This window comes from Brevibacillus porteri, from assembly GCF_003013475.1.
Classification (GTDB): Bacteria; Bacillota; Bacilli; order Brevibacillales; family Brevibacillaceae; genus Brevibacillus; species Brevibacillus porteri.
Genome location: NZ_PXZO01000003.1, coordinates 115344 through 167784, shown reverse-complemented (window position 1 = coordinate 167784; position 52441 = coordinate 115344). Strand labels below are relative to the sequence as shown.

Below are 52441 nucleotides of genomic sequence, written 5' to 3'. Positions count from 1 at the left end.
TAACTTTATGGGGTCACTTCAAATAAGATGGTTTTCGCTTTTGCTATGTATTAGTTAATACTCTCATAAACTCTACAGGAACCTCTTCGTTCTCCAGTCTTATCGAATAGAATACCATTTGTTCCACTCTTCTACTTTCTCTTTTCAAAACAAATCCATTGTGACTAACCTGATCTGTATCTTTCTCTATGCTTGTTTCTGTTATTTGCTTGATTTTTTCATTGGCTTCATCTAATGTCCAGCCTGCCGCAGTGGTTATCATCTGGGCTGATGCAAATGCCTTTTCACTCGCGTTCTCATTAAACTTTGGATCCAAAACCGACATTACCAGAACCTGAACTAACTTGTTCTCCTTTTTGTTTACAACTAATCCGAATGCATGAGTACTGTCCTCAGAAAAAGTAAAATATGTCTTGAATCCGTTACCTTCGTCACGTTCGAACCATTTTGATGAAGCTTTAAGATTGGGGAACGATTGCGAATTTTGATACCAGTCAGACGTATTGGTCAGCTTATCTTTTATTCCACTAGTAGATTCGCCAAATACTTCAACCAAGCTCTTTTCTGTATCCGATACATTAGAACAGCCAGTTAAAAGCAGAAATACTAACAAAATTAAAACCTGTCTCATATATACTACTCCCTCCTGTCTACATTCTACCTCTCCTACCAAAAGGCGTCAGTCCATTTAATTCGTGCTCATACGACAAAATGTGACTTTTCTCCTCTCCCCAGCCCCCTATCGCTCGGGAGAAGGAGAAAGCTATATGCTAACTTTCTCCTCTTCTTCTGCTTCAATTGCTTGGCAAGCCATAATGAACAACTTTTGCATATAAGGATTGACCTCATAATCTAGGATGTCGGCTGGTCGTCCTCTGCCGTTGAGAAATGCCCGACAGAGGTGGCTTGATTCTCCATCGGTTTGAACTGGACGAAAAACTTTTACAATCTCGTCCGACTGGCGCACTACATTTCACCCACCTCCATGAAAAAAGCACCACACGGGTGCTATTGTTCGATACTTGTATATAGATAATTAGGAATGAATTAGGAATGGCCCTCCCCAACCGTTCTCGTCGAACGCTCACCGAATATGATCTAGTACGCTTTTCATAACCTGCGGCGAGTCCTGCCGATCGAATAAATTATAGCGGGCTTTGACTGTTTGATAGACCTGATTCAGCGCTTTTTGGCTCTTCGTTTTCCGGTACTCGCTCACAAGTTTGGCAAAGGAGGGATGCCTGATTACGTCTGTTCGCCAGTCCCACACGCGCGGTTTTTGGACTTCTTGCCGGACCTGCTCCACCATCTCAATTACTTTAGGCGCAAGAGAGGCGCTGAACTGCGTTTCGGCCTTCTTCTTCTCCGGAAGATCAGACAGCATCACATAGTTGGGAAGGGAAGACATTGGCTTGTTGTTTACAAGCAAGAATTCGCCCGAATAGTTGTGCACGGTCTCTAGCAACAAGTCTTGATTGACTTCGTATTGAAAATACTCCCATCCAGTCGCCGTTTTTTTGCTCGGCAAAAACAGATGGATGAAGTTGAGCATTTCTGTGTAGTACGGCTGCGATTGTGGATACACATACCCTTTTGCATCGACCTGGAATCCCGGCACTCCCACCTCTACCGCCCAGCGGACCGCTTCACTTTGGCTGTCCTTGGGAGCTACACTCCCCTTGTAAGGCCTAACTTTTTTGTACATGCGGTACAACGTCTCCGCAACAAATTGCTTCGTAAGCCGTTGGTCATTCAGGTCCTCAGGCAGTACGTACCCCGCCTGGACAAGTGCGTTTATCCGCGCTTTTAGTTCCACTTCTCCCCGCTTTTGCCGTAGCTCGCCTTCCCATTGGCCAGAGGCTTGCTGCTGCTCTATTTGCTTGCTGATGGCGGCCGGATCGTAACCTTGAGGATAGAGGGGATCCAATATTCCGATCTCATTGTACAAGCCCAGCAAATACCCATCTTTAGAAACACTGAATTCATCGATCATGAAACCGCGCGGCGTGTCTGTACCGTTAAGTTCGCCGACGATTTCCGTGAGGCTTTTTCTGTTTTTGTCCAGGATGCTGGCGGGATGCGGATTTTTGATCTTAAGCGCATCTTTTAGGAGAGAATGAAAAACTTCTTTTTCTTCCAGCGTATGAACCGTGGGCAAATTGTAGGCAATACGATAGGATGCCGCTGTTGCCGCTCCTGCTTCTTGAATTGGATAGGCGATCTGTCCGACAGTCAGAACGGCTGCGAATGCAGCGGTGAACACAACCTTTTTCATGGATTTGTTACCTCCTCAGTGTGGTAGCAAACGTATCGGAATTTGATTCACGGGAGTTTGCAAATACATTTGATAGACGAACGCTTCTTGAATAAAGTTACATCTCAACCATGATTCCCCTGAGATACTCAACCTTCGGGCAGAGGTCTCCTCCGCAAGCCAACCCCATTGATGTCCTTTACTAATTTAGGCAGTTAGACTAATCTACACACTTTCAAAAATTATTTGAACATTATTTCGCAAAAAGAAATTGTAACAAAAAATTAAAATTTCCATAGATTTACATATATTGGAAAAAGATGTATATTATGGTTGTCCAAACAAACCTGTTTTGTATCGGACGCAAGAAAATAGAAGGAGTGGTTAGAATGAAAAAGTTTATTACTGCTTTCGCAACACTGGCATTATTGACTTCAGCGACACCTGTATTTGCGCAAGAGGGACAGCAGCTTGCACCAGTTACCAATGTTGCCAGCACCAAAAAAGCATCTGAAAAACAAGCGGTAAAGCCTTTCGCTGAGTTTGTCACCATAAACTTATATTGGAATCAACCACCAACTGCAACAAGATTTGAAGTTATAGTCACAAACGTTACAGATGGTTATGTTTTGGAAAAAAGCCGACAAACATCTACAGAATTTTCGGCTCGTAGCTTAAGAGTTGGAAATCATTACAGTATTATGGTTCGTGCTTTAGACCAATTCGGTAATCAAGTCGGACAATCATGGTATAAAGATTTTGAAGCAAAACAAAATGACAATTGGCGTTTTTGGTTTTAATTGGTTGATGATGTAAGTTCAAGCATGGAGCTTGAAAGCAGTAAAGGGACCATAAGGGTCCCCTTTTTCATAACTCTTCATCACAAGACACCCTTTTGACTTTAAAATCTCATTCTCAATACAACGCGCAGCATACGTAGCCAGCTTGGTGCCCTTATCCACCTGATAACTCTCGATTGCTTTGATCAATCCAATGGTACCGATGGAAATCAGATCTTCACTGTCCTCACCTGTGTTCTCGAATTTCTTCACAATATGCGCCACCAAACGCAAATTGTGCTCAATCAGCTTGTTGCGGGCGTAAGGGTCGCCTTTGGCCATGAGTCGGAGGTACTTTTCTTCTTCGGTGTCCTGAAGCGGTTGCGGGAAGGCATTGTTCTTGACATAAGCCACGAAAACAAGAAGTTCTTTAAAAACAAGGGAAAGCGCCGCGATAATGCTGGACATGGCTGCCACCTCCACGTCTGGAATAGCTTACTTCTATCCTTATGTGGGCGGTTGCCTATGCGTGCCTGTACGCAGGGAGTTGTTATCGATTAATTCACTGTTGCTTGTATGGTAAAGGATTGTTTCGAAAAATTGAGATATTTTGGTAAAATGAACAAAATGAATGATTGGAGTGATCACCCATGGTAGAATTTGGCGCCGTATCGATCGAATGGCGTTCTGTGCTCTTTCAACTCGTCATGTTATTACTGCCTTTAGCACTAGTCATTGCTTGCTGCTTGTTCATCGTAAAACGCACAGCAACCAAGCAAAAAGCCATCGACGAGCTGGAAAAACGCGTCACAGCACTCGAGCAAGAAATAAAGCGTCCGAAATCATAACAGACGCTTACCTTTTTCCCCTATTCAAATAAAGCCATCATCTCTTCGTCTTCTCTCTCACGTGCTATATCGTATGGTGTTTGCCCCTCCATGTCCTTTTTGTTAGGATTCGCACCTTTAGCCAGCAGCAGCTCTACCACATCCACACGCTCCTCTCCATCCGCTACCTGTGTATGAAGCGGAGTACTTCCATCATGAGCGCTGGCATGTATGTCTGCACCGTGCGCGATTAGCGCCTCTGCGACCTCTGGATAGAGCGCGATATGCAACGGGGTAATACCCTCATCGTTTTTCGCATGGACATCTGCTCCCTGTGCGACCAAATACGCAATAAGGTCAACATCGTCTGTCATCACAGCGCCATGCAGGACGGAAAACTCATACTCATCCTTTTCATGTAGCAATTCCGTCTGTTTCGTGACGATCTTTTTTACGAGCTCAAGGTCTCCCACTTCAGCTGCATCATATAAATCTGCGAAATTGTAAGCCATATCTGTATCTCCTTTCTTACGCATTCCTCCCTGCTCCTTACCGCTCCTCTGTCTCAAATACAAGTTTAGCGAGCAGGACTACTGGTGAATTTTTTTCTTGCCCGCTCTCAGTGAGATCGAACAATTTTTTGTTAATCGGACCATAGCGTGATTCATTGCCGTACAGCAAAATGACATGTGGGTACTTGCCCATCTCCTCTGTTAGCTGTTTGGGCCATTCTTTTCTATCGAGCGTTGCATTCATCGCATATTCGTTTTCCAAATACGTGAAAAAGTCAGCTCTGGCTTCTGCATCCTGCACCTCATGCACTTCAAAAAAATCTTCGTCTACCCATTCAAGGCCTGACGATGTTAAAAAGCCAGACGGTATCACATCCCCGTCCTCATCGTAAACCGGAGTCAGAAAATCCGCTAGTTCATCAGAAGACTGCAAGGTTGTTCCCCATACCGTTACCACATTTCTCATTGTCTTTCCCCCTTGGTCCATTCCTCTTGCACAAACACGGGTCAATGCCCCTTCGTCTAATGCTTTGCTGTTTCCAAGGAAGAGAGAATGCGATCTACACGCTCTTTTTCCTTGCGCAAAATGGCTTTCTCGTACGCTACATCCAACAACCGATTGATTTCTTGCCAATTCGCTTCACCAGAAGGCGACTCGCCACTCGTCAGCATTTTCCCCCAAGCACTTAACGCAATCTGCCGCTGTGCTTCATTTCCGTCCAGCCAGCGAATCAGATCATCCCATTGTGGACGTGACATCGCGAAAAGCTCATCCCAGCCTTCAATCGGGTACGCCACATGCGGTTCCATCCACAAAATGACTTCACGGGAGCGAAAGTGATGCAAATGACTGTTGGCAGCATAGCCTACCAGACATTCTTTTCTGGCAACAACTTCGTCCATCTCAGCCAAAACTCGCTGCAAGCCCTCATCTTCTGGCAAACAAGCTGCCGTCACGTATGCACGTAGACTCGAGCCTATCCGTTCATAATGTGGCCCAGACTCCCAGAGCGAGCGTACCCACCCCTCTGCCTTTTTACCTACTGTCTCGACAATGAGCTGGCACCAGAGTAGCAGATTGCTTGATGAGGTTTCCTGCTCGATTTGCGCTACCCATTTATGCAAAACCGGCTCCCAATCGTACTGAGCAAATGCCTTTTGGATACGTGTATCTCCTGCACCATGCATTTTTGCAAACAAGACCAGCTTCTCGAAATCTTGCGCCGCCTCTTCAAAGGTGAGCGTTCGATAGATTTGCAGCCATTCTTTCCACTCTTGTGCGACTTGCCCCTCGACATCGAGCCCATCTGCACCAGCGAGTGCTTCATAATTCCAGCACTCTGCCCCAATACAGCCCAGCTCCGTGACTCGCTCTACGAACTCTGTGAAGCTTCTTCCGAGTAATTGGAACTCGTCTGTCTCATGCCCCCAAGAATAGACAGGTGGGTCATCCGCGCCTGTCGACAAATCGATGAGGAGCATGTCGCCATTACCGCCGACGTGAAAACAGAGATACCTTTTCTCGTCCTCACTCTCTTCGTCTCCGCCAAAGTACGGCCACTCAAATGCATCCAATGACCATCCAAAATCTCCACTGAGTGAAAAAGGATCTAACGCTCGAGATGGCAACGACCAATTTATTTGAACTTGACTGCTGCCCGCAAGCAAAATGGTACGGATCGTCGGGGGAAAGCTAACCCCGAGACTTTCCTCTCTTCTTTCGATTTCTTCCAGCGCCGCCGGTGGTTCTACCGTGAGCGGCCAAACCTGGGCACCTTGTCGCTCCATATCATGCATAAGTAACTTCCACGCTTTAAACCACTTTTCCATTCGCTGCTGCATTGGCATAACGACCTCTCTCGTTTGTCGTTTTCTATCTTCCGAATTCTATTTCTATTTTCTTTATCTAAAATTCGATTTCATATCCTACTAAAGCACCAATTACATCCATTTTTTTCATGGTAAAATTATCTACAAAGTCTCTACTTTTACCGATATTAGTAGAAAAAACACGGAAATGAGGACCTAACTGATGACCACCATTGGAATTGATTTGGGCACGACGAACAGTCTGGTGGCCTACTGGACTGAGAATGGACCCGTGCTCATTCCAAACGCGCTCGGAGAAACACTGACTCCTTCTGTGGTCAGCGTCGATGAGAACGGCGAGATCTTGATTGGAAAAATCGCCAGAGAGCGCCTCTTAACACACCCAGATCGTACTGCTTCTACCTTCAAACGGTTTATGGGGACAGAAAAAAGATACCAACTGGGGAGATATTCTCTTTCTGCCGAAGACCTTTCCTCCTTTGTGATTAAATCTTTGAAGGCCGATGCTGAGGCTCATTTCGGGCACTCCGTTCACGAAGCGGTTATCAGTGTACCTGCTTATTTCAATGACACACAACGCAAAGCAACGAAACGAGCAGCAGAGCTCGCTGGACTGAAAGTAGAGCGTTTGATCAGCGAACCGACTGCCGCCGCGATCTCATATGGGCTCCATCAGGAGGAATCCGAGACACAATTCCTCGTATTCGATTTAGGTGGCGGAACGTTTGACGTTTCTATTTTGGAAATGTTCGAAGGTGTGATGGAAGTAAAATCAATCGCTGGAGACAACTTTTTGGGCGGCGAAGACTTTACCGATCTGATTGCCTCTTATTTTATAGAAGCCCATCGACTCGATATCAACACGCTGGACAGCAAAACGCGTTCGTCCATCCACAAACAAGCTGAGCTGTGCAAGCGCGCCTTGTTTTCCGACCAAGAAGGGAAAATGAGTGTCAATATCCAGGGAGAGCTGGTTGAAACAACTCTCAGCCGGAATCAGCTGGAAGAACTCGCGTTTCCTCTGCTGCAACGACTGCGTCAGCCGATCGAACGTGCTTTGCGAGACGCTTCCATCTCACCCCGGGAACTGGACGCAATCGTGCTTATTGGCGGTGCGACACGGATGCCGCTTATCAAATCCATCGTTAGCAAGATATTTGGGCGCCTGCCCCATTCCCATATTAATCCCGATGAGGCTGTTGCATTGGGAACAGCGATTCAAGCAGCACTCAAGGAACGCAACGAGGCGTTAAACGAGCTTGTTTTGACCGATGTTTGCCCATACACACTCGGTACGGGTATTGTACAAACCATGGCAAACGGCAAACACGAGGATGGCTACTTCTTTCCGATCATCGAGCGCAATACGCCAATCCCGGTCAGTCGGGTAGAACGGCTATACACCGTTCTCGATTATCAACGCTCTATTCTCGTTGACGTGTATCAAGGGGAAAGCCGACGCGTCGAACATAACCTCAAGCTGGGCGAATTGAATGTAAAAGTTCCTCCTGCCAAAAAGGGCGAGGAATCTATCGATGTTCGTTATACATATGACATCAACGGGATTCTGGAAGTCGAAGTGACTGTCGTATCTTCAGGTGTCAAAACCAAGGCCGTCATCGAAAAAAATCCGGGTAGCCTATCAAAACAAGAAATTGAGGAGCGTTTCCAAGCTCTTCAAAACATTAAGATCCACCCTAGAGAGCGAACCGAAAATCGATTGCTTCTGGCAAAAGGCGAGCGTATGTATGAGGAAGCGTTGGGTGAAGACCGTATGATCATTGCGAATTACTTACGCCGCTTCGAAAGTGTCCTCTCCACCCAAAATGAAAGAGACATCGCCAAAGCAGCAGAAGAATTGAAGCAGCAGCTGGACATGTTTGAAGGGTGGAATGAGTATTAATGGGGATTTGGGAGATTCTCGGGATTGAACCGACGGACAATCCTGCCCAGATAAAAAAGGCGTATGCCAAAATGTTGAAGGTGTACAATCCGGAGGTTGATCCTGAAGGCTTTCAGCGATTGCGAGAGGCGTATGACCTCGCCCTGAAGTACACACGCAATACCAAGCGCAATCGAATGTTCGAAGAAACGCCCCTACCGGAAAGAAGACAGCCGAGACAGCTCGATGAGGGGGAGAATCATGAATCGGAAGAAGAAGAGCAGCCTAACTACGATCCACCGCAGCGACTCCCCCTGTTTGACAGGTTTTTAGAGGAAACAACGCAAGAAGTGGTCTCTCAAGAAGGAATCCCCATTCCCCAGCGGTACGATTTCACAGAGAGCTACGATCATTTCGAACGCTCCATGAGCCCCAATGATATGGTGGAGCGTTTTTTCCGCCGTACGCAAGAGTTGTACGATAACTATCACGAAAGAATCAAGCTTGAAAACTGGCGTGAGTTGCTGAATGACGAGGCCATGTGGAATGTCGGTTGCCATCAACTCATCGATACGCAATTTCTCCACTTTTTAGAAGAACACTATCACTTGCCTCATGAGGTGTGGAATCTGCTCGATTCCCATTTTCAATGGCGGGAGAAATCGGAAAAGCTCGCAAGCCAGCTCTCAGGGCGTTTTGTCGCTTACCTGAACGGCCAGCTCAATCAGACCTTCACACTGCGTTACCACTCTTTTGAGAATCGCGAGGACTTGAATATTGAAGCGTTTCTAGAATGGCGCAGCGATGCGTTATTTGCCCTCATGGAAAATGATTGGGAAACGGCTCAGAGCTATTTGGCAAAAGCCCATGCCCTGTACCCTCTTGATCCCGATTTGATCCGTTTACAGGGCGAATATTTTTTACGAACCGGAAATAAGAATCGTGCCTTTCATACCTTTGATCAACTGATACGTCTTGATCCAGATAACATCGATGCGTATTTGTATCGTGCCCGACTTTTTCTCGAAAAGGGAGATGCTGCTGATGCGATCAAAGATTGCGAGGAAATCCTCACTCGCATGCCAGAACTGTGGGACGCTCGCAGCTTGCTGGGGAAAAGTTATCTTCAACTGGGCGAGTGGGAGAAGGCTCAAGAGGTTTTCCAGGAGATGCTTTCGCATAATCCCTCCGATATTGATGCGAAGATATGTCTGACGCAAATACAATCTCCGTTTAACAAGATGACCGAACCAACTGCGAACAAGCAAGCCAAAGCAGCTAGGAGAAAAACCTTACGCGTACTCGGGCTTCCTGGCAAGCTAGCAAGGTTCAAGCAATTTTTTGCCATCTACACGAGACGTAACATTTGGACGATTATTTTTCTCCTTCTGCTCCATTACGCTATGTTTGCTGTTGTATCCATGAAGCTGGAGATGACTTCGGAGCAGATATTTGACTCCTTGGTCAATAAATATAAGCCTGTCCCAATTGAGACGATGGACGAGTTGAAACAAACTCCTCTTGGCTACCAGGTGCAATTTACATTGACCAAAGCTTCTTATATCAATATGCTCCGCGTCTATGACAAAGAGAAGCATCCCGAGCCAAAAGCCGAGTTCATTCCTGCTGCCAAAGCCGAAGAGCGAGATCTGTTAAACTCTGACACCGGTTATGTAAATGTGGGTTATCTGGATCAACAAGCGATCATTGTCATTACGGACTACGATCATGCCAAAGAAATTCATGACAAACATTCCATTACGATGCGAGGAACGCTCAAGGCGATACCGGATGGTGAGATGTTACCTGTCATTGTGAATACTTTGGACAAACGCAAGCATCCTCACAATGCAGTTCTCGTGACCGATATGTATATCAATGCCAAGCCTGACTTAGAAGAAAAAGGATGGACGGGATCATGGCTTCTGGGCATTCTCGCGATAATCTCCATGCTGTATTACATCCGCATCATTCGTGAGATTCCCAAAACTCGCAAAGCATTGACATTCCACTAAAGGAGGCAGAGAGGAATTCCATGACAAAAGAAGCAGAAAACGGAAAAGAGATCGACCCAAAATTAAGCCGCTACTTGCATGCTCTCTCCTCTGTTTGCTTAAATCAGAAGCAACTCGCGTATTATTTGGCCATCCACGAATACAACCGCCTGCGCGATACGTTTTTGCGGCTTCGAATTGATAACAGATGGGACACGGGAGATGCCGCCAAAACGCAAGAGCGCTTGACTTGGTTTTGGGAACATGGGCGAAGAGCTGAATTTGATCAGCATCGCCACGTATTATCTGCACTCAGCGCTGCCAATCGTTCCAACTACATCGCATCCTTAAAAAAAGGCGACACGGAGTCAGCCCGACAGTTGATCGTGTACTCGTATATGAACAGACTCCCACATGCCGGCATTGCCGCCTTTGATTACGCCTGGTATCTCATTATTTGCAAAGCAGGCGCCCAGCAGTCCTATCTTCCCAAGGCGGATGCCGTAGAAAGCATGCTGGACGTAGCCAAGCGAATCCAACTCGCTTATTCGAGCTGGGAAGAGTATTTATTTGCGTATGCATGTGGCAATCTTTACGACGAAGCAGGAGCGTCCAAAAATACGAGTAAAGCAACCGAAGCTCATATTTTGAAGCTCCTGACGGGTAAGTACAGTCCGATCCGTGAATTTGACTGGAAGTTTGATCTCACACCTTATCTGCCCTCACCCAATTAATCTCTCTGTAAAGGCAGGTTAATAGAAAGAAACTGGGGCTAGACACCGCTTTGCTGCCCCAGTAAGCTGGCTTCGTTGCGATCTTGGTAATTCCGTTCATTGGTATTAATGGTTTCTAACTTTGATGAACCACGGAGAGGAGTAATGAAAATTGGTGAGTTTTGGTACTCTTATTACCTTTGTATTTGTTTCGCTTGGTATGGTCTGTTCTCCTGGTCCTAACATGATTTACCTCATTTCTCGTACGATTTCGCAAGGTCGCACAGCCGGAGTCATCTCACTTCTTGGTGTTATACTTGGATTCGTAATTTACATGATTGCAACCATGTTCGGTCTCTCGGCTCTTTTCATAACGGTTCCGTTCGTTTACGAATCAGTCAAGTGGGCCGGGGCTGTCTACCTGCTCTGGCTCGCTTGGAATGCGGTCAAACCAGGTGCTGCTTCCATTCTCAAGCCTGATACTCTTCCTATTGAACCGCCGAAAAAGTTATTTTTGATGGGATTGATCACAAATCTACTGAACCCCAAAATTGCTATCTTGTATGTTTCACTCTTACCGCAGTTTGTAGATCCTGCGCGGGGATCGGTGCTCCTGCAAAGTGCTACGTTAGGTCTAACACAAATAGCTGTCAGCTTTACCATTAACCTGCTTATTGTTCTTGTAGCGAGCAGAGTTGCTCTGTGGTTTGGTACACGCCCAACATGGCTACGGGTGCAACGCTGGCTAATGGCAAGCGTCTTGACAGGTCTTGCTGCGAGTCTTGCTTTTGATCGCAGATAGATCGTTCAATAAAAAACAGCGACCAGTCTAAGACTTTATTTTCAGGTCATAGGTGGCCGCTGTTGTATTCTTCTTACGCCTTTTCCGCTATGTCCTTCACCATATGGCTCAATTTATGCCCGCTTACGATCACTGTCCCATCCTCACGATAGCCGAGCGATTCATACAGCTTGCGCGCACGTGGTTTTTCCTCGTCTACGAGCAAAGCGATTCGGTCATGCCCGCGCTGAATCGCTTCTTTTTCAAAGGCATCCAGCAGAAGAGATCCGATCCCCTTCCCTCTGCATGAGGAATCAACCGCGACAGAATCTAAATAGAATTCGTCATCCTTTGCTTCTTTTACAAGCGTAATCGTCTCGCCAGTCAAACGTTGGACATGCTCAACGAATGGGCGATCGAGTGCCTCTGTTTGGCTTCCATGATAAAAGAGCGCAAGTCCTACCGGTACATCTCCATCCATGGCAATCACCGCGTTTTCGTAGCTGAGTCGGTTATTTTCCTTCGCAAAAAACTCCTCCATCATGCGAATCGCATCCGCTTCCTCCGTTGCACCTGTCAACGTATGGGCGATATCTCCAATGGCATCATAAATTAATGGCGCAGCAAAAGCTGCATCTGTGGGTTCCGCTTTGCGTATCATGTGTTTCCTCCTTGCGTTTCGAGCATTCGCACGACACGGCTCTTTTCTTTTCTTTTCTTGGTCTATCATGCACACTTTCATTGTGTCACAATCTGCCAATCTGATCGAGCTTTCCCGATGATCGTTCACAGATCAGCAACAATGAAACCGCTCTCATTTCCCAAGAGCGGTTTCACCTTCTTTGCATCGACTTTCCTATCCTATCATTTTTTCAATCGTCAGTTTACGATCATGCCGCAAATCGAGGAATTCACCCATTCTTCTTACCAACGGACGCATTGGCTCATCCTGATGGATAAGAATCACTTCGACTTCTTCCCCGCTACTCAACCTCGCCTTTGCGCCTACGTACAGCAAGGCAATGTAGCGGACAAACTGTGCAACAATCTCAACGTTCAACGTCCCGTTACAGGCTTCCTTCCACAGGAGCTGTGCCGCCTCGAATGGGGACGTCCTCCCTTTGTACACCCGATCGGAACAGATCGCATCAAACATGTCCGCAACGGCGAGCACCTGACATTCGATCGGAATGCTATCGCCTTTTCTTTGCTCCGGATAGCCAGACCCATCGAGTCGCTCGTGATGCAGCAAGGCACACAATGCCAACAGCTCAGACCCACCACTCATCTCACGGATCATTTCATAGCCGTAAATGGTATGCTTCTTCATGATCGCAAATTCTTCTTCACTTAGCTTGCCTGGCTTAAGCAATATTTCTTTTGGTACCCTCATTTTTCCAATGTCATGCAAAAATCCGGCTGTCCCCATGAATGTTATTCGCTCTTCATCCCATTTCATCAAACGAGCAATGAGCGAACAGAGAATGCCTACATTTAATGAATGTCGGTATGTATAGCTGTCTGCCCCTTCCAGTACGTACAAGTTCCGGAACAAACCCAAATGCTTCGTCGATTTTTCTGATACATCAAAAAAGATGTTGGAAAAATGATCGAGACTCGGTGTCCCGCCAACTGTCAGTTCATCGAAGAGTAGTCTCGTTTTGTCGAGGGCTTGTACATAAGCAGCAACGGTCTCAGAATCTGCCTCTAGTTGGAATAGTTGAGAAGTTACTTCCTCACCGGTTCCCTCCGTAAGACTCTGTATAATGTCAACCTCACGGACTCGTTGCTTTTGCAATAGGATCACATGGGCCGCCGTGATCGTCGTGTTTTGTCCCAGCAGCAGAATTCCTTGTTCGGTGTACAAATCAGCCGCTAAAACTTGTCCAATCAGTGAGAGATCAACAGGTGCCAAAGGCATACAATCAACCTTTCCAGTCTCCGTCTTTTTAGAGGTTGTTCAAAAAGGCGACTTTTTGAACTCACACTTTTACTCAAATTATAGAAAGGAAGAGGGTGAGTTACAATCTTTTTTTCGACCATTCATAACTTTGCTGGACAACGGTACATTTCACTATTCGCATACATATGATATCAAGCAAATGTCAGTGGTTTTATCAAGGAGGGACGAACGTCTCATGACGACGCTGTACATCACACCAAAAGCGTGGAAACAGATTGAGCAGGCCGTACGAAAAAAACCCTCGCTGGAAACAGGAGGGGTGATGATGGGATACCCACTTGGTGAGGATAAATGGGTCGTTACGTATGCAAGTGAACCAGGCCCAAATGCGATTCACCAGCCACATTCTATTTTTTTCGATGATACGCATCTCAATAAGCTCGTCCGCAAATTAAGCACACATCGACAATGGAAATACATTGGTGATTGGCATAGCCATACGGTAAAACGACTATCTCCCAGCAAAGGTGATAAGCGAACCATTTGGGCAAAAGCGTCGCAATCCATGTACATGTCCTCCTCTCCCCTCATGCTGATCGTCGGGCTAGGTAAAAACAATCAAATTAACGCAAGAGGATTCATCCTCGGAAATACTCTTCGCGAGGTTGGGAAGATTGAGCTGTATGATCGGCAAGCCCAGCGACAGCTCGGTGAAAAAGCTCCATAGCCTGGTTTTTTCCCCAGCTCGGCTGATTTTCTGCCACGACACAAATGGCGTAACGCGGCTCTTCTAGCGGAGCGTACCCGAGAAACCACAGATGGTTGTTTCCATTCGCATCCCCGATTTGCGCAGTCCCGCTTTTGCCTGCCACCTGCCAAGCGGCATTCATGAGCATCTGTCCCGTTCCCTCTGTGACGACTTTACGCATCATTTTTCGCAATTTATTGGCTGTGACGTAGTCAATCCCGTCCAAAGAGAGCTCCTGCTCGGGGAATGTGTGGAACGACTGACCATTTCGGTATGCGATCTCTTTTACCAGCCGTACCTGAGAGCTTTGACCGCCATGCAAAATCGTTACCATCATATTGGCTGCTTGCAAGGGGGTAATACGTACATCCCGCTGACCAATGGCGCTTTGAATCAGGATGCCTTCATCGTCGCGGGATATACCCTCTGCAAAGACTCTCCCCGGCTCTTCGCCATCCAGCTGCTTAAAGTTTTTGAGTTTATACAGATGAGGGGTAACATGCCCTACTTGAGTGGTCAAGCCTAGCTTTTTTGCATATTCCTCCAACTTTTCTCCGCCCACCAGCTTGGCGATATGGGCAATCGCAATATTGCAGGATTGGGCATACGCTTCTTCCAGCGTCACACTGCCGTGACCTTCTTTTTTCCAGCAGGAGAAATGGTACTTCCCGTACTCCCCCGTACATGTGAAACGGTCAATTGGTGAAACCATTCCTTCCGCCAAAGCGGCTGCTGCTACCACTGTTTTATAGACAGAACCAGGCGGGAGTTGTTTGAATGCGCGATTCTTCCAGTCGCTGATGTTTCCTGCAACATTCGTTTGATCATAGGTAGGGCGGCTCACAGCTGCAAGAACATCGGCTGTTTGTACGTCCAAAACGACGATACTGCCCTCTTTTAATCCTACTTGATCGGCTGCTGCCTCCATACTTCTCTGGATTGCTGCATCCAAGGTAGTCGTTAATGAAAGCGGATAGTATTGATTCGACTGCTTCGTATAGCGAATATCCAGCCCTCGGAGCGGTTGTCCGTGCCCATCTACATAATAGGACAAGACAGACGGCTCTACTCCCTGTAAAAACCGGTCAAAGCTTCGCTCCAGACCCGATGCCCCCAGCGTGCTCTCGGCATTCATTTTGCCGCTTGTCCATTCATCTGGATACAGCTTCTGCACCATGTCGGGATTTTTATGGATAAAACCAATCAGATGCTTGGCTACTTCATCAGCGCGGTATCGCTCTGTCACCGCCAATGCCACAACTCCTGGGATGGCAAGTGCATTGATTTCCTCAGCCTGCCGCTCGGTGAGCATCACCAGCTTGCCTGACTCCTCTCGCATAAGCAGCGGTACTTTTGCCTTTTCCATGGTCTCCGACAGCCGTTCCTTGGATTCTCCTGTTATTTGAGCCAATCGCTGCAAGCCATCTGTTCCTTGCAGGCTCCCACGCGCCAATGGGAACAAAATCAAGGCGAGATGCTCTTCTCCGGTAAAGGCGTACCCACTTCGATCCACGATATCGCCACGCCCGCTATGCAGCACGATGCTTTGCTGTCTTTGCTTTACTGCTGCCTTTACCAAATCAACGCCATGCCGAGAAAACCGATGGGGCGATCCGAGTTGAATCCACCACAATCGCATGACCAAACCGAGCCATAACAACGACATGGACAACAATACAAGAAAGTGACGTCTTTTGATTCGTCGATCCAGCTGCATCGAATTCCCTCCCTGGCTTTTTTCACCAGTATTGCCGGAATATACGCGACAGAAACAACGATCAAAGAAAAAAGCACACCGTATGTCACGGTGCACTTTTAGGTATTTAAGATTGATTGGCGAACTGTTGCTTCTCCAATAAAATATTGCTGATCTTCGTGGATAACAGATCCAATGCTACTCGGTTGTAGCCGCCCTCTGGCATGATGACATCTGCATATCGCTTGGTCGGCTCAATAAACTGCAAATGCATCGGTCGAACGACGGTTAGGTACTGTGTCACGACAGAATCGAGGGAACGACCGCGCTCTTCGATGTCACGTACGATTCGGCGTACAATACGCACGTCCGCATCGGTATCAACGAATACCTTGATATCCATCAAATCACGAATCCGCTCATCCTCCAGAATCAGCATTCCTTCCAGAATGATGACATCCTTCGGGTCTACCTGGATCTGCTCTGGCTTACGGTTATGCTCCTTGAAGTCGTAGATCGGTTTTTGGATCGCCTTTCCTTGCATCAGCTCTTGCAAATGCGCAAGCAACAAATCGTTGTCAAAAGCGAAGGGATGGTCGTAGTTAGTCAACGCCCGCTCTTCTGGGCTCAAATGGCTTTGATCCTTGTAGTAGGAGTCCTGCTCAATCATCGTTACACTATCATTTTGGAACTGGCGGTACAGCTCCTTTGCTACAGTCGTTTTTCCAGAACCACTGCCTCCCGCTACCCCAATCAATACGGGGTTACCCATGCTTCATGTCCCCTTCCTCATGATGCTTTACACGTTTACGACCCTATGTTTTTACTCTTTTTCATACTGATGGCCAGCCCGTCTCCGACTGGAATAAATGTCGTTTCTAAATCAGGACGCTCCATCAGATGCGAATTATAAGAAAGCAGCTTGTCCACCATCGGACGCTGGCGCTTGCCCGCTTCTTCTGGGGTCGCCACCAGTCCTCGGAACAGGACATTGTCGCTGATTACCAAACCGCCTTCGCGGAGAAGCGGTAGATACAAATCGAGGAATACTCGATACTGACCTTTAGCCGCATCGATAAACAGGCAGTCAAATTGATATGACTCCGGCAGCCCTAAAGTGGCGTCACGTGAGAGTATTTCCACACGATCTGCACATCCTGCTTCTTTTATATTTTCCCGTGCTCTCGCCAATCGATCTTCATCTATGTCCATCGTGACAATTCGCGCTTCCGGCGCAGCTTCTGCAAGCCAAATGGTGGAATAGCCAATTGCCGTACCCACTTCCAGAATCGCTTTGGGACGATGCAGCAATAACAACATCCGCATGACTTGAGCGGACGGGAGCTGCACAATCGGAATGTTTTCCTCTGCCGCCTCCTGCTCCATTCGCTTGAGCAGCGGAGAACGCTCGGGTACCAGGCTTGACACGTAGTCGTCAATTGCCGGATTGGTAATCATGTTTTCACTCCTCTTTCGTTACAACCGAATTATTATAGCACACCTTAAGAAAGCTTGGCTACGTCAAGCGTTGTTGATCGCATGCAAAAAAAAAGAGGAAACTTGGTTAGTTTCCCCTGCTTTTCTTATCATTTGCTTCATGCTCTTGCAGTGTTTTGGAAAAGTAATGCTCGGCCGTTCCGTCTTTTTTCGTCACGTAGAAAAAGTAATCGTGTTTAGCTGGATTGACGACAGCTGCAAGCGAAGCTCTGCCTGGGTTGGCAATCGGTCCCGGTGGCAATCCAGGATTTGTGTATGTGTTGTACGGACTTTTTACTTTTAGGTCCTCGAAGGTCAAACGGTCTCGTTGTTTGCCGAGAACAAACTGGACGGTAGCATCAGCCTGCAACGGCCACTTATCGCGAATCCGATTATAGTACACACCTGCTACAAGCGGACGCTCCTTGTCTACTGTTACTTCACGCTCAACGATCGATGCGAGATTAACCGCCTTATCCAGTGTTAAATCGTGCTGCTTCAACTGCTCTGTCCACTCTGGCTTCCATTCCTTTTGGAATTGAGCCAGCATACGCGAGACGACATCATGTGCTGTAGCATCTTTGTCCACCTCATACGTTTCCGGGAACAGATATCCTTCCAGACGGTGTTTTCGGTCTGCATGCTTCGGTATGGCTGCGACAAAAGGATAGTCGGGGAATGCACCTTCATTTACTTCTTTTAAGAATGCCGCCTTCTCTACAATGCCTTCTTTATCGAGATGATCTGCGATCTGTTCAACATTCCAGCCTTCTGGGATCGTAAATCGGTTCGCATTGATCACCGTGTTTCCTTCCACCATAGCGGTTAGTATCTCATCAATGGCTTGACCAGTCGTAAATTGGTATTCTCCCGCCTTAAGATCAGGGGCCACGCCTTTATACTTCACATAGTAATTAAATACATCGGCATTTCGGATCAGACCTTGTTCTTCCAGAAGTCGACCAATTTTTTGTACGGATGACCCGGACGGAATCGCCACGTTTTTCACCGTCTGTTCACCTGCAACCGGCTGTAATTGCTGGTACACGTACCACGCTGCTCCCCCCGCAGCCAAAATGATCAACAACAACAAGGCAACCAGCCACATCACAATTCGTCCGCCGCGTCTGCGTCGATGCGCCAGAGGGCGGCCGGAGTTAAAATCAGGCTTCGCTGACATTGGTTTCAAGCTAGAAATCCTCCCTTTAGGGTCTCTTTATCTCCATCCCATCCATTATACAAGAGGCTTATCCAACTGTCACTTCATGGATGATTTTGGCGAAAAAAGTCATAAAAAAAGAGCCCGCCAGTTGCGGACCCTTTTCTCACGAATCTATTAAATACCGTCTTTCTCCAAATCGGCAATCAACGTTTCGAAGGTAGCTTCTACTTGCTCCCACTCTTCATCATCTTCGATTGGCATGAGCATGTCTGTACCATCATAACGCAGGAAGTGAACCTCGTACTCTTCTTCCTCTTCCTGATCTACTGGTACGAGCACCAAATAGCTGCGGTCTTCAATGTCAAAAATGTACATGATACGAAAATCTCGCGGTTCCTCGGTACCTTCTTCCGTCAGCGCGATCACATCGCCCACTTCGAACTCTTCCATCATCTCTTCACTCATTGTGGTCACCTCGATTTCGCGTCCAAATATCCTTGGAGGATTAAAGTGGCCGCCATTTTATCTATCACTGTCTTTCGCTTTTGACGGCTGACATCAGCAGAGATCAGCATACGCTCTGCCGCCATTGTCGTCAAGCGTTCGTCCCACATGTGGACAGGAAGAGACGTGCGTTCCTCCAAAAGCTTGCCAAATGCTTGACACATTTCAGCACGCGGGCCAATGGTTCCGTTCATGTTTTTGGGCAAACCAACAACGAAAGCCCCAATTTGATACTGCGAAACTAATTCGCTCAGGCGAGCAAAATCCTTTTCCTTGGATTGTCGCTTGATGGTCTCTACTCCTTGCGCAGTCCATCCCAGCTCATCGCTGACAGCCACTCCAATCGTCTTGTCGCCTACATCCAACCCCATCAATCGTGTCATCGTTAAGGTCTACTTGCGCTCTGACAAGTAAACGGTCACCAACTCTTCTATGATTTTGTCCCGTTCCAATTTGCCGATCAGGCTCCGCGCGTTGTTGTGGCGTGGGATAAACGCCGGGTCGCCAGAAAGCAAGTAACCGACGATCTGGGTGATCGGGTTGTATCCTTTTTCCTGCAGGGCTTTGTACACCTCTGTCAATGTTTCTTGCACATCCGCCGCATTCGCTTCCTTGGGCACCGTGAATTTCATGGTATTATCCAACGAACTCACAATCAACACCTCGATTTCCTTTGAGACTCTTTTAGTTTCATACTCTTTTTTGTATTCGACTCGGATTTCGTTTACTCCTGTCGATTATACAAATTTCTCGTGCAATCGCACTATTTCCCTACTGCTTGACTCTTCACGAAGTCAACCACTGCATCCAGTGCTTCTTGCAGCTTGGATGGGTCCTTACCGCCGGCTTGTGCCATATCAGGACGTCCACCACCGCCGCCACCGCAACGAGTTGCGACTTCCTTGATGATCTTACCAGCGTGAATGCCTTGATCCATGAGATCTTTGGTTACACCTGCAACGAGGTTCACCTTGTCGCCATCGACTGCACCCAACACAATGACAGCGGAGCCGAGTTTGTTTTTCAGCTCATCTACCATGCCGCGCAGGTTGTCCATATCGACAGCGGAAACACGTGCAGCGAGTACATTCATGCCGTCTACTTGTTGGAGTTTATCCGTCAACGACGCTGCCTCGATGTTCCCCAGTTTTGCACGCAGGGACTCGTTTTCGCGCTGTACTTCTTTCAATTGTTGTTGCAGACCTTCTACACGTGCAGGTGCTTCTGCCAGTACTGGTGCTTTGAGTGCTTGCGCCACTTCTTTGAGTGTAGTGAACTGCTGGTTCAAGAACTGATAAGCGCCGCGTCCTGTTACTGCTTCGATCCGGCGTGTACCTGCGCCGATACCGCTCTCGCTAACCAGCTTGAACAGACCGATTTCTGCGGTATTGTTCACATGACATCCACCGCACAGCTCCAAGCTGTATTCGCCCACTTTTACAACGCGTACAACGTCGCCGTATTTTTCACCGAACAACGCCATCGCGCCCATCGCTTTTGCCTCAGCCAATGATTTGTTGGAGATCTCGACACTCAGGTTTGCCCACACTTTTTCATTCACGATCGCTTCGATACGCTCCAGCTCTTCTGGAGTAATGGAGCTAATGTGCGTGAAGTCAAAACGGAGACGCTCTGGTGCTACCAAGGAACCTGCCTGATTGACATGCGTTCCCAAGACATCCTTGAGTGCTTGATGCAGCAAGTGAGTCGCTGTATGGTTTTGTGTGATAGCCAGACGTGCTTCACGGTTCACTTCCGCGCGAACCTCATCGCCTTTGCGCAGGGTACCTGCTTCGACGATGACGGAATGTACATTTTGACCCATTGGTCCTTTTTGTACATCTGTCACACGTGCTTTCACGATATCAGAAATCAGGAAACCTTCGTCATTGATCTGACCGCCGCTTTCTGCATAGAAAGGAGTTTGGCTCAGAACGAGTTGTACGGTTTGACCTTCTTCTGCTTCTTCTACCAGCTGGTTATCCAAAATAATCGCTTCAACTTTACCTGTTGCTACCAATTCAGTATAACCAACAAATTGGCTCGTAACCGTCAAATCAGACAATGGACCACCTTGGATTTGCATGCTGTCTACATCTTGACGTGCTGCACGTGCACGCTCACGCTGTTCTTCCATCGCTTGATCAAAGCCATCGCGATCGACAGTCAGCCCTTGCTCGTCTGCAAAGTCTTCTGTCAAATCAACAGGGAATCCATACGTATCGTACATTTTGAACACATCTTGACCAGACAGTTGTGTCTTTCCGCTTTCTTTTGCTGCCTTCACCATGTCAGACAGGATCGCCAGACCGTCGTTCAATGTCTCGTGGAAACGCTCTTCCTCGGCACGAATCACTTTTTCGATAAACGTACGCTTTTGGACAACCTCTGGGTAGAATTCGCCCATCATCGTGCCTACTGTCTCAGTCAAGCTGTACAGGAATGGCTTCTCTACGCCCAGCTTTTTCCCCATACGTACGGCACGGCGAAGCAGACGGCGAATGACGTAGCCACGTCCTTCATTGGATGGAAGCGCCCCGTCACCGATCGCAAAGACAACCGTACGTGCATGGTCAGCGATTACCTTCAAGGCTACATCCATCTCAGGGCTTGTTTTATATTTCACACCGGAGATTTCCGTGGTCTTTTCGATCAGCGGGAACAGCAAGTCTGTCTCAAAGTTGTTGTCTACGCCTTGGATGACAGACGCCATGCGCTCAAGACCCATCCCCGTATCAATGTTTTTCTTAGGCAGCGGCGTGTAGGTACCGTCTGGATTGTGGTTGAACTGGGAGAATACCAGGTTCCATACTTCCAGGTAACGCTCATTCTCCCCACCTGGGTACAGCTCAGGGTCGCTTGGGTCGTTTCCAAATGCTTCTCCACGGTCATAGAAAATCTCCGTGTTCGGTCCGCTCGGGCCTTCTCCGATATCCCAGAAGTTGCCCTCCAGTCGGATGATTCGCTCTTCTGGAACACCGATTTTCTTGCTCCACAGCTCAAATGCTTCTTCGTCCTCTGGGTGAATGGTAACGGAAAGCAATTCTGGATCAAAGCTCATCCATTTTGGGCTCGTCAAAAACTCCCATGCCCATTCAATCGCTTCTTCCTTGAAGTACTCACCAATAGAGAAGTTACCCAGCATTTCAAAAAAGGTATGGTGGCGAGCAGTACGTCCCACATTTTCAATATCGTTGGTACGAATAGACTTTTGTGAGTTCGTGATGCGCGGGTTGTCCGGGATGATTCGGCCGTCAAAATATTTCTTGAGAGTCGCTACACCGCTGTTGATCCACAGAAGGGAAGGATCGTCGATTGGAACCAATGGAGCGCTAGGCTCAATGCGATGTCCTTTTTCTACAAAAAAGTCGAGGAACATCTGGCGGATTTGATTGCCTGTCAGTTTCTTCATCTACATTCTCCTCATCTAAAAATAAAAAAAGCCCCCATCCCCTCAGGGACGAGAACTGATTTTCTCGCGGTACCACCCTGCTTACAGGCTCGCTACACGTATCTGAGCCAAGGCCTGTCGCTTAAGTGGCGTCTAACGGTGCCAAGCCGCCGGGTTTTGCCCGGTCTTAGGAGTAGCCTTCTGCTGCTCTTCTTTTGGTCGCCCTCTCAACCATGGAGCGCCCTCTCTGTAAAAGGTCTGCAACATACTCGTTCCCTCATTGATTTCACATAAATCACTTTGTCCATATTATAAATATTTTACCTGATCACTGTCAACTTTCATGCATCATGACAGCGATTCGGCTGACGATCACTTTGCAAACGGCAAGAATCGGGACAGCAACGATTAGCCCGATGATGCCCCCTACAGTCTCCCCTACTAGCAGGGCCAAGATAATGAGAAGCGGGTGCAAATGCAAAGAACGACCAACGATGTTCGGGGACAAAATATTCCCTTCCACGATTTGAATGATGAGATTGACAACGAGAACGAATAGTAGTGTCTTGGTTGAAATCGTAATGGCGATCACAACTGCCGGGGCCGCCCCAATCAATGGTCCGATGTACGGAATGATGTTGGTGAGACATACAAATGCAGCCAGTACAAAAGGATACGGCATGCCGATCCACCAGTAGCCCAGATATGCGAAAACACCTACGATCAGGGCGACAATCATTTGTCCATGTATGTATTTGCCCAAGGATTCATTAATATCCCGAAGGACGATCAGTACTTGCTTCCGGTAAGCCTTTGGAACAATCGACATCCCCGTCTCATGCAATTGCTTCATATCCTTCAAAAAGTAAAAAGCGATAAAGGGCACGATAGCAAAAGCAAACAGCTTTCCCATCGAATGACGAGCATTATCCACGATTTTCGATACGGAATGAGACATCCCCTCATTCGACTGGATGATCACCCGGTCTACACCCTTCGAGATGCTATCCGGCAAGAAATACTTTCGTGCCTCCCACTCACTCATCCATGTATAGTACCAATCCATCAGGCGGGGAATATCGTCTGACAGCTCCACCAATTGTTTCGTAAAAACAGGGATGGCGTTAATGATCGCAATGGTAATCACCAATACAAATGATCCATATATGAGCAGCACTGCCATTAAGCGCGGAACCCTTCTTTTTTCTAGCAATTGCACGACCGGATGGAGCAAATAAGCGATAACGAGTCCCAATATGACGGGAACGAGCACTTCCTTCATGAGCGAAAACAACTGTGAAAGGACTGGTCGGAGCAGCCAAAGCAGATTGCCGATGACCAAAAGTGCGATGAGCCAAACAGCAGCAGCAAATAGACGACTTCGCCGAAGTTCATCCACGTTCCCCAACTCCTCTCTATTTGCATACATCTTTTTTAGCTTGTCTCATTCACATTAATTTCATGTAACCTATTGACACACAATTTCGTGTTCAGTACTATGTAATTACAAGAGGATATCTCCAAAGGGGAGTAGCTTTTTCGCAACATAGTCGTCATTACGGGATTTTTCCCCGGCTATGTTGGCAACATTTTCGTAAATGTTGTAAGCAAGACCTTTGCCGACCAGGTAAAAGGTCTATTTTTGTTATTTAAACGACCTTTTCCTGTCCCGGGAAAGGTCGTTTTCTTTTTCGCCCCTTTACACACACTACAGGAGGTATCAAGAAAACGGCCAGCGGATTATTCGCTTCTAAAATGGATTAGGAGGAGGAGTAGAAATGGATTTATTGTTAAGCCCTGAGTTTTGGACTGCATTACTCTCTATCGTTATCATCGATCTGGTGCTGGCCGGGGACAATGCCCTCGTCATCGGGATGGCGGCTCGTAACCTGCCTGCTCATCAACAAAAGCAAGCTATCATCTGGGGAACGGTTGGTGCAATTGTCATTCGTGCATTGGCGACACTCGCTGTCGTTTGGTTACTAAAAATTCCTGGTCTGCTGCTTGTAGGTGGTTTGATTCTCATTTGGATCGCCCTCAAGTTGCTGGTTCAAGATAATGGTCATGAGAATATGAAGGCAAGCGGAACACTTGGAGCAGCGATTTGGACGATTATCGTAGCCGACACGGTAATGGGCTTGGATAACGTTATCGCGGTTGCTGGTGCAGCACATGGTGATTTCCTTCTGGTAGTTATCGGTTTGATCATCAGTGTTCCGATCATGGTTTGGGGTAGCACATTGATCTTGAAGCTGATCGAGAAATATCCGATCGTTATTTATATCGGTTCTGCCGTATTGGCGTATACCGCTGCGAACATGGTAACGAGCGAGAAGTTCCTCACACCATTCTTTGCCGCTTACCCTTGGGTAAAATGGTTATTCATCGTAGCTGTTGTGGTTGGTGTCCTGTTGATCGGACGCATGAAAAGCCAACAGCAAAAACGTTTGGCAGAACAATCTTAATGCAAAGCAAGACTCCGTCGTTTTACGCGACGGAGCTTTTTCATGTATGGCGATGTAAAAAAAGCACCCGAACACAGTGTATGTTCGGGTGTTTATTTACGTTCCAATTCACATTTTGTTAACGAGTCACGGCACGCATCAGCTTGCGACCTGATTTCCACATACGCGTTACATCACGCATGGAGAAGGGCAACTGATTCCAATTCAATGAAAACCGACTGCGACGTCGCGGAGCCATCCAATAGCCAATGATCGCCACAATTCCGCTTGTGGCCAGAACCCGCAACAGGCCTCGAATGAACAAGCGTGCCACCTCCATTGGTTTTGCCGCTCAAATCCACTACATATTCAAGTGAGCGGTTACTGTCTGATCCTCAATAAACAGATCGTTGAGCGAATGCAAAGATCCATCTTCCTCAACCTGGTAGACAGAAGCGATCTGCTCATTGGAAACGCTCATTTCTATAAAGCAGTTCCAGCAATAGTATTGATTGGTTCCAATCTTTCCTACGTCTTTGGAACTGCAATTCGGGCATATGACACGCATCACGCTTTTCCTCCCTTTCACGCCTGGCCACGAACTAGTCCGGCACGATCAGGTTTTCTTCCCCGACGATAACGGATGCTGGTGCAGGGAGGCGCTTTCGTCCTTCCGTAATATCTGCAAGCCAGCCATTCGATAGTTCGTACCCTACAAGTTTCTCCCAGTTGGCTGAAAAGTAAACGTCTTCCAGCCTCCCCAAACACTCTCCGGATGCGGTAATCACCGCTTTTCCTTTTAACTTCGTCTTTCCCGTCACAATGCCGACAGGCTCTAGTCCGGCGAGATGAGGTAAGGGCGTGATCGCGTCTTTTCCCGATACGGTAAGGCAGGACTCCCCGACCGCATGAATATGTTCGGTAGGAATATAGGTACCTGATTGGAACCAGCCCTGTTCGCTCAGCAAGACTCCTCGTACATGCCAAGTGGAGTCGCAAAGAATGTCGCGCACGGTTCCAATCGTCTCACCTGTTTGAAGGCAAACAACTGGCAATCCGACTGCATCCATTGCCTTGCGCATGTGGGACATCCCCCTTCCGCCTTGTTAGTATCAGGCGAAATGGACACGTCCATTCGGCGCAAATGGTTCCAACTTCACTCTTGCTTTAGCCGTTCCTCCAGGTAACTGTACCGTACTCCCTCCTCATCAGACTCTACAGCAGCGCGGAACGCATCCGGCTCTCCACACATGATGAGGAATGATTTGCTCCGGGTAATCCCGGTATAGACCAGCTTACGTCTGAGCATACGGTAGTAGCTTTTGACAAACGGCATGATCACAATCGGAAATTCGCTGCCTTGAGACTTATGAACCGAGCAGCAGTAGGCAAGCGTCAGCTGATGATAATCCGAACGCTTGTACACCACTTCCCTGTTATCAAAGGCAGCGACCAGCATCTCCTGGTTCTCCGCATTTTCATTCGGGAAAAAGATGGCGACGATCTCACCCATGTCACCGTTAAACACCTGTTCTTCAGCATTGTTCACCAATTGCAGAACCTTGTCTCCTGTACGGAAAGTCGTCTCACCGAAAGTAACTTCACGCTTTTGCGGCGTTTTCGGATTAAACAGCTCCTGCAATTCTTCATTCAACCGGTTCACACCGGCATTACCTTTATAGATAGGGGCTAATACCTGAACATCTTTTGCCGTATACCCTTTTTTTACGGCTCCGAAGCAAATTTGTTTCACTGCTTCCGGAACTTCTTGTGGCAAACTTGTGAAGAATCGCCGATCCGGGGTGGTGTGAAGCAAATCTGCCGGTACATTCCCCTTGCGTACATCATGGGCCAACCGAATAATGGTTGATTCTTCTGCTTGCCGATAAATTTCTGTCAGCTGTACCAAAGGTAGCAATCCAGATCGAATCATATCCAATAGGACGTTGCCTGGTCCTACGGAAGGTAACTGATCAGGGTCACCTACCATGATGATCTGCATGTCATCTGGAACCGCACGAAACAATTGATTGGCGAGCCAGATATCAACCATGGACATTTCATCCACAATTAATAGCCGGCCACGGATTGGGTGCTCCGCATCATGTTCGAAGCTCTCCCCTTTGTAACCGAGTAAGCGATGGATAGTCATTGCTGGTAAACCCGTAGTCTCTGTCATACGTTTTGCTGCACGTCCAGTAGGAGCTACAAGTACGATCGGGAACGGATTTTCTTCGTTGTATTTTTTCAAGTCCAGAGACAATCCATGAAGCTGAGAAAAGACACGACAAATCCCTCGAATGACTGTCGTTTTCCCCGTCCCAGGCCCCCCTGTGAGAAGCATCAGACCTGCTTTGATCGCCTGTTCGATGGCATCACGCTGCGTCTGGGCATATGTAATCCCAAGCTCATCCTCGACCGCCCCTAACGCACGGTAAAATTCCGATGTCGGGAACGTACCGAATTCATCCCGCGCAGCGAAGTGACGTAGTCTTTTGGCAAGACCGAGTTCGGCAAAAAACAGTGAAGGCAAATACACCCGCTCATCTTCCCAGGCAATTTTACTCGACACAAACAGGGCTTCCACTGCCAGTCGAATATCGTCTCCAGAAAAGACGTGCCCGCCGCACTCTTCGAGAAGGCGCAGTGTTTTTTCACACAGCTCCTCCACAGGCAAATAAACATGTCCCTCTGAATACGAAGCCTCCTGCAACATAAAGAGAGCTGCCGCCTTCACACGTTCTTCTGAGGAAGCATCGATTCCAGTTGCTCGTGCAATGTCATCTGCCCGCTTAAAGCCGATTCCAACGACATCTTCAATCAACCGGTAAGGCTCTTCCTTCAGTACCGTCATCGTTTCCAGCTTATAGGTCTGATAAATACGCAGCGCCATGTTCACACCAATGCCGAAGTCGTACAAGAAAACCATGGCACTTTCCAAGGAACGATGCTCGACTACTGATTCATAGATTGTTTTGGCACGTTGTTCAGAAATGCCTGGTACCTCAGCCAATCGCTCCGGGAAGTCCGCGATAATCGACAGCGCATCTACCCCAAGCTGCTCGACAATTCGTTTGGCCATCTTTTTTCCGATCCCTTGAAACAAGCCACTGGCTAAGTATCGCTCAACCCCTGCCAATGTTTTCGGTGTTTCACGTTCATAGCGCTTTGCTACGTACTGCTGGCCAAAACGAGCGTGTGTCTTCCATTCCCCGTAAAAGGTGTACAGCTCATCTGGATGTGGCCGAGGAAAATTACCGACAATAATGACCTCCGATTCTTTAATCGATTCGGTAGTCTCTTCTATCTTTAGACGGATAACTCCGTACCAGGTTTCATCATTGTAAAAAATTTCTTGAGAAACAAATCCTCGAATGTAGGTTTCCGCAAACAGCGAGATTGACTGCTGCTCGTCCATCTAAACGCCTCCTGACATAAAAACCGTTCCAGAAAGGAAAAATCCACTTCTCTTGAAAGTGGATTTCTCATATGCTCGTCTTAAATTGTAAATCGTTTTACTTGTTCTGACAACTGCTCGGCCATTTTCGCAAGTGTTTCTGATGCTGCCGTCATTTCCTCGGATGTTGCAGACTGTTCTTCGGACGCTGCTGCCACTTCCTGTGTATCTCTGGCCGCTATTTCCGCAAGTCCAGCTATTTTTTCGGAGTGACTCACTAATTGGACTGTATCGCGATGAATCCCTTGGGCTGCATCGTTCATACGATGTACTTGTTGGCTGACGTCTTGAACGGCCACCAAGATTTGCTGGAAGCTGTCTCCTGCCTGGGCCACTCCTTCGCGTCCATCCTGTATAGCGACTGCAGTCGTTCCCATTGCCGATACAGCGGCGAGAATATCTGTATGGATGGTATGAATCAAGCCTGCGATCTCTTCGGCAGCCTCACCCGATTGCTCAGCCAGCTTACGTACCTCCTGGGCAACAATCGCAAAGCCTCGTCCCTGTTCCCCCGCCCGTGCAGCCTCGATGGCGGCATTCAAAGCTAATAGATTCGTCTGGTTGGATATTTGACGAATGATCGTGATGATTCCCATGATTTGCTCGGATTGAGAGCCAAGCTCGCGGATAACCTGCTCCGTACTACGGGCATGATCCGTGATTTGATCCATTTCTTGTACGAGCTCTTGCAGCTTGCCTTCACCAACCTGTGCCAATCGATTCGCGTCTGTCGCATCAGCATTTACTTGAGAAGTCGAGGCTGCAATGAGTTGGATATCTCCACCGATGCGAGACAAAAAGCGTACTGTATCCGTCACCGTTTGTTTTTGTTGTTCGGAACCTGTAGCAATTTCCGAAGAAGCCATGGAAATCTGTTCGGAAGCACGTGCACTTTCTGTCGCACTCGCTGTTAATTCTTCCGAAGATGCCGCTACCTGCTGGGCTACTCGCTGCACCTCGTTGACCATGCTGCGAAATACCCCCATCATCTCATTGTACATCGACGATAATTCCCCAAGCTCGTCTCGGGAACGGACAGTCACTTGCGTGGTCAAATCCCCTGTCTCTGCACGCTTCATTGCCAATACCAGCTCTTTTAGCGGTCGTACCAGCTTGTTGACAATAAAAATGCCTGTGACCAGCGCTAAGGTGGCACTTATCAGGTTGAGGAGAAACATCATCGGGCGACTGCTCTCAATCGTCGTCAGCAAATCATTCTCGTAGCTGCCAATGGCTAGAATCCACCCGTTTGGCAGCTGCTTATACGCCGCCACTTTGGTAGAGCCGCCGAAGTCATATTCGATCCATCCGTTTTTTTGAGCGAGCATGATTTGCGTGAATTCTTCATTCGCCAAAGAAGTATTCTCGACTTTCGGGTCTGGATGAAAGATGGCAATTCCACTCGCATCCAAGATATAGGCGTAGCCAACCATGCCATTTGGCTTGTAATATTTTTCGGCCACCTCGCGTGTTATTTCATTAATTTTCTGTCTGTTCCCCTCATTAATCGTTGCATCTTGAGCGTATACAGCCAGCTCACGTGCCTTCATTTCCGTTATGTATTGCAAGTCAGAAACAGCCAGCTTGTATAGCGCGCTGCGTGCATTTTCAAATTGGATATAGCCGACGACCATTAATGGAAGCATGGTTAGGATTAGTATCGTAAACACTAGTTTGTAGCGAATAGAGTAGCGTCTGGGCAACATGAAAGTCCTCTCCTTATCGGATGATCCGAATTGTATAGTTCTTCAGGATTAGTACCACAGCATCATTTTACCATCCTCTTCCACAATTCACCACAAACTCCAATAAGAAACCCGCTTTTGCTCAAATGAAAAAACCGCTTGGCTTATCCAAACGGCTTTCATTCTACGTTATTCGCGTACCAATCGCTTTACAATCCCAGCAACCACTGTAGCAGCTTGTTTCGCCTCTTCCACCGTATTCGTCATTCCAAAGCTGAAACGAATAGCTGAATGCAGAATCTTCTCGTCCACGTGCATCGCTTTCAGCACGTGTGACAGCTCTAATGATCCGGATGTACAAGCTGAGCCGCTCGCTGCTGCAATTTTGGCGATATCCAGATTCATCAGCATGGTTTCTGTATGTGCACCAGGGAATGACACATTAAAAATATGTGGCAAAACCTGCTCGCTATGTCCATTCAGGCAGAACGTAATTCCTGCTTCCTGCCAGACTGCGATCATCGCTGCTTTCATCTGCTCATACTTTTCAACCCGCTCCGCCATTTCCTCGCCAGCGACCTTTGTCGCTTCGGCAAACCCAACAATCCCGGCCAGGTTTTCCGTTCCCGCTCTGCGTTTGCGCTCTTGTGAACCGCCGTGCAAAATCGGGGAAAACGGGACCTTACGCGCTACATACAAAGCGCCGACTCCTTTTGGACCATTAATTTTATGAGCGGATACCGAGAGCATATCAACTGGGAGCTTCCGTGCATGGATAGGCAGTACACCAAAAGCCTGTACGGCATCCGTATGAAAAACAATCCCTTTTTCACGCAAGAAGGTACCGATTTCCTCGATTGGCTGGATCGTTCCTACTTCGTTGTTCCCGTACATAATGGACACCAGTACCGTATCCGGACGAACCGCTTGTTTTAGGTCTTCCAAGCGGACCATGCCTGTCTGGTCAACAGGCAAGTACGTCACTTCAAATCCAGCCTGCTCCAAAAATTCACAAGCATGCAAGACTGCATGGTGCTCGATTTGCGAAGTAATGACGTGACGACCACGTTCACGCTGTGCCATTGCTGCGCCGATGATTGCCATATTGTCCGCTTCTGTCCCGCCACTCGTAAAGATGAGCGATTGTGGATCAGCATCCATAAAGTCGGCAATCGTGTCTCTCGCATGCTCCAACGCTTTTCGCGCTTCGCGACCTGCACCATGGACACTGGATGGATTCCCGAATACTTGAGTCAAATAGGGAGTCATTGCAGCAACTACACGCGGATGTACCGGCGTAGTCGCTGCGTGGTCAAAATACATTAGATCTGACACTGCTGTCACCTTCTACCAACTTATATTCTAGATATAAAACATATAATTATCGGCAGGACCATCGTCTTCAAAGCTGATCAAGTCCTGAAGGGAAGTCGAATCCAGAACAGCAGAAATACTATCCCGAATACGCAGCCACAAAAAACGCTTAGCCGGGTCTTCTTCCTCTGCAAATTCCACAGGGCTGATCGGTCCTTCCAGCACGCGAATCACATCACCAGCAGAAATCTCATCTGGCTGCTTTGCCAGAACGTAACCGCCATATGCGCCACGAATGCTCTTTACCAAACCCGCGTTACGCAGAGGTGCAATCAATTGCTCCAAATAATGCTCAGACAAATCGTGTTTCTGGGCGATGCTCCTCAGTGAAGTCGGCCCTTCTCCGCAACGGTTGGCCAATTCCATCATGATCGTCAGCCCGTAACGTCCTTTCGTCGAAATCTTCACGTTAACAACTCTCCTCTTTGTATCGGTAATACGCGCCCGCCCCCTACATGTCTTCTGTATCGTGGGACACACTAACATCTTAGGGGGTGATATGCAGATGACAACGAACAAACGCTCGGAACGAGGTCCCAACCACCCGTCCGAAACCTTGTACGACCAACCCGCAGGCACGATTGCTCACAAAGCCCGTTACGGAGCGAGTGAGCAGAGCAAACAACCGAATGAAAACGGTGACTTGCCCAATAAACCAGGCGGAAACGTCCGCACGTAAATGTTAGCTCCCCCTATTATTCGGGGGAGTTTTTCCTTGGCAATCCACGTCCATCCATCTTCTGTCTTTCTTCCTGGAAACGGCGAATGTGACGCTCATAGCCGTGATCCTTTGGCTGGTAGAACGAGTAGTTTACACCGTCAGGCAGATACTGTTGAGGTACATACCCATATGGATAGTTATGCGGATACAGATATCCCTGACCGTGTCCCAGCTTCGCAGCTCCCTTATAAGCAGAATCTCGCAGATGAATCGGTACTTGCTTGTGACCATCCGTTCGGATACGATCCAACGCAGAATTAATTCCGTTGTAAGCGGCATTGCTTTTGGGGGCAGTTGCCAGGTACGTCGTCGCTTGTGCTAAAGGGATACGCCCTTCAGGCATCCCCACCAATTCTACCGCCTGAAAGCAGGACATCGCAACTGTGATCGCTTGCGGGTCTGCATTGCCGATGTCCTCTGAAGCCGAAATGACCAAACGGCGAGAAATGAACCGCGGATCTTCTCCGGCATCGATCATTCTCGCCAACCAGTAAAGAGCTGCGTCCGGATCAGAACCACGAATGGATTTAATAAAAGCGGAGATCGTGTCGTAATGGTTGTCCCCACTCTTATCGTAGCGTACAGCCCTGCGTTGAATGGATTCTACTGCGACGTCCAGCGTCACCGTAATTCGTCCATCCGCTCCTGGTTGCGTCGTTGTCACTGCCAGTTCCAATGCGTTCAGCAAACGTCTGGCATCCCCTTCCGCGTATTGAACCAAATGCTCTGCCGCTTCCGGTTCTACGGTGACAAATAGCTCCGCCAATCCGTTTTCTTCATCAGTAAGCGCCCGATCCATGACCTGCTTCAATTCCTCATGAGAAAGCGATTGAAGGGAAAACACTTGTGAACGCGACAAAAGCGCCGGATTCACCTCGAAAAAAGGATTCTCCGTCGTAGCGCCGATCAAAATGATCGTGCCTTCCTCCACATAAGGAAGAAGGGCGTCCTGTTGCGACTTATTAAAACGGTGAATCTCGTCTACGAACAACGTTGTCCGCTGACTGTCCATGACGAGCCGCTCCTTTGCCGCATCTACCACTTTGCGGATGTCAGCAACACCGGCCGTAACGGCATTTAACTCGGAGAAATGCGTACGTGTGGTCCGGGCAATGACTTTTGCGAGCGTTGTTTTCCCTGTACCAGGAGGTCCGTAAAAAATAACAGAGGACACTTGATCTGCTTCAATCGCGCGTCGGAGCAGCTTTCCAGGAGCCAAAATATGCGATTGCCCGATTACATCTTGAATCGTTTGCGGCCGCATCCGTGCAGCCAATGGCTTCTGTTTGCCGCCACCCTGCTGGTCGTAGGCAAACGTGAATAAATCATCCATGTTCCACTATCCTTTTACAGGCTGCCACTCCAAAATATCTCTTGCCACTACACTGGCCAAAATTAAACCAGCCACAGAAGGCACGAAAGCATTGCTTGCTGGAGGCATCCGCACTTTGCTAATCGGTGAATTCGGGTTGGAAACGATCTGTTCGCGTACATCTACACGTACGGTTACGGGAATCTCACGGGAATATACCACTTTTACCCCTTTGTAGATACCGCTTTTCCGCAGCTCACGACGAATGACCTTTGCAATCGGATCATAACTTGTTTGGGAAATATCGGCAACCTCAAAACGGGTCGGATCCATTTTGTTGGCCGCACCCATGCTAGAAATAATAGGGATATTGCGACGCTTCGCTTCTTTAATCACATGGAGCTTCGCGGACATGGTGTCCATGGCATCCACGATGTAATCCAGTTCATGCTCAAACAGCGCATCCGCTGTTTCTTCATTGTAGAACATATTGAGAGTTACGACCTCGCACTCAGGATTGATCGTCGCAATACGCTCCTTCATGAGCTCAGCCTTTTTTTGACCGACTGTGTTCAGCGTCGCATGGATTTGGCGGTTGATGTTCGTGATATCTACTACATCCTTATCTACCAAAACGAGCTTGCCTACACCTGTACGCGCGAGTGCTTCTACTGTAAAGGAACCGACTCCGCCAATTCCTAATACAGCAACGCGGCTATTTTTCATTTTTTCCAAACCTTCGGGACCGAAGGCCAATTCACAACGAGAAAATTGATGAAGCATATTTCGTGTCACCTTTCATTCGCAAGCGAGATTATTAGGGTTGTTCAACACGCACTTATAGTCAATCGGAAAAGTAGGATTGAAGTAGAAAAAAGGAGCCCCATTATGCCGTGTTGCTCCTTAGTTTTGAACCTGCTCATCGCAGGTGGGTGTCTTGCCGAACTGTTACAGACGTCCACTCTAAGGAGGCATGCCTTTACAATCACGGACGAAAAACTCCCTAAACAAACTTTGTGGCTCAAAACTATCGGATGTCACGAGCATAGCAGGGCTTTCATCATAGTATTACCAATGTATCAAAGAGCAATGCAGTTGCGCAAGTCGATTACGCTTCTACCTTTTCTTCTTCTGTGACAATTGTTGCAATGGACAGCTCTTTCAATTGTTTTCCGTCTACTACATCTGGAGCGTTTACCATCAGGTCGCTCGCACTTGCTGTTTTCGGGAATGCGATGACTTCGCGCAGGTTAGTGCGACCAGCCAAGAGCATGATCAGACGGTCCAAGCCAAGTGCGATTCCACCGTGTGGAGGTGTACCGTATTCGAATGCATCCATGAGGAAGCCGAATTGTTTACGTGCCTCTTCTGGTGAGAAGCCAAGTGCGGTAAACATTTTTTCTTGCACTTCGCGCTTGAAGATCCGCATGGAACCTCCGCCGAGCTCGTATCCGTTGAGAACCATGTCGTACGCTTGTGCGCGCATTTTACCTGGATCGGTGTCGAACAGGTGCAGATCTTCGTCTTTTGGACGAGTAAAGGGATGGTGCAGGGCAACGTAGCGTTTTGCATCCTCATCCCACTCAACCAGCGGGAAGTCTACTACCCAGAGGAATGCGAACTTGCTTTGGTCAATTAGGCCAAGTTCAGCACCCAGCTTCGAACGAAGGGCACCCAGTGCATCTGCTACTACTTTTGGTTTGTCAGCAACGAACAGGAGCAAGTCGCCTTCTTCTACCGCCAAGCGTGCTTTCATCTCGTTGATTTCTTCTTCTTTAAAGAACTTCGCAATTGGCCCTTTGATCTCGCCGTCTTTGAAGCCAATCCAAGCCAAGCCTTTCGCGCCATAACGGGAAGCGAATTTGCCCAGGTCGTCTGCTTCTTTACGGGAGTAGTGTCCGCAACCTTTTGCGTTGATCGCTTTTACTTGTCCGCCGCCAGCTACAGCTGCTGCAAACACCTTGAAGTCGCTTGTCGCAACCAGATCAGATACGTCTGTCAGCTCCATGCCGAAGCGTACGTCTGGTTTGTCAGAACCGTAACGCGCCATTGCATCCGCATACGTGAGACGAGGGAATGGAGTCGGTACGTCTACACCAACCGTTTGCTTGAATACGTGAGCAACCATCTTTTCCATCATCGGCAGGATCTCTTCCATAGACAGGAAAGAGGTCTCAATGTCGATTTGGGTAAATTCAGGCTGACGGTCAGCACGCAGGTCTTCGTCACGGAAGCAACGAGCGATTTGGTAGTAGCGCTCCAAACCGGATACCATCAAAAGCTGTTTGAACAGCTGTGGTGATTGTGGCAGTGCGTAGAACTCGCCTGGATGTACACGGGAAGGCACGAGGTAGTCACGTGCGCCCTCAGGCGTACTCTTCTGGAGAATTGGTGTTTCGATTTCCAGGAAGTTGTTCTCATCCAGGTAGTCACGGAACGCTTTCGCTGCTTTGCTGCGCAAAATCAGGGAGCGCTGCATTTCTGGACGGCGCAAGTCCAGGTAGCGGTATTTCAGACGAACTTGTTCATCTACATCGATCTCGTCTTCAATCAGGAACGGAGGCGTTTTTGCATCGTTCAAGATTTCGATTTCAGAGATGTGCACTTCTACTTCGCCGGTTTTCAGCTTCGGATTGATTGCTTCTGGTGCACGGTTTACAACTTTCCCTTTTACAACCAGTACGTATTCGCTACGCACTTTGTCAGCCGCTTCCCAAGCTTCTTTGTTGTACTCCGGGTTGAATACGATTTGGACGATGCCTGTGCGGTCACGGAAGTCGATGAAGATGACGCCCCCGAGGTCGCGACGCTTTTGTACCCATCCGTTCAGTACGACTTCTTGCCCAACGTGTGCTGTTGTTACTTCTCCACCATGTACGGTGCGATATTGCCAAGACATGATCATTTCCCCCAACGATTTGTTTTATTGATTTGCTTTTGCAGCGAGTACCGAAACGAGTTCCTCGCGTTTCACTTCTTGTTGCTCGCCTGTTGCCATTTCCTTTAGAACAACCGTGCCATTCGTTAATTCAGACTCGCCGATGATCGCCGTAAAACGAGCCTGTAGACGATCTGCTTGCTTCAACTGTGCTTTCATTTTCCGATCCAGATAATCCAGCTCAGCCGCAATCCCAGCTTGGCGCAATTGGTCGACGAGAACAAAAGCTGTTGTTTTCGCTTCTGGTGTCTGCACCACTACGAAGCAATCGATGCCACCCGAGATCGGCAGTTGAACACCTTGCTTTTCCAGAGCCAACAGCAGACGCTCGATACTGAGTGCGAAGCCGATGCCCGGCATATCGTCGCCGCCCAGCTCTGCAACCAGTCCGTTGTAGCGCCCACCGCCACAAAGCGTTTCTACCGCACCGATCTCTGCCATTTTGATTTCAAATGCGGTCAGTGTGTAGTAGTCCAAGCCGCGAACCAGACGCGGATTTACATGAAACGGAATATCCAGCGCGGTCAAGTAGTTTTGTACGGCTTCGAAATGTGTCGCGGATTCTTCGCTCAAGTAGTCCAAAATGGACGGAGCATCCATCGTCAGTGTTTTGCATTTTTCATTTTTGCAATCGAGCACGCGGAGCGGGTTGCGATCGATACGAGATTGGCAATCCTCGCACAGCTCAGAGCGAACACCGTTCAAGTGTGCGAGCAAATGCTCCCGGTGACGCGCCCGGTCTTCTACCGTACCTACGCTGTTCAATTCCACAGAAAGTCCTGTCAATCCGAGCTCCTGATACAGACGAATCGCAAGGCCAATGACTTCTGCATCGATCGCTGGATCGCTTGAACCGATCGCTTCTGCACCGAATTGGACGAATTGGCGATAGCGGCCTGCTTGCGGACGCTCGTGACGGAACATCGGCCCCAGGTAGTACAGCTTGGTAGGCTGATTAGGCACACCGTACAGCTTGTTTTCCACGTAGGAGCGAACAACACCCGCTGTCCCTTCTGGACGCAGCGTGAGAGCGTCCGTACTGCGCGGATTGGCTACACTGTACATTTCTTTTTCCACGATATCCGTGGTCTCGCCTACACCCCGTTGGAACAACTCTGTGCTCTCAAACAGCGGCGTACGAATTTCCGCGTAATTGGAGCGGCGACACAGATCGCGGGCCTTGGCCTCCACGTAGTGCCACAGCTCTACAGTACCAGGCATGATATCCTGCGTACCGCGTGGGATCTGGATTCTTGTCATTCCTCTCGAACCTCCATGTCTTTTCAAAAACTCGGGCTAACGCCAAACCTTCAGGATCAAGGAACCTTTATTTTTGACCAAATAAAAAAGTCCCTCGTCTCCTGACATTTAGCAAATCGCCGCATGTCAGGGACGAGAGACTGGTTATACTCCCGTGGTGCCACCCTGTTTGAATAGCCTTACATTCACAAAAGGCTATCCCACTTATTAGCCGTTAACGCCGGCACACGCCTGCCAGTTACTGGGGAAAGAGATTTCTTTCAGCCGTTCACTGCGGTCTTCAGGGATGTCATTCACCAAGCCGTTATACGAAAGCACTCTCAGCCACGGCGCTTTCTCTCTGGGCATCCGGTTCCTGGATACTTGTTCCCGTCATCAGATCATTTCTTATTCAATAAAAAAGCTTAATGTGAATCATAGCAAACCCGCCAACTGCCGTCAACAGGCGCTCGAATAAAACTTTTTTTAACGTGTAAGAATTTATTAGCGACATGCTAATAAATTCTGGAGCGCATAAAAACTTTCCGCAAAAACGCGGTCGCTCCTCCTTGAAAAAGCCTCGATAGAGGTTTTTTTATTAATCAACAGTATATCCATCACTTACTTGCCAGATACCTGTCCAGCCGTTTTCGCACCCGAATAGATTTGATCCAAATCACGAAGCTTGTTTTCAACCAGAACCTTGTATGTGTCATTGTACGTTTTTGGGTCCTTTGGATTCGGAAAGCGAGTCAGCTTGCCGCTTCCTGGAGCCATCAGCTTGGATACGGCACCACAGCCGAGACCAAGGATGGTTTGTACCTCTTCCATGATCATGATGTTGTAGATGCTCTCCTGCCCTGGCTTGGCATATCCGACATTCTCCAAATTTCCCAAAATGTTTTTTTGCCGATACAAATAGTACGGGTCATAGCCGTTCGCCGCTGTCCACTCGGAAGCCATCTCCATCATCTTACTAATTTCTTCGCGACTGGCGACCTTGTAGCGGTCTTTGTTCTGCGTCATCTCAGATGCTCTCTTGAAAGACAGCGTATGCACCGTCAGCGAGGCAGGCATTAGCTTTTCTACCTCTTGGAGGCTGTGCGCCAGCTCGGCTACGCCTTCATTCGGCAGCCCGATGATCAGGTCCATATTAATATTAGTCAAGCCCATGTCCATAGCCAGATGGTATTTCTCAATCGTCTCTTCGACGGTGTGATGACGTCCGATTGCCTGGAGCGTCTCCTGCGTGAACGACTGTGGATTAATGCTGATCCGATCCACTTCCCACTGCTTCATCACATCAAGCTTTTCACGTGTAATCGTGTCGGGTCTTCCCGCCTCAACTGTCAACTCACGCACATCTCCCATGTGTGGAAAAGAGCGATGCATCGTCTCAAACAGCTGGTTCATGTCATCTGCGGTAATACTCGTAGGGGTTCCGCCCCCGAAATAAATGGACGTGATCCGTTGGTCATTCGCGCGAAGCCACTCTCCCATTCGCTCCATCTCGTAATGGAGACCTTCGAGAAACGGATTAACCGAAGCCGTATGACTGCGAATCGCGTAAGCAGGAAACGTACAGTACGCACACTTCGTCGGACAAAATGGGATGCCGATATACACAGACAGTTCGCGATCAATTTGATACAAGTCAGGCACGACGTAGAGCTGCTTGTCTACGATTTCTTGCAAAAGCTTTAGCTTGTATGGACGCAAAATCACATCCTGCTGCAATCGCTTATGTGCTTCCTGTCTGTCTACACCAGCGGCGTTCAACTGGTGCAGCAGTTTCGTCGGGCGTATCCCGGTCAAAATACCCCAGCCTTGCTCCATGCCCGTGTATTCTTCCAACATCAATAACAGCGCATAGCAAAGAGCTTGCTTGGCCGTCTTTTTCATCGCTTTTTCATCACGTGCTACGTAGTCTCGCTCCACCTGATGAGAGATGCTTCGTTTGCCATCGCATAACTCTCCCGAAGCTACGACTCCATTTTCATGCACGGTCAATACCAGCTTGATTTTCAAATCAGCCTCACCTGTCCACTCCGGCACAAAAGTGAGCGCTGGATCTTCGTAAAATAACGCGAGAATTAAGGAGAGTTCCCGCTCGAATGCGTGTCCCTCACATACGATCTTTATCATGGAGTTCACCTGCTTTTTTCAAAAATGCCACTCCTCATCATAGCCGACGAGAATTACTCGGGTCAACTAGACAAGTTGTGGCATCATGTGCAAGTCATCGCCGTTTTTGTCGTGGATGTTGGATATCCCGCAAACCTGGATGAAAATCTTGGGCCATTTCTACATTTTGTAGTGACATTTCTTTCTCCAAATCGTCTTGAAAATCAACAGACAAAAACTGCCGATTCAATCCTTGCGCGAATGTTTCCTTCTTTGACTGCCTCACGATGAATTCCTCCTGAAAAGCTGCGTGTGCTAGCGTCTAGTAAAATCTAGTATTGCCTTGCCTGCCAAAAAGCAATCAGGGAAGCCATGCAGAACTTTGTCGTTTTTTGCAGGAAAAAGCAGGAGAAATAGCGAAGTGATTATTTTGGTAAAAACATGCAAAATCACAAGGAATTCAAGAAGCTACTTATTTCGGAAAGGATGTCTATCGTGTTTGTTCGTCAAAAGATCCTGAGGAGTCTCCTGACTGTCGTCTGTGCCATTTCTCTCCCCGTTTCTGCAGCTTGGGCCGCCGGTTCTGTTCAGGTCACCGTGGACAAGCTCAATGTCCGTTCAGGTCCTAGCCTCCAAGACGCTATTGTCACTACACTGCCGAACAAAACTGTGCTGCCTGTCATCTCCACAAAAAATGACTGGATTCAGGTAAAGCTTCCGAACGGCCAAAACGGTTGGGTAGCGAACTGGCTCGTCAGCACACAGCAACAGCAACAGAAACCAGCAACTGCATCTGCCAAGCAAGTAGAGAGCACCACGACGAATGTCAATGTTCGTTCTGGACCCGGTCAGACATATGCAGTCGTACAAACAATCAATCCAGGTACGCGCTACCCCATCGTGCAAAAGAGTGGCGAATGGATCCAAATTCAACTCAACGCAGGAACAAAAGGCTGGGTCGCAAACTGGCTTGTAAAAGAAGTAGGTACGGGACAAGCAGTTACTCCTCCCTCTACTGGTAGCACACCCCCAACAACCAATCCTGCGGGGACAGGCTCACAACCGAAGCCTCCCGCCATACAAGGAGCCAGCCTCACCTTGGACTTCGCTCCGTACGTATACGCCACGCCAGATGCCAGTACACCTGCTATCGGTCAACTACATGCGGGCGAGAAAATCACGGTCTTGAACAGACAAAATGGTTGGATTCAATTCCCATACGATGGAGTCAACGCTTGGCTCTCCACCGATCAAACCAACCCGGACACAGGTCAACCGACTCTGCCCGAAAATGGAAATGGAAGCACGAAACCTCAGACTGGGCAACCATCTTCTTCGAGTCAAACCGCCACAGTAAAAACGGACGGATTGAATCTGCGCAGTGAACCGAACACAACGAGTGCTATTCAAGCTACACTTCCAGTCGGAGACAAGCTGACTGTTTTGGAAAAACAAGGAGACTGGTACCGCGTCAACACGGCAGCCGGAAAAACTGGCTGGGTGGCAGGCTGGCACATTTCGGTGAACCAACCAAGTATGCCTACTCCGAGTGGCCCATACGTGACGATCATGAATCCAGATACCAATGTTCGTTCTGGTCCGAGTACTGATCACGATATTATCAAACAGGTGCAGCCTGGTGAGAAATACGGAATTGCCAATAAATCAGGCGAGTGGTTCCAAGTAAACTTCCTTGACGGCTCCACAGGCTACATTGCAGGCTGGCTTGTTTCAGCTAATGGTGCGCCAGCAGTGGTACGCAGTAATGATCTTGCCGGCAAAGTCATCGTCGTCGACGCTGGTCATGGTGGTACAGATGGTGGCTCGACTGGCTCCAGCTTCTCTACTTTAGAGAAAACAGTCAATCTGCAAGTATCTCTGCTCCTGCGCAACAAGTTGGAAGCAGCAGGCGCCAAAGTCATCATGACACGGGCTGATGATCGCAAGCTGACTCTGCAACAGCGCGTCGACATTGCGATTCAAAATCAGGCTCATATTTTTGTCAGCGTCCATCACAATACGCATCCAAACTCAGCAACGAATGGCTCGATTATTTTCTACTACAGCCAAGGTAACTCTAGCAAGCTCGCCTCCCTGGTTCAAACGGAACTGGTGAAAGCGACGAGCTACAAGGATATGAATTATCGTTACGGAAACTATTTCGTTCTACGCGAAAACCCGGTGCCGTCCATTTTGGCCGAGATCTCCTTCTTATCCAACTACAACGATGAGATTCGCGCACGTTCCGAGAAACAACAGGATCTTGCCGCAGAAGGTCTATTCAAAGGGATTGTCCAGTACTTTAATACACAAAGCAATCAGGGAGGCTGATCCCTCTCTGACAAACCCCCCCATGCGAAAGAAGCTGCTCAAGCTCTCTCCTATGGGGGTTTCTTTTATGGCGCATCCGATCGCATCAAGGCAAGGTAAGCAGGAATTCCAAAAGGATTTGCGAATATCATAAGGCATCGAAAGGAGTGATGGCGGATGAAAAACAATCACAATATCAACAAACGCACGGTATGGACGCAGGTGATCACAAGTTAACCTTTGAAAATGGAGTGATTTCTATTAAAACCATGTTTGAGTACAATTGGATGGTTCGTGAAGAATGGCTGAAATGGTGTGAGGATGTTCCGATGGAAGAATTGCTTCGTCCGCGCATCGGGGGTGTCGGGGGTATTTTGCACACATTGTTCCATGTTATTGATGTAGAGTGGAGCTGGATTCAAGTCATGCTGGGAAGGCCAGATTTTCAAGAAAGCTTCGATCTTCACAACCGGTTGGAAAAGGTTCGTGAGCTGGAGGCGACTTTTCGCCCGGATGTGCTTCAATTTTTGCGCAATTGGGATGAAAGTATGGAAACAAGAGCCTTTCAGGATACGAAGCCAGACGGCAGCATCGCTACATACACATGGGGTGAAATTATGCGACACATGATCGCTCATGAAATCCACCATGTCGGACAGCTATCGATTTGGGCACGAGAAATCGGGAAAAAGCCGATTTCCGCAAACCTGATCGGCAAAAATCTGATTCTCCCTTCAACCAATTTCATTCACTGACCCGAATCAGTACTGAAACGACAAAAACGATTGCATTCGGCAATCGTTTTTTGTTGTTGACTTCGCTATATGGATGAATAAGCCGGGCGTTTTTCCCACGGCTCGACCTGACCGACGATGATTTGCCGCTCTTTTGCTTGCAGAGCGTCAATCACCCCAGCTGCGATTTCATCATTTGTCAGCCAGCGTGCATGCTCACCTGCACATGTAAAACCGAGGATAACCCGTCGGTACATACAGAATTCCGATCTAGGCTCTGTCATTGGATTTTTCCAAGCAGCGCTCCCACACACATGCAGCAATTGCCAGCGTTTCTCAGGACGCGACAGTTCTTCTACGATCACAGGTAGTGCATGCGGCGCAGTCGAATGAATCCACGCGACAACCACATCCATCGGCCCTCTCTTCTCTACAAGATCGGCGATAGCCTGACGCAAGCTGTCTGTCTGGTGGTAGTCTTGCGATAGCAAATGAATCGACTCTGGATGAGTTGAACCGTCTCTGACATGTCCTAATTTGCCCGAATCACGACCAAGCACGGTTACTTGATAATCTTGGTGAGCCAGCCATCGGGAGACCTCTGTAAGCATGCCACTCGCACCTATTACCAATGCTTCTTGCGCCATGTTTCCACCCCCCTGATGGTTGTAATTACGATTCCAGAATCAGTGTAACAGGACCATCGTTTAACAGACGCACGTCCATCATTGCGCCAAAACGTCCTGTTTCCACCTGGAGCCCTTTTTCACGCAGCTTGGCATTAAACAGCTCGTACAGCGGTTCAGCTTGCTCTGGTCGTGCGGCAGCCATGAAGTTCGGTCGTCTGCCCTTTCTGCAATCGCCATACAGCGTAAATTGGGATACGGACAAAATTTGACCACCCTTATCTAATACAGAGAAGTTCATTTTGCCTTCCTCGTCTTCAAAAATGCGCAAGTTCGCAATTTTGTCTGCGACAAATTCTACTTCTTTTTCTGTGTCTTCATGCGTAATTCCTACGAGCAGCATTAAGCCGTGATCAATTTGTCCGACGACTTCACCTGCTACGGTAACACTCGCTTCTCTTGTTCTTTGTACGACAACCCTCACACTGACTCATCCTTTCTGTTATGTAAACAAGAACACCCAATCCACGAGGGATTAGGTGCTCAGTATCCGGCGAACCGAATAAATATCTTTGATGCGCTTGATGCGCTCTACTACTTTCAACAGATGATCAACATTGCTAATCGAGATGGTCATATGAATCGTTGCTACTCGATTTTTATCGGACTTGCCACTGACAGCCGCAATGTTCGTCTTTGTCTCTGCCACAACCTGCAATACATCGTTTAACAATCCGCTCCGATCATTGCCCGTGATCTCGATCTCTACATGGAAATTATGTTTGAAATCGGTATCCCATTCGACATCAATCAGACGCTCTGTACATTCGTCTGTCAGTACGTTCGGACAGTCCAATCGATGCACCGATACCCCACGACCTCTTGTAATGAAACCGATAATCTGGTCGCCTGGGACAGGTGTACAACAACGAGAAATACGGACGAGCAAATTATCCAAGCCACGAACTTTGACGCCAGACTCACTCTTGGCAGAACGATTTGCTGGATTGGGTTTGACCTCAGGAATGGTCGGGTTTTGTTCTTCGCGCTCCCGACGGAGTTTGTCTAGAAGACGAGTAGCAATTTGCGAAGCCGTGATGCCGCCATAGCCGACTGCGGCAAACATGTCTTCTGCCCCTTGGAAATTAAACCGGGCTGCCGCTTCCTTCAGGTTTGTTTCCGTCATCGCTTCTTTTACATCAAAGCTGCGCGACTTGATCTCCGCTTCCACCATCTGCTGACCTTTGGCGACGTTCTCTTCCCGCTTCTCTTTTTTAAACCACTGTTTAATTTTATTGCGAGCATGCGCGGATTTGGCCATTTTTAGCCAGTCCTGACTAGGACCATACGAATGCTTGGAGGTCAGGATTTCGACGATATCGCCTGTTTTCATCGCATAGTCGAGCGGTACGATCTTGCCGTTCACTTTGGCGCCAATTGTTCTGTTTCCTACGGCAGAGTGAATCCGGTAGGAGAAGTCCAACGGAACAGAGCCTTTTGGCAGCTCGACTACATCGCCTTTTGGTGTGAAGACGAAAACCGTATCGGAGAAAAGATCCTGCTTGAGACTTTCCATGAACTCTTGCGCATTCGGAGCTTCTTCCGATCCACCTTCGATAATCTCCCGCAGACTGCCCAGTTTCTCTGCAAAGGAGCCTTGCACGATGCTTTTGCCTTCCTTGTACGCCCAGTGAGCCGCGATCCCGATCTCAGCTGTCTGGTGCATATCCCATGTACGGATTTGCACTTCCAATGGCTCACCTTTTGGTCCAATCACTGTCGTATGAAGAGATTGGTACATGTTCGTCTTTGGCATGGCAATGTAATCTTTAAATCTGCCTGGCATCGGCTTCCACAAGGTGTGCACGATACCGAGAACCGCATAACAGTCGCGAATGTCATTCACGATGATACGCAATGCTAGCAGGTCATAAATCTCATTGAACTGCTTGTTTTGCCTTGTCATCTTTTTAAAGATGCTGTAGATATGCTTCGGACGTCCCGAAATTTCTGCCTCGATATTTAACTCGCCCAGCTTTTCTCTGATCGTATCTGATGCTTCATTCAGATAGGCTTCGCGCTCCACCCGTTTCTTTTGCATTAAATTTACAATCCGATAATACTGTTGCGGATTCAAATACCGAAGCGCCGTATCTTCCAGTTCCCATTTAACGGAAGCAATCCCCAAGCGATGGGCAAGTGGCGCAAAGATTTCCAGCGTTTCATCGGAAATCTCGCGTTGCTTCTCCTCCGACATATGCCGAAGTGTCCTCATGTTGTGCAGACGGTCTGCCAGCTTGATCATGATGACACGGATGTCCTGTGCCATGGCAACCAGCATCTTGCGGTGGTTTTCGGCGAGCTGCTCTTCTTTGGACTTGTATTTAATTTTTTCCAGCTTGGTCACTCCGTCTACCAGGAGAGCTACATCCGGTCCGAACTGCTCACGGAGATGATCAAGCGTAATCTCAGTATCTTCCACGACATCATGCAAAAATCCAGCCGCAATCGTAACGGCATCCATGTGCAGGTTTGCGAGAATACCCGCCACGGCGATTGGGTGCATAATGTAAGGAACACCTGATTTGCGTATTTGCCCTTCATGCGCTTTTTCGGCAAGCTGATAGGCACGCGTAATCAGGTCCATATCCGATTGTGATAAATAGGTGCTTGCTTTTTTTACTATCTCATCAATGCCGGTAATCATAGTTTCCTTCCCTTATCCTCTCAGTAAAATAACCTCAATCGAGGCCTTCTCACGGAGGAGCGACCGCATTATAGCGGAAAGTTTCACCGAAGTATTGCCGGAAGCAGACGCTGAGGCACTTCGTGATGCGCTCCGGAAAGTTTAAGCCTGGACGCATTATGCACTGTGAAGCACTTGAACTTTCCTATACGTCTAGAAAAACTTGGGCTCTGCCAAGCCTTTTGGCGCAGGCGAAGGCTTACTTGCACGTATCATGTCTGTCTATTTCATACTATTATCTTGTATGTCGTTCGTCTTGTAAAGCTGATTTCCCCTGTAAAGTATGTACAGCCGCAGAAAAAAGAAAAAAACGGGCATTTCACCCGTTTTTCCTTGTTGTATCAATTAATATTGAACGAGCGATTTGATAGGAATTTCACCAATTTTGCTACGTCCATCCAAGTAGGACAGTTCGATGAAGAAGGCAGCTCCTACTACTTTGCCTCCAAGTTGCTCAATCAAATTGATTGTTGTCTCAATGGTTCCACCAGTCGCCAGCAAATCGTCTGCAATCAGAACACGCTGACCTGGTTGGATAGCATCTACGTGTACAGCCAGTGCATCTTTTCCATACTCCAGGTCGTAATCCGCCTTGATGGATTCATATGGCAGCTTGCCAGATTTGCGGATCGGCACAAAGCCAATTCCCATTTCGTACGACAATGGAGCACCTACTACGAATCCACGTGCTTCTGGACCCGCAATCACGTCTGCTTGTACTTCACGAGCGAAGACAGCCAAGTCTTGAATCGCAGCTTTGTAAGCAGGGCCATCTTTCAACAGAGTAGTGATGTCCTTGAAACGAATACCTGGCTGTGGAAAATCTGGGATAACACGAATGTATTGTTTAAAATCCATGAAAAATTCCTCCTAAACGGTGGTTGGTTCCACCAATTGATGAAGCGCTTGAATCATTGCATCAGAAGAAGAAAGCAATAAATCCGTAGCAAGCTGTGCCTCTTCCTTCCAATTCGCATAGAGCATAGAGCTCTCGAGCGGCCTTTTCGCAGTGTTGGTCTGCAACGTGTACTGCTCGGCCTCCTCTACTAAAAACTCCAGCTCCATAAAGATGGCGATCATGCCGTCTAATAGATTTCTTTTCCATTGCAGCTTTTTGGCCAATGCATCCATATGGATTTTTTTAACAGTTGGCACCTGGACGAAAAACTGGTACAACTGTTTAAAATGATCCCGGCCCGGACAGGAAAGCCGCTCCATTCCCAAATCCGGATCACCAAACAAACAGTATATACGCTCCGCTTGTTTGAGCAAGACACGAACCACTTCCAATTCGGAACGATGCTTCGGCAAATCATACAAAATCACGTTGGAAGAGGCTGTGATGTTCGTCCCCTCTCGACCAACCACAAACAAGGAATTCACCTGATCGCTTGTCGCTTTCGCTGCCAATGGCTCATAGCTATCCTCGCGAAACAGAATGGTCACCGAATTTGACTCCACCATCACTTGCTGCCATTTCTCTATCTTGTCACGACTGCCTCGCCAGTCAAACACTTGCTGGTGTCCAACAGACAAGTCACGGATCGTCAGCTGAGGCTTTCGATTTCCGTTCCATTCGTTTACAGACAATTCTCCCAATACGTGAAAACGTGCCTTGGGCGTTACTCTCTTTGTTACATGTGCCCAGTTGAAGCCAATTGCATCCAAAGAGGTTCCCGCTTTGTTCAATGTACACTTCAAATGATTGTCATCTCGCCCAATGGTGCGCATCCCTTGTGTTTCTACTTCTTCTAATAAAACAAGTGGTGTTGGATTCCCCATTCCATATGGGGCGAGCTGTTCAAGTTGCTCCGCTGCCGTCAAGCTGATCTCTTCCATGCTCATCGCAACGTCCACTTTGGTCATCGGCGTGAAGTCTTCAGCGGACAACCACTCTCCAGCGAGCTCGTTTAATTTTTGGCGTAATAAGTCGAGATTTTCTACAGGCAAGGTCATCCCCGCTGCCATTGTATGACCGCCATAGTGCGGTAGCCATTCCTTGCAGGCAGTCAGACCTTCATACATATCAAAACCTGCAATGCTTCTTGCCGAACCTTTTGCCGTTCCTTTTTCCGGATCAATGCCAAGAACAATCGTTGGACGGTAAAAAAGCTCGACCAATCGGGAAGCTACGATCCCTACCACGCCCACGTTCCAGCCTTCTTTAGCCAGAACGAGAACATTGTTCTGGTCTGGTGGATACAGCTCATTCACCATTTGTACAGCTTCCTCAGTCATCGCTGCGACGATTTCCTGACGTTCGCGGTTTAAGTCGTCCAGCGCCTGGGCACATTTCTCTGCTTCGTCCATATCCGAAGTCGTCAGCAATTTCACAGCGGATTCAGCCGTCTCCAGCCTTCCACTCGCATTCAGACGCGGTCCTAGCGCAAAGCCTACATGTCCCGCAGACAGCTCAGTATCCGCTAACCCACAAACTCGGATTAAGGCTTGCAGACCAAGGTTCCTTGTATGATTTAAGCGCTTTAATCCTGCTCGAGCAAGAATGCGATTTTCATCTACCAACGGCACCAGATCCGCTATCGTCCCCAATGCAGCCAAATCAGCCAAATGCAGTGGCGGTTCTTTCAGCAAGGCATGCCCCACTTTAAAGGCGACCCCCACTCCCGCCAACATATCAAACGGGTACGAACAGCCGGGCTTCTTAGGGTTAATCACAGCAAATGCCTCCGGGATGATTGCCGGAGGTTCGTGATGGTCGGTTACAATGACGTCAAGACCCAACTGGTTCGCGTACGCTACCTGCTCCACTGCACTGATCCCTGTATCGACAGTGATGATCAGCTTATAGCCGCTATGATGCAGATGCGCCAATGCGTCTTTATGTAACCCATACCCTTCTGTAAAACGGTTGGGAATGTAGTAGTCAAAAACAGCGCCGAGTTGGCGCAGTAGATGTACCATTAGCGATGTGGAGCTAACCCCATCGGCGTCGTAATCGCCGTATATGCAAATCGGTTCTTGCCTTTGAATGGCTTGTTGAATACGATGCACGCTTTGTTCCATTCCATCCAGCAAGAAAGGGTCATGAAACAATTCTGGACCGGCTTGCAAAAAGTCACGAGCCTTTTGTGATGTGTCAATGCCACGTATCACCAGTAGCTTGGATACGAGCGGAGTAAGCTGGCAATCTGCGGCAATAGTAGCAGCTAGCTGCTCATCATAGGTGGCCAGTTTCCAGCGTGTTTTCGCTTTCAGCATGGGCTTTCCTCCAATCCTCATTCATTATAGAGGATGGAGCAGGAAGCTGACAACTGCATAAAACATACCGTTTTTTGCAAAACTCTCATGCGGCTTCAAACTGCGGCAAATACAGAAACAGAGAATAGAAAAACCGCAGGGTTCACCTGCGGTTTCGTCCACCTTTACACTACTTCTTTTTTCTTTTTCATATTCCGTTCTTTCAAATTCACCCATACTTGGGCTGCAATAAAGATAGAGGAATACGTACCACTCACCAGACCGAACAGCAGGGCCAAGGAGAAGTTTTGAATGCTCTCGCTTCCTAAAACAGCAAGTGCAAGAGCTGTGAAGAATACAGTCGCTACCGTGTATACAGAACGGCGCATGGTTTGCCACAGTGACACGTTCACCAGATGCTCCAGTTCAGGAATTGTCTTGGATTTCATCGTTCTCAAGTTCTCCCGAATCCGGTCAAAAATAACGATTTTATCGTTAATCGAGTAACCCAAGATCGTCAGAAGCGCGGCGATAAAGGTAATGTCTACCTCCAACCCGAGGATAGAGAACAACGCAATGGGAATAAACACGTCATGCGCAAGCCCCACGACACATGCAATACCGAACAGCCATTGGAAGCGGATCGCGATGTAGATGGCAATTCCCACAGCAGCAATCGCTACCGCAATCCCTGCTTTTTTCACCATCTCTTGCGCAATACTTGGATCAACGGAAGAAACTTGTTTCGTGACCTGTTCACCATATTTTGCTTTGAGCGCATTTTCCACTTTCATCAGTGTATCGGATGAAATGGTTTGGTCAAAACGTGTATAGGCCTGATTTGTACCGTACGGAGTAACCTTGCTAAAATTCACATCCGGAATCTCTTGTTTGATTACTGTTTCTAAATCTGTCGGATTGAATTCTTTTCCTATGAACATATCCAAGCGAGTTCCTGCCTTGAAGTCAACGCCAAGGTGAAGCCCTTGAAATAGCGTAAACAGAAGGCCGATGATAATAATCGCAGAGGAAAAGATAAAAAACTTCCTGCGATTTTTCACGATGTCAAATCTGATTACAGTATGGTCTTTATCATAGCTCACGGATCTCACTCTCCTTTACCCCGAACCAGAACGGCTTTTTAAACATGTTGGAACGGACAACCAGCCAGAGGAGGAAGCGAGACCCAAACACGTTGGTAATGATACTTACGATAATCGTCATCGCCAATACAACAGCGAAGCCTTGTACGGAGCTCGTCCCGAAAAAGAACAGTACGCCCGTTGCAATCAGTGTCGTCACGTGAGCATCGATAATCGTAACCAAGGAACGGCGTTCACCTGCACGGAAGGCAGAGAGGACTGTCTTGCCAGAACGAATTTCTTCCTGGATGCGCTCATATGTAATGATGTTAGCATCCACGGCAATCCCCACGGCCAAAATAAATCCAGCAATACCTGGGAGCGTCAGCGTCGCATTCATCCAGTCGAGTACGACCATACAAAAATAGGTAAATCCAGCCAAGGTAATGTTCGCAATCATACCTGGCATTCGGTAAACAACGACCATGAAAATAAAGATCAGCGCAGCTCCGATATACCCTGCATACAAGGTTTTCTCCAGAGCCAGAGTTCCCAAGGAAGCACCCACAGAGGTTACTTGTTTCTCAATCAGTTTGGCTGGCATCGCACCGGAATTCAGCAGATCAGCCAATTCCTGTGCCGTTTCTTGTGTATAATTTCCAGTAATTTGCGCGCTACCACCAGTAATGACCGATTGAATGGTCGGATTGGTTTGCATCGTCTCATCCAAATAGATCGCCATTGGCTTGTGCAGGTTTGCACGTGTGACATCTTCTAGCTTCTTCGGCTCAGAGAATTTCAGGGTAACGAGCGGGCGTTTCAGCTCGTCATAACCAACTGCTGCCCCGTTTGGAGCCAAGTCACTTCCTTGCAACATAATCTTGCCATTTTCATCACGGAATGTCAGATGTGCAGGCTTTCCGATCAAGTCGCGAAGCTTGTCCTGATCCGCTGTTTGTGATGCGATTTGAACACGAATCCGGTTTGGCAATTCAGTAGTGGTGACTGGCTCAGCCACGCCACCGATGTTAATCCGCTTTTCAATCATGTGTGCTGTTGATTTCAAAAGCTCAATATCAACTTTGTGCCCAGCCTCGAGAGGCTCTACCTCATACAGAATCTCAAACCCGCCCTGCAGGTCCAGACCGAGTGTGATGTTTCCTGCCACCTGCTTGGTCGTAGTTGTTATAAGCGTAGCCAAAAGCCCTACAACGACCAGAAACAGGAGGAATCTTCCCCATTTAATCATAGTAGTAATACCCCTCTTTCCTAACAGGGTCCCGTCCTAGACGAGAAACCAATATGCCCATTATAACGAAGTACAAAAAAACGTGTCAATTATTGCTGGAAAAGTGAACCATGGTAACCAACCCCTTGCGTTTTTCGCGACATGTACGTATACGAAGAGGGTGCCCGGAAGTTTCTATAAAATCGCTACGAATTTTTATACATTTGAATCATGAGGTAATTCATATACTTGTTAGGCTTCAAGGACAAAATGTCGTTGACAAGCTGGTGTATCGGTGGCATTTCTTTATAACTGTTCGTGACGCATTCCCAAACGTCTTCAGGTGCCACGTTGTCGTACCCCAAAAGAGCAAATTCCTCTGCCTTGCTTACACAAAGACTTGCGACTTGTCCATACCATTCCTGTTTTTGCGCTTGGTCCATCCCAATTTCCCCCTCAAAGTAGTCATGCCGACAGCGGCACGTCCATATTCTTTACTGAGTGAATTTATCCTTGCAAAGGAGCCTTCCATGAAACAATCCTTCTTTTACGGAACGGTCATCCTCATTATTGCTGGTGGCATCACCAAAGTGTTTGGTTTTGCTCACAGGATCGTGTTGTCGCGCATTATCGGAGCGGAAGGGATGGGGCTTTATCAAATGGTTGTGCCCCTTTTATACTTTCTGATTACTGTGACGACATTCGGACTTCCGGTTGCCATTGCAAAGCAAGTGGCAGAGACGGAGGCGGCTAATAATCCGCGGCTGACTC

Annotated in this window: 51 protein-coding genes and 1 other RNA gene (1 of these 52 running past the window's edge); 12 read left to right on the top strand and 40 right to left on the bottom strand. The window is 48.0% G+C overall.

Annotation, left to right across the window (positions count from 1 at the left end):
- Positions 1-43: 43 nt before the first annotated feature.
- From C7R92_RS04680 to C7R92_RS04670, 3 genes are all read right to left on the bottom strand, one after another.
- The gene (locus tag C7R92_RS04680; protein ID WP_106833399.1) at positions 44-631 is read right to left on the bottom strand and encodes a hypothetical protein; all 588 of its coding nucleotides are present in this window, start codon (positions 629-631) and stop codon (positions 44-46) included.
- Positions 632-763: 132 nt separating this feature from the next.
- Positions 764-967: a hypothetical protein gene (locus C7R92_RS04675; RefSeq protein WP_106833398.1), complete on the bottom strand. Its 204-nt coding sequence runs from the start codon at positions 965-967 to the stop codon at positions 764-766.
- Between the two features lie 117 nt (positions 968-1084).
- A complete protein-coding gene (locus C7R92_RS04670; protein WP_106833397.1) occupies positions 1085-2275 on the bottom strand; it encodes a hypothetical protein in 1191 nt (396 codons plus the stop codon).
- A gap of 368 nt (positions 2276-2643) precedes the next feature.
- Between C7R92_RS04670 and C7R92_RS04665 the strand changes: the two genes are divergently transcribed.
- The gene (locus C7R92_RS04665) at positions 2644-3054 is read left to right on the top strand and encodes a hypothetical protein (protein WP_069850441.1); all 411 of its coding nucleotides are present in this window, start codon (positions 2644-2646) and stop codon (positions 3052-3054) included.
- Positions 3055-3072: 18 nt separating this feature from the next.
- On the opposite strand, the gene C7R92_RS04660 is transcribed toward C7R92_RS04665, so the two are convergent.
- A complete protein-coding gene (locus tag C7R92_RS04660) occupies positions 3073-3501 on the bottom strand; it encodes a sigma-70 family RNA polymerase sigma factor (protein WP_083261698.1) in 429 nt (142 codons plus the stop codon).
- A gap of 182 nt (positions 3502-3683) precedes the next feature.
- Between C7R92_RS04660 and C7R92_RS04655 the strand changes: the two genes are divergently transcribed.
- Positions 3684-3881, top strand: coding sequence for a hypothetical protein (locus C7R92_RS04655; RefSeq protein ID WP_106833396.1), 198 nt, complete (start codon positions 3684-3686; stop codon positions 3879-3881).
- A gap of 20 nt (positions 3882-3901) precedes the next feature.
- Here the strand turns inward: C7R92_RS04655 and C7R92_RS04650 are convergent, their stop codons facing one another.
- Genes C7R92_RS04650 through C7R92_RS04640 form a run of 3 tightly spaced genes read right to left on the bottom strand, consistent with a single transcriptional unit; the run spans position 3902 to position 6220 of the window.
- Positions 3902-4396, bottom strand: a complete 495-nt coding sequence (locus tag C7R92_RS04650; RefSeq protein ID WP_244195646.1) for an ankyrin repeat domain-containing protein — start codon at positions 4394-4396, stop codon at positions 3902-3904.
- 13 nt (positions 4397-4409) lie between these two features.
- Positions 4410-4838: an immunity 22 family protein gene (locus C7R92_RS04645; protein ID WP_106833395.1), complete on the bottom strand. Its 429-nt coding sequence runs from the start codon at positions 4836-4838 to the stop codon at positions 4410-4412.
- A gap of 56 nt (positions 4839-4894) precedes the next feature.
- On the bottom strand, positions 4895-6220 hold the full coding sequence (locus C7R92_RS04640) for an SMI1/KNR4 family protein (protein ID WP_106833394.1): 1326 nt from the start codon (positions 6218-6220) through the stop codon (positions 4895-4897).
- A gap of 184 nt (positions 6221-6404) precedes the next feature.
- Here C7R92_RS04640 and C7R92_RS04635 point away from each other — a divergent pair, with 184 nt between their 5' ends.
- The 4 genes from C7R92_RS04635 (at position 6405) to C7R92_RS04620 (ending at position 11593) form a co-directional block, all read left to right on the top strand.
- A complete protein-coding gene (locus tag C7R92_RS04635; protein ID WP_069850449.1) occupies positions 6405-8105 on the top strand; it encodes a molecular chaperone HscC in 1701 nt (566 codons plus the stop codon).
- Positions 8105-10099, top strand: a complete 1995-nt coding sequence (locus tag C7R92_RS04630) for a J domain-containing protein (protein ID WP_106833393.1) — start codon at positions 8105-8107, stop codon at positions 10097-10099. The genes C7R92_RS04635 and C7R92_RS04630 overlap by 1 nt, the downstream gene beginning before the upstream one ends.
- Positions 10100-10119: 20 nt before the next feature.
- Positions 10120-10812 (top strand): DUF1266 domain-containing protein, encoded by a 693-nt coding sequence (locus C7R92_RS04625; protein ID WP_106833392.1) that lies wholly within the window; start codon positions 10120-10122, stop codon positions 10810-10812.
- 151 nt (positions 10813-10963) lie between these two features.
- The gene (locus tag C7R92_RS04620; RefSeq protein ID WP_146147599.1) at positions 10964-11593 is read left to right on the top strand and encodes a LysE family translocator; all 630 of its coding nucleotides are present in this window, start codon (positions 10964-10966) and stop codon (positions 11591-11593) included.
- 73 nt (positions 11594-11666) lie between these two features.
- Here the strand turns inward: C7R92_RS04620 and C7R92_RS04615 are convergent, their stop codons facing one another.
- Both C7R92_RS04615 and C7R92_RS04610 read right to left on the bottom strand, forming a co-directional pair.
- On the bottom strand, positions 11667-12233 hold the full coding sequence (locus C7R92_RS04615) for a GNAT family N-acetyltransferase (protein WP_017247605.1): 567 nt from the start codon (positions 12231-12233) through the stop codon (positions 11667-11669).
- A 195-nt stretch (positions 12234-12428) separates the two neighbouring features.
- Positions 12429-13493 carry an HD-GYP domain-containing protein gene (locus C7R92_RS04610; RefSeq protein ID WP_106833391.1) on the bottom strand — a complete coding sequence of 355 codons (1065 nt, stop codon included), beginning with the start codon at positions 13491-13493 and terminating at the stop codon, positions 12429-12431.
- A 217-nt stretch (positions 13494-13710) separates the two neighbouring features.
- On the opposite strand from C7R92_RS04610, the gene C7R92_RS04605 reads away from it, so the two are divergent.
- Positions 13711-14202: a Mov34/MPN/PAD-1 family protein gene (locus C7R92_RS04605; RefSeq protein ID WP_106833390.1), complete on the top strand. Its 492-nt coding sequence runs from the start codon at positions 13711-13713 to the stop codon at positions 14200-14202.
- Here C7R92_RS04605 and C7R92_RS04600 read toward each other — a convergent pair.
- From C7R92_RS04600 to C7R92_RS04560, 9 genes are all read right to left on the bottom strand, one after another.
- Positions 14114-15940, bottom strand: a complete 1827-nt coding sequence (locus tag C7R92_RS04600) for a peptidoglycan D,D-transpeptidase FtsI family protein (protein WP_106833389.1) — start codon at positions 15938-15940, stop codon at positions 14114-14116. The genes C7R92_RS04605 and C7R92_RS04600 overlap by 89 nt on opposite strands.
- Before the next feature lie 106 nt (positions 15941-16046).
- The gene (gene udk / locus C7R92_RS04595) at positions 16047-16691 is read right to left on the bottom strand and encodes a uridine kinase (protein WP_106833388.1); all 645 of its coding nucleotides are present in this window, start codon (positions 16689-16691) and stop codon (positions 16047-16049) included.
- 35 nt (positions 16692-16726) lie between these two features.
- Positions 16727-17377, bottom strand: a complete 651-nt coding sequence (locus C7R92_RS04590) for an O-methyltransferase (protein WP_069850466.1) — start codon at positions 17375-17377, stop codon at positions 16727-16729.
- A 106-nt stretch (positions 17378-17483) separates the two neighbouring features.
- The gene (gene mltG / locus C7R92_RS04585; RefSeq protein WP_106833387.1) at positions 17484-18584 is read right to left on the bottom strand and encodes an endolytic transglycosylase MltG; all 1101 of its coding nucleotides are present in this window, start codon (positions 18582-18584) and stop codon (positions 17484-17486) included.
- A gap of 147 nt (positions 18585-18731) precedes the next feature.
- Positions 18732-19022 carry a DUF1292 domain-containing protein gene (locus C7R92_RS04580; protein WP_007727932.1) on the bottom strand — a complete coding sequence of 97 codons (291 nt, stop codon included), beginning with the start codon at positions 19020-19022 and terminating at the stop codon, positions 18732-18734.
- A gap of 5 nt (positions 19023-19027) precedes the next feature.
- Complete coding sequence (ruvX, locus tag C7R92_RS04575) at positions 19028-19444, bottom strand: Holliday junction resolvase RuvX (protein ID WP_012685619.1); 417 nt, start codon at positions 19442-19444, stop codon at positions 19028-19030.
- A 9-nt stretch (positions 19445-19453) separates the two neighbouring features.
- Positions 19454-19714, bottom strand: coding sequence for an IreB family regulatory phosphoprotein (locus C7R92_RS04570; RefSeq protein WP_007727936.1), 261 nt, complete (start codon positions 19712-19714; stop codon positions 19454-19456).
- A gap of 110 nt (positions 19715-19824) precedes the next feature.
- A complete protein-coding gene (alaS, locus tag C7R92_RS04565) occupies positions 19825-22473 on the bottom strand; it encodes an alanine--tRNA ligase (RefSeq protein WP_106833386.1) in 2649 nt (882 codons plus the stop codon).
- A 313-nt stretch (positions 22474-22786) separates the two neighbouring features.
- The gene (locus C7R92_RS04560) at positions 22787-23851 is read right to left on the bottom strand and encodes an AI-2E family transporter (RefSeq protein ID WP_106833385.1); all 1065 of its coding nucleotides are present in this window, start codon (positions 23849-23851) and stop codon (positions 22787-22789) included.
- Between the two features lie 379 nt (positions 23852-24230).
- On the opposite strand from C7R92_RS04560, the gene C7R92_RS04555 reads away from it, so the two are divergent.
- Positions 24231-24917 carry a TerC family protein gene (locus C7R92_RS04555; protein WP_017247595.1) on the top strand — a complete coding sequence of 229 codons (687 nt, stop codon included), beginning with the start codon at positions 24231-24233 and terminating at the stop codon, positions 24915-24917.
- Between the two features lie 118 nt (positions 24918-25035).
- Here the strand turns inward: C7R92_RS04555 and C7R92_RS04550 are convergent, their stop codons facing one another.
- The 7 genes from C7R92_RS04550 to cymR all read right to left on the bottom strand — a co-directional run bounded on the left by C7R92_RS04550 (position 25036) and on the right by cymR (position 31820).
- Positions 25036-25230: a hypothetical protein gene (locus tag C7R92_RS04550; RefSeq protein WP_228088569.1), complete on the bottom strand. Its 195-nt coding sequence runs from the start codon at positions 25228-25230 to the stop codon at positions 25036-25038.
- A 27-nt stretch (positions 25231-25257) separates the two neighbouring features.
- The gene (locus C7R92_RS04545) at positions 25258-25464 is read right to left on the bottom strand and encodes a hypothetical protein (protein ID WP_007717618.1); all 207 of its coding nucleotides are present in this window, start codon (positions 25462-25464) and stop codon (positions 25258-25260) included.
- Positions 25465-25498: 34 nt separating this feature from the next.
- Positions 25499-25978 carry a PRC-barrel domain-containing protein gene (locus tag C7R92_RS04540; RefSeq protein WP_017247593.1) on the bottom strand — a complete coding sequence of 160 codons (480 nt, stop codon included), beginning with the start codon at positions 25976-25978 and terminating at the stop codon, positions 25499-25501.
- Positions 25979-26052: 74 nt separating this feature from the next.
- Positions 26053-28314 (bottom strand): SF1B family DNA helicase RecD2, encoded by a 2262-nt coding sequence (recD2, locus tag C7R92_RS04535; protein ID WP_106833384.1) that lies wholly within the window; start codon positions 28312-28314, stop codon positions 26053-26055.
- Between the two features lie 80 nt (positions 28315-28394).
- Positions 28395-30059 (bottom strand): methyl-accepting chemotaxis protein, encoded by a 1665-nt coding sequence (locus C7R92_RS04530; protein ID WP_069850478.1) that lies wholly within the window; start codon positions 30057-30059, stop codon positions 28395-28397.
- Between the two features lie 168 nt (positions 30060-30227).
- The gene (locus tag C7R92_RS04525; protein WP_106833383.1) at positions 30228-31373 is read right to left on the bottom strand and encodes a cysteine desulfurase family protein; all 1146 of its coding nucleotides are present in this window, start codon (positions 31371-31373) and stop codon (positions 30228-30230) included.
- A 27-nt stretch (positions 31374-31400) separates the two neighbouring features.
- Entirely contained in the window at positions 31401-31820 is a 420-nt protein-coding gene (cymR, locus tag C7R92_RS04520; RefSeq protein ID WP_017247589.1) for a cysteine metabolism transcriptional regulator CymR, read from the bottom strand.
- Positions 31821-31917: 97 nt separating this feature from the next.
- Here cymR and C7R92_RS32235 point away from each other — a divergent pair, with 97 nt between their 5' ends.
- Complete coding sequence (locus C7R92_RS32235; protein ID WP_016739245.1) at positions 31918-32091, top strand: hypothetical protein; 174 nt, start codon at positions 31918-31920, stop codon at positions 32089-32091.
- A 16-nt stretch (positions 32092-32107) separates the two neighbouring features.
- Here C7R92_RS32235 and C7R92_RS04515 read toward each other — a convergent pair whose 3' ends face one another.
- The 7 genes from C7R92_RS04515 to C7R92_RS32230 form a co-directional block, all read right to left on the bottom strand.
- Positions 32108-33466: an AAA family ATPase gene (locus C7R92_RS04515; RefSeq protein WP_069850483.1), complete on the bottom strand. Its 1359-nt coding sequence runs from the start codon at positions 33464-33466 to the stop codon at positions 32108-32110.
- Positions 33467-33472: 6 nt separating this feature from the next.
- Positions 33473-34228, bottom strand: coding sequence for a tRNA threonylcarbamoyladenosine dehydratase (locus tag C7R92_RS04510; protein WP_017247587.1), 756 nt, complete (start codon positions 34226-34228; stop codon positions 33473-33475).
- A 93-nt stretch (positions 34229-34321) separates the two neighbouring features.
- A non-coding RNA gene (gene ssrS / locus C7R92_RS04505) (6S RNA) lies at positions 34322-34503 on the bottom strand.
- Positions 34504-34553: 50 nt separating this feature from the next.
- Positions 34554-36344, bottom strand: coding sequence for an aspartate--tRNA ligase (gene aspS, locus C7R92_RS04500; RefSeq protein WP_106833382.1), 1791 nt, complete (start codon positions 36342-36344; stop codon positions 34554-34556).
- Between the two features lie 24 nt (positions 36345-36368).
- Entirely contained in the window at positions 36369-37643 is a 1275-nt protein-coding gene (hisS, locus tag C7R92_RS04495; protein ID WP_017247585.1) for a histidine--tRNA ligase, read from the bottom strand.
- A 600-nt stretch (positions 37644-38243) separates the two neighbouring features.
- Positions 38244-39767, bottom strand: coding sequence for a coproporphyrinogen III oxidase (locus C7R92_RS04490; protein WP_106833381.1), 1524 nt, complete (start codon positions 39765-39767; stop codon positions 38244-38246).
- A 94-nt stretch (positions 39768-39861) separates the two neighbouring features.
- Positions 39862-40032 (bottom strand): hypothetical protein, encoded by a 171-nt coding sequence (locus C7R92_RS32230; RefSeq protein ID WP_017247583.1) that lies wholly within the window; start codon positions 40030-40032, stop codon positions 39862-39864.
- A gap of 155 nt (positions 40033-40187) precedes the next feature.
- Between C7R92_RS32230 and C7R92_RS04485 the strand changes: the two genes are divergently transcribed.
- Together C7R92_RS04485 and C7R92_RS04480 are read left to right on the top strand one after the other, a co-directional pair.
- Positions 40188-42077 carry an N-acetylmuramoyl-L-alanine amidase family protein gene (locus tag C7R92_RS04485; protein ID WP_106833380.1) on the top strand — a complete coding sequence of 630 codons (1890 nt, stop codon included), beginning with the start codon at positions 40188-40190 and terminating at the stop codon, positions 42075-42077.
- A 239-nt stretch (positions 42078-42316) separates the two neighbouring features.
- Positions 42317-42811: a DinB family protein gene (locus C7R92_RS04480; protein WP_026042973.1), complete on the top strand. Its 495-nt coding sequence runs from the start codon at positions 42317-42319 to the stop codon at positions 42809-42811.
- Positions 42812-42876: 65 nt separating this feature from the next.
- Here the strand turns inward: C7R92_RS04480 and C7R92_RS04475 are convergent, their stop codons facing one another.
- The 8 genes from C7R92_RS04475 to C7R92_RS04440 all read right to left on the bottom strand — a co-directional run bounded on the left by C7R92_RS04475 (position 42877) and on the right by C7R92_RS04440 (position 52113).
- Positions 42877-43437, bottom strand: coding sequence for a short-chain dehydrogenase (locus C7R92_RS04475; protein ID WP_069850492.1), 561 nt, complete (start codon positions 43435-43437; stop codon positions 42877-42879).
- Between the two features lie 25 nt (positions 43438-43462).
- Entirely contained in the window at positions 43463-43900 is a 438-nt protein-coding gene (gene dtd, locus C7R92_RS04470) for a D-aminoacyl-tRNA deacylase (RefSeq protein ID WP_106833379.1), read from the bottom strand.
- Between the two features lie 51 nt (positions 43901-43951).
- The gene (locus C7R92_RS04465; RefSeq protein WP_017247578.1) at positions 43952-46123 is read right to left on the bottom strand and encodes a RelA/SpoT family protein; all 2172 of its coding nucleotides are present in this window, start codon (positions 46121-46123) and stop codon (positions 43952-43954) included.
- A 384-nt stretch (positions 46124-46507) separates the two neighbouring features.
- Positions 46508-47020: an adenine phosphoribosyltransferase gene (locus tag C7R92_RS04460; protein ID WP_017247577.1), complete on the bottom strand. Its 513-nt coding sequence runs from the start codon at positions 47018-47020 to the stop codon at positions 46508-46510.
- 12 nt (positions 47021-47032) lie between these two features.
- Positions 47033-49381 (bottom strand): single-stranded-DNA-specific exonuclease RecJ, encoded by a 2349-nt coding sequence (gene recJ / locus C7R92_RS04455; RefSeq protein ID WP_017247576.1) that lies wholly within the window; start codon positions 49379-49381, stop codon positions 47033-47035.
- Between the two features lie 164 nt (positions 49382-49545).
- Positions 49546-50463 (bottom strand): protein translocase subunit SecF, encoded by a 918-nt coding sequence (secF, locus tag C7R92_RS04450; RefSeq protein WP_106833378.1) that lies wholly within the window; start codon positions 50461-50463, stop codon positions 49546-49548.
- Positions 50453-51691: a protein translocase subunit SecD gene (gene secD / locus C7R92_RS04445; RefSeq protein WP_106833377.1), complete on the bottom strand. Its 1239-nt coding sequence runs from the start codon at positions 51689-51691 to the stop codon at positions 50453-50455. Before secD ends, secF begins: the two co-directional genes overlap by 11 nt.
- 185 nt (positions 51692-51876) lie before the next feature.
- On the bottom strand, positions 51877-52113 hold the full coding sequence (locus tag C7R92_RS04440; RefSeq protein ID WP_017247573.1) for a post-transcriptional regulator: 237 nt from the start codon (positions 52111-52113) through the stop codon (positions 51877-51879).
- Between the two features lie 87 nt (positions 52114-52200).
- Between C7R92_RS04440 and spoVB the strand changes: the two genes are divergently transcribed.
- Positions 52201-52441: the beginning of a stage V sporulation protein B gene (spoVB, locus tag C7R92_RS04435; protein ID WP_106833376.1), read on the top strand. It continues 1346 nt past the right edge of the window; the window shows 241 of its 1587 coding nt (coding positions 1-241); the start codon lies at positions 52201-52203; the stop codon falls past the right edge of the window.

What these genes read in the sequence shown, in the direction of transcription:
- C7R92_RS04635 (WP_069850449.1), top strand. Translation starts at nt 6,405, where the DNA reads ATGACCACCATTGGAATTGATTTGGGCACGACGAACAGTCTGGTGGCC.
- C7R92_RS04630 (WP_106833393.1), top strand. Translation starts at nt 8,105, where the DNA reads ATGGGGATTTGGGAGATTCTCGGGATTGAACCGACGGACAATCCTGCC.
- C7R92_RS04650 (WP_244195646.1), bottom strand. Translation starts at nt 4,396, where the DNA reads ATGCGTAAGAAAGGAGATACAGATATGGCTTACAATTTCGCAGATTTA.
- C7R92_RS04645 (WP_106833395.1), bottom strand. Translation starts at nt 4,838, where the DNA reads ATGAGAAATGTGGTAACGGTATGGGGAACAACCTTGCAGTCTTCTGAT.
- C7R92_RS32235 (WP_016739245.1), top strand. Translation starts at nt 31,918, where the DNA reads ATGACAACGAACAAACGCTCGGAACGAGGTCCCAACCACCCGTCCGAA.
- C7R92_RS04615 (WP_017247605.1), bottom strand. Translation starts at nt 12,233, where the DNA reads ATGATACGCAAAGCGGAACCCACAGATGCAGCTTTTGCTGCGCCATTA.
- recD2 (WP_106833384.1), bottom strand. Translation starts at nt 28,314, where the DNA reads ATGGACGAGCAGCAGTCAATCTCGCTGTTTGCGGAAACCTACATTCGA.
- C7R92_RS04555 (WP_017247595.1), top strand. Translation starts at nt 24,231, where the DNA reads ATGGATTTATTGTTAAGCCCTGAGTTTTGGACTGCATTACTCTCTATC.
- C7R92_RS04655 (WP_106833396.1), top strand. Translation starts at nt 3,684, where the DNA reads ATGGTAGAATTTGGCGCCGTATCGATCGAATGGCGTTCTGTGCTCTTT.
- C7R92_RS04440 (WP_017247573.1), bottom strand. Translation starts at nt 52,113, where the DNA reads ATGGACCAAGCGCAAAAACAGGAATGGTATGGACAAGTCGCAAGTCTT.
- C7R92_RS04625 (WP_106833392.1), top strand. Translation starts at nt 10,120, where the DNA reads ATGACAAAAGAAGCAGAAAACGGAAAAGAGATCGACCCAAAATTAAGC.
- udk (WP_106833388.1), bottom strand. Translation starts at nt 16,691, where the DNA reads ATGGGTAACCCCGTATTGATTGGGGTAGCGGGAGGCAGTGGTTCTGGA.
- C7R92_RS04465 (WP_017247578.1), bottom strand. Translation starts at nt 46,123, where the DNA reads ATGATTACCGGCATTGATGAGATAGTAAAAAAAGCAAGCACCTATTTA.
- hisS (WP_017247585.1), bottom strand. Translation starts at nt 37,643, where the DNA reads ATGACAAGAATCCAGATCCCACGCGGTACGCAGGATATCATGCCTGGT.
- C7R92_RS04665 (WP_069850441.1), top strand. Translation starts at nt 2,644, where the DNA reads ATGAAAAAGTTTATTACTGCTTTCGCAACACTGGCATTATTGACTTCA.
- C7R92_RS04580 (WP_007727932.1), bottom strand. Translation starts at nt 19,022, where the DNA reads ATGAGTGAAGAGATGATGGAAGAGTTCGAAGTGGGCGATGTGATCGCG.
- C7R92_RS04475 (WP_069850492.1), bottom strand. Translation starts at nt 43,437, where the DNA reads ATGGCGCAAGAAGCATTGGTAATAGGTGCGAGTGGCATGCTTACAGAG.
- C7R92_RS04670 (WP_106833397.1), bottom strand. Translation starts at nt 2,275, where the DNA reads ATGAAAAAGGTTGTGTTCACCGCTGCATTCGCAGCCGTTCTGACTGTC.
- C7R92_RS04485 (WP_106833380.1), top strand. Translation starts at nt 40,188, where the DNA reads ATGCAAAATCACAAGGAATTCAAGAAGCTACTTATTTCGGAAAGGATG.
- C7R92_RS04640 (WP_106833394.1), bottom strand. Translation starts at nt 6,220, where the DNA reads ATGCCAATGCAGCAGCGAATGGAAAAGTGGTTTAAAGCGTGGAAGTTA.
- C7R92_RS04545 (WP_007717618.1), bottom strand. Translation starts at nt 25,464, where the DNA reads ATGCGTGTCATATGCCCGAATTGCAGTTCCAAAGACGTAGGAAAGATT.
- aspS (WP_106833382.1), bottom strand. Translation starts at nt 36,344, where the DNA reads ATGTCTTGGCAATATCGCACCGTACATGGTGGAGAAGTAACAACAGCA.
- C7R92_RS04510 (WP_017247587.1), bottom strand. Translation starts at nt 34,228, where the DNA reads ATGCTTCATCAATTTTCTCGTTGTGAATTGGCCTTCGGTCCCGAAGGT.
- recJ (WP_017247576.1), bottom strand. Translation starts at nt 49,381, where the DNA reads ATGCTGAAAGCGAAAACACGCTGGAAACTGGCCACCTATGATGAGCAG.
- alaS (WP_106833386.1), bottom strand. Translation starts at nt 22,473, where the DNA reads ATGAAGAAACTGACAGGCAATCAAATCCGCCAGATGTTCCTCGACTTT.
- C7R92_RS04490 (WP_106833381.1), bottom strand. Translation starts at nt 39,767, where the DNA reads ATGATAAAGATCGTATGTGAGGGACACGCATTCGAGCGGGAACTCTCC.
- C7R92_RS04540 (WP_017247593.1), bottom strand. Translation starts at nt 25,978, where the DNA reads ATGCGCAAGGCAATGGATGCAGTCGGATTGCCAGTTGTTTGCCTTCAA.
- C7R92_RS04590 (WP_069850466.1), bottom strand. Translation starts at nt 17,377, where the DNA reads ATGATTACCAATCCGGCAATTGACGACTACGTGTCAAGCCTGGTACCC.
- C7R92_RS04530 (WP_069850478.1), bottom strand. Translation starts at nt 30,059, where the DNA reads ATGTTGCCCAGACGCTACTCTATTCGCTACAAACTAGTGTTTACGATA.
- C7R92_RS04680 (WP_106833399.1), bottom strand. Translation starts at nt 631, where the DNA reads ATGAGACAGGTTTTAATTTTGTTAGTATTTCTGCTTTTAACTGGCTGT.
- C7R92_RS04460 (WP_017247577.1), bottom strand. Translation starts at nt 47,020, where the DNA reads ATGGATTTTAAACAATACATTCGTGTTATCCCAGATTTTCCACAGCCA.
- ruvX (WP_012685619.1), bottom strand. Translation starts at nt 19,444, where the DNA reads ATGACACGATTGATGGGGTTGGATGTAGGCGACAAGACGATTGGAGTG.
- C7R92_RS04515 (WP_069850483.1), bottom strand. Translation starts at nt 33,466, where the DNA reads ATGGATGATTTATTCACGTTTGCCTACGACCAGCAGGGTGGCGGCAAA.
- secD (WP_106833377.1), bottom strand. Translation starts at nt 51,691, where the DNA reads ATGATTAAATGGGGAAGATTCCTCCTGTTTCTGGTCGTTGTAGGGCTT.
- C7R92_RS04605 (WP_106833390.1), top strand. Translation starts at nt 13,711, where the DNA reads ATGACGACGCTGTACATCACACCAAAAGCGTGGAAACAGATTGAGCAG.
- C7R92_RS04660 (WP_083261698.1), bottom strand. Translation starts at nt 3,501, where the DNA reads ATGTCCAGCATTATCGCGGCGCTTTCCCTTGTTTTTAAAGAACTTCTT.
- C7R92_RS04610 (WP_106833391.1), bottom strand. Translation starts at nt 13,493, where the DNA reads ATGCCTTTGGCACCTGTTGATCTCTCACTGATTGGACAAGTTTTAGCG.
- C7R92_RS04600 (WP_106833389.1), bottom strand. Translation starts at nt 15,940, where the DNA reads ATGCAGCTGGATCGACGAATCAAAAGACGTCACTTTCTTGTATTGTTG.